The following is a 55,372-nucleotide window of genomic DNA, read 5'->3' as shown; positions in this document are numbered from 1 at the left end:
CTCCGCCCGGCGGATATCGGGGTGCTTAACTACCCGCGGCACCAGGGCGGTCCTGGGTTGTTCCCGGCACAGTCTCAGGCGCGCGGGGTTCCGGTTTCCAGCCCACGTAGGTCAGGTACAGCCCGGCCAAGGCCAGGCCGATGAACAACACCCATATCGCCGCGACAGCGCCCGAGCTGTAGATGACGTCGCCGGCGGCGTCGTAGGCCATGGGAACGGTCAACAGCAACAGCCCGCGAATGAGGAAGAACCAGCCGACGGCGGACACGATGATCGCCGCGAGTCCGCGCCAGTATTGGTGAAAAGCAATGATGAACAGCCCACCCATCAAGAGGATGGCGCCATACAGCCACGGCCACATCGGATTTGCCTTGAACTCGGTGAACAGCGCCTGCATATACGAGCCGCGTATCGCGATTGTCGTGGGCACGATGGTGAGATACGGGCCCATCACGCGGGCGAACATGCGTGTCCGGATCTGCGACTGCTGTGAAGTGCTCATTGCACCACCTCCATCTGCCCGCTCAGCATAACCGACCAGTGGTCGGTATGCCAGACCATTGGTCGGATAGCATTGAGCGCCGCGGGCGGCGGTTTGCTCGCCGCGCTGGCTAGGCTCGCTGGATACCGACAAGGAGGATCTGGTGGGAGCACGCAATCAGGTACTGATCACCGCCAGCGAGCTGGCGGACATCATCTCCGCTGGTGATCCGGTCACCATCCTGGACGTGCGGTGGAGAATCGACGCTCCCGACGGACGGCCCGCCTACCTGGACGGGCACATTCCGGGCGCCGTCTACGTCTCACTCGACGATGACCTCAGCGACCACACGGTCTCCGGCAAGGGACGTCATCCGCTGCCGTCGGGACGCAACCTGGAGACTGCCGCGCGCGGCTGGGGAATCCGCCAGGACGCGTTGGTGGTGGTGTACGACGACTGGAACCGCGCCGGTTCCGCACGCGCGTGGTGGGTGCTGACCGCGGCCGGACTGGACAACGTGCGCATCCTGGACGGCGGCCTGGCCGCGTGGCGCTCGGCGGGGCATGGTCTCGAGACCGGACCGGTGGATCCAATACCCGGGAATGTGACTGTGCCGCAACATAATTTATATGCCGGAAGTCGCCGTACGCTGACGGCCGAGCGCGTCGCCGAAGACACCGTGACGCTGCTCGATGCGCGCGCACCGGAACGCTACCGCGGCGACGTCGAACCTCTCGACCCCGTCGCCGGCCACATTCCCGGTGCGAAGAATCTTCCGAGCACCTCGGTCCTGGCGGCCGACGGCACCTTCCTCGACGACGACTCATTGGCACAACTGTTGTCCGAGCGCGCAATCGAGCGTCACGACGCGGTGGGCTCCTACTGCGGCTCGGGCGTCACCGCCACGGTCACGATCGCCGCGCTCGCCGCGACGGGCCGGGATGCGGCGTTGTATCCCGGGTCGTGGTCGGAGTGGAGCTCGGATCCCGACCATCCGGTGGAACGCGGTGCCGAGTAGCGGTCAACGGCCGGTCCAGCTCTGTAGGAAAGCCGCGGTTACCCGGGCGGCGTTCTCCGCCGCGATCCGTTTGTAGCAGAAGAACTGGAACGGAAAGCCCGGCAAGTGAAGCGGATCGCCGGGCCCGTCCGTGATGCCCCGGATGCCAACGAACGGGACACCGTGCGTGTCGACAACGGCCTGCGCGGCCGCAGTCTCCATATCCGTCGCGTCGTAGGCCGGGTCTGACGTCGATACGATATTCAGGTTGCTGATCAGGGCGCTTCTCAGCCAGGGGCCCGTCGCCCGGAAGAAGTTGCCGGAATACAGAAGTGAACGACTGGGCACGCTGTGGGGCTGGCAACCAAATACGCTGCCGCCGTGCGGGATGCACGGAAATGCCACGCCGTTGTTGTTGTCCCAGCTGCATCCGTCACCGCCGGCGAACACCTGCGGCCGGTGCCGCAGTTTGATATGCCCCGCAACGTTTCCCAATGCGACGGAGAGCTTCTCGGCGGTGGCCAACATCCCCGGATCGACCGAATGAAATCTCGTGCCGCCGTCTAATGTCCACCGCGCCGGTACCGCCACATCCGCGATGCTGGTGCGGCCGCCCCCGCCGGCGACGCCCGAAAAGACCACCGCACCAATCGTAATGGCGGACCCACTAGCGAAGCGGACGAAGGCGGTCTCGGTGGTGTCGGTGGCGTTCGTCAGGCCGATGCCGGTCATCGCCACGATCACCTTCTTGCCACTTATCGCGCCAAGGTAAAAGCGTCGACGGTCAGCGACGACCACCGGATCGGGATCGAGCGTAGTGTGGGACAGCACCGCGTCGGCTTCGACCGGAAAGGCGGACAACACCAGCGTGCGCCGTTCGCCGCGATCCGCACCATCACCCACCGACACAGTAAACGCCACGACGAGGATGACCCGGAAGGGCTCACGCAGCTTTGCTGATTCCGGCCCTCTACGTCTGGCCAGCGGCTAGTCTCAGCGGCGTTGCAGCGAAGCCGGGAACGCGGCGCACACAGGAGTCTGGTCTCGGGAGCCGAAGATGACATTTGTTTCGCGCAACAGGAAGTATGCGGCCTTGGCCGCCTATGAAACGGCAGCAGAGACCTCGATGAGCCATGACATGATGCTCGACCCCGGGCGGCTGGCCGTCGCCGAACGAATCCACGCGCGGCTGGAATCATGCGTGCCCGCAAACACGACTTTATGACCGGCCGGCTCGACGGCAAGGTCGCGATCATCACTGGGGCCAGTACCGGCCTGGGACCGGTACTTGGATCCCTGTTCGTCCGCGAAGGCGCCAAGGTCTTGTTGGCCGCACGACGTGAAGAGCTGGTACACGTGGCCGCCGAGGCGGCCGGTCCCGGCGCCATCGCCATGCGTGCCGACGTGACCGACGAGAACGACGTTGCGGCCATGGTGGCGCGGGCGGTCGACGAGTACGGCCACGTCGACATCCTGTGTAACAACGCCGCCGCACCCGGACAGGACCGCTGGATCTGGGAGCAGACGTTGGACAACTGGAACGCCACCATCGCCATCGACGTCACCGCCGCGATGCTGTGCACCCGCGAAGTGCTCAACCAGTCGATGCTGGGGCGCCGCCGCGGCGTCATCTTGAACTTCTCCTCCACCGTCAGCTACACCGGGATGGTCCGCAAAACCCACTACGTCACCGCGAAGGCATCACTGCGGGCGTTCACCAAGGCCGTCGCGCTCGAGGTCGGCCCGCACGGCATCCGGTGCAATTGCATCGTGCCCGGGGCCATCGACACCGAGCTGTGGCGCAAATGGGTGCAACGCACCGCGGACGAGCAAGGCGTCGACGCCGAAACCGTTCGCAAGAAGCAACTCAAAGGCGTTGCTTTGCAAGATATCTCCTCTGCCGAAGACATTGCCAATCTGGCGCTGTTCCTCGCCAGCGACGAAAGCCGCACCATCACGGGCCAATCGATTCCCGTCGATGCCGGAGGGTACATGCAGGGATGAGCGGACACGCCAAACTTTCGGTGGCCACGCCAGTGGTGACGATGTTCCCCGGAAGCAGCGGTGAGTGGGAGAAGACCGCCACCATCGAGGATCTGGCCCAGATCGCCGAGGCCGCAGACCGGCTCGGCTACCACCACCTGACCTGCAGCGAACACATCGCGCTGCCGGCGGCCGAGCGGGGCCGCCGCGGCACCCGCTATTGGGATCCGCTGGCCACCTTCGGGTACCTGGCGGCCCGCACCCAACGAATTCGATTCGCCACCAACGTGCTGGTGCTCGCCTATCACCATCCCCTCGAAATCGCCAAGCGCTACGGCACCCTGGACCAGATCAGCGGCGGGCGGCTGATTCTGGGGGTCGGCGTCGGCAGCCTCAAGGAAGAATTCGATCTCATCGGCGCACCCTTCGACGACCGCGGCCCGCGCGGGGACGACGCGTTGCGGGCGCTGCGCGCGTCACTGTCCGTCGACGAACCGGCCTACCACGGCGAGTTCTATTCGTACGACGGCCTGGTCGTCGATCCCCGCGCGGTCCAAAAGCACGTGCCCATCTGGATCGGCGGGCGGACGCCGCGATCACTGCGCCGCGCCGCAACCCTGGCCGACGGCTGGGCCCCGTTCAATGTGAGCCTGCAGCAGGCGCGGGATTGGCTGGGCCGCTTCGACCTTCGTCCCGGATTCGACGTCGTCCTGCCCGCTCCGGCATTTTTGGACCCGATCGCCCAGCCGGAGCGAACCCGCGACCTGTTGGGCGAGACGACGGCTCACGGCGCGACCATCGTCAGCGCCGCCTTCCGCCACACCTCGCTGCAGCATTACCTGGAGAATCTGCAGGCGCTGGCCGAGCTCCATCCCCCCGCCGACGGTCCCGCGTGATCCGCGTCAGGGCAGGCATTTTCAGCCTCACCGCCGCGCCGCCCGCTGACGATGACGGTAGTTACCTGCGCTGGCACCTGCTGGATCACATGCCGGAGCAATACCAGCTGCCGGGCATTGTGCACGGGTTGCGCTGGATCGCCGACGGCGATTACCCCGACCACCGCCTGGCCGCCAATGGCCCCCTGGGAGAAATCGGCAACGCGGTGCACTACCTGGTCGGCGACCCCGTCGAGAAGACCTTCGACGACTTCGTGACCCTTGGCCGCGCGTTGCGCGACAACGGTCGCTTCCCGGTCGTGCGGCCGTCGCTGCAAGTGGCCGGCCTGCGCCTCCTGCAGTGGCAATCCTCGCCGCGCGCCCTGGTTTCGCCCGAGGTGGTGCCGTTTCGGCCGCACCGCGGCATCGTGCTGATCGTCGAAGAACCCGCCGACGGCCGGCCGGACGATTGGCTGCGATGGTTGCATGCCGAGCACTACCCGGCCCTGCTCGCAACCCCGGGCACGGCCGGCGCGTGGACGTTCGGCTCCAGCGGCGGTTGGAGCCACCTCCCCCGCAGCTGGCGAACCGATCACCAGTACATCACCGTCGTCTACCTTGATGAGGATCCGCTGACCGTCGTCGGGGCGCTGGCCCCCATCATCGAAGAGCGTTGGCGTTCAAGCGCGGTGCGGCCGGTATTCGCCGGCCCGCTGCGCAGCATGATCAGTTGGGAAGCCTGGCCGTAATTGCGCACGGCCTAGGAAGCGCAGCAGGTCGACTCCGATTGGTCGCCAGCTCCGAACGTCTCGGAATCGGCCTTCACCGTGTAGATCTCCCAACGTTCACCGGCCGGACCGCTCACCCACACTTTGTCCTGGGTGGCGAAGCAACACGTCGTATCGATCTCTTCGTCGGTCAGCAAGCCCACCCCGGCGAGCCGTCGGCTTTCGTTGTGCACGGTGTCGCCGGAGGTGACCTCGACGCCGAGGTGGTTGAGGGTGCCGCCGTGACCGGGGTTCTCCAGCAACACCAATTTCAGTGGCGGCTCGTCGACGGCGAAGTTGGCGTAGCCGGGCTTGACCTTGGCCGGCGCGACATTGAAAAGCTTGGTGTAGAACGCGATTGCCTCGTCGAGGTTGTCGACGTTGAGGGCGAGTTGAACACGCGACATGGTTACCTTCCTTTCGCGGTGGGTATGTCGATCGTCATCGTGGTGCCGAGCAGTTCCTCGATGAGCGCACGGACGTGCTCGGCGATGTCCTCGCGAATGGCCCGCACCGCCTCGACGGGCTGACCGGCGGGGTCGCGGAGGCGCCAGTCTCGGAACGAAACGCCCGGGAAATACGGGCAGGTATCGCCGCAGCCCATCGTGATCACGACGTCACTGCTCTGCACCGCGTCGGCGGTGAGAACTTTCGGGACGTCGGTGATGTCAATCCCCCACTCGGCCATCACCGCCGCCGCGGCCGGATTGATCTGATCGGCGGGCTCCGTTCCGGCGGAGTGGACTTCGATGCGGTCGCCGGCCAAATGACTCAGCAGCGCAGCGGCCATCTGCGAGCGACCGGCGTTGTGCACGCAGACGAAGAGAACACTGGGTCTTTCAGCGCTGGCCGGGCCAGCACCACCAAAGAGCCGCGGTCGCAGGGCCAATGAAACGTAGACCAGCGTGACCAGGATGGGAACTTCGATCAGCGGCCCGACCACACCGGCCAGGGCCTGGCCGGACGCGGCGCCATAGGTGACGATCGCCACCGCGATCGCCAGTTCAAAGTTGTTGCCGGCGGCGGTGAAGGCCAGGGTGGTGGTGCGGGCGTATCCGAGTCGCAGCAGGACTCCCAGCCCGTATCCCCCGGCCCACATGATCGCGAAATACACCAGCAGCGGCAGCGCGATTCGCGCGACGTCCCAAGGCCGCGAGGTGATCTGGTGACCTTGCAGCGCGAAGAGGATGACGATGGTAAACAGCAGACCGTACAGCGCCCACGGCCCGATCCGGGGCAGGAAACGACTCTCGTACCAGCCGCGGCCTCTGGTGCGCTCACCGAGACGCCGCGACAGGTATCCGGCCGCCAGCGGGATACCCAGGAAGATGAGCACGGATTTCGAGATCTGCCAGGCGGATACGTCGATGCCGGTCGTGCTCAACCCCAGCCACCCGGGCAACACCGACAGATAGAACCAGCCCAGGGCGGCGAACATGACAACCTGGAAAATCGAATTCAGCGCGACCAGAACCGCGGCGGCTTCGCGGTCCCCGCACGCGAGGTCGTTCCAGATGATGACCATGGCGATGCAGCGCGCCAAACCCACGATGATCAGCCCGGTGCGGTATTCCGGCAGATCCGGCAGCATCAACCAGGCCAGGGCGAACATCACCGCCGGTCCGATCAGCCAGTTCAACACCACCGACGCCACCATCAGCTTGCGGTCGCCCGTGACGCTGTCGAGCTGGTCGTAGCGCACCTTGGCCAGCACCGGGTACATCATCATTAGCAGGCCGATCGCGATGGGCAACGAGATGCTGTCGACCTCAACAGCGCTGACCGCCCGCCCCAGGCCCGGGGCCAAGCGGCCGAGCAGCAGCCCCGCGACCATGGCGATCGCAATCCATCCCGGCAGGAACCGATCCAACGTCGAAAGCCGGGCGCCCACCGCCGTGTCGATCGAGTTCATGACCCACATTCCGCGGTCACGCGTGCGTCGACGCTTAACACCGACGAAAGTTGTTGCAATGCAGCGGGAACCACCCAGTAGTACACCCACGTGCCGCGCCGTTCGCAGTCCAACAGTCCGGCCGATCGTAACGTTTTCAGGTGGTGGGAGATCGTCGGCTGTGACACGTCGAATGTCTCAGAGATCTCGCAGACACAGGCCTGGCCGCCGGGATGGCTGGCAATCAGACTCAACAGTCGCAGCCGCACCGGATCGCTGAGCGCCTTGAACATCGCGGCCAGCTCAGCGGCTTGCGGCTCGGCCAACGCGGCCGCACCCAGCGCCGGACAACACTCCGTTCCCGACTGCTTCGACATCCATCTATATAAACACATATCGAATCAATGCGCCGGCGGTGGCGTTTTTCCCGCGCTCCGGTTTTAGTCAGGCAGGTGAAACGAACGGGACCTATAGTCTCGTGACGAGCTAGCCCAAGGGGGTGCCATGACCAATCCCGGCAATCGCCGCAACCAGCGGTGGGTCGCTCGCGTGACCGCCGCGCTCGGCCTGGTGGCGTTGGGGGCCGGCCTGCCGGCCTGCTCCAGCAAGGGAGATCACCCCGCCGCGACCCCGAGTTCGGGCCCGCCGTTGGCAAGCACGACCGTCATGATCGATGGGAACAAGCACACGATGATCGCCGCGGTGGACTGCACCCGATCGGCGGCGCAGCCGAGCGCCTCTCCCCCGGAATCGGGTGACCTCACCACCCGGATCAGCGTGCACGACGATTCCGCATCGGTGTCGCTGGCCGTCTCCGATGAGCAGCCGCCCAGCATCGACGGCTTCGCCATTTCGCTCAAGCTGGACAGCGGCCTGTACCAATTGCCTTATCAGGGAACCAGATCACCGAATCAGGTCCAAGCGACCAAGGACGGCAAGAGCTACACGGTCACCGGGACCGGCCAGGCCACCACGCCCGGCCAAAGTGGATTGCGGGATGTGACTTTCGGAATCCACGTGACGTGCCCATAAGCGCGTATTGTCTGCCGCGACCACCTCTGCGATGCTGACAGCTTGGACATCTTTGCGCAGTGGCAAGACGGCGGCACTGAGCTTCGTTGGCGCTCGACGACCGCCGCCAACGACGGCCACGAGGTCTCGGTATTCAGCCGTCGGTGCGGCACTCCCGGTGCGCCCGCATTGGTCTTGGTGCATGGCTTTCCTACCAGCAGCATCGACTATTTCGGCTTGGTGGGTGAACTGAGCGCGGAGTTCGACATTCACCTGCTGGACTTTCCTGGCTACGGACTCTCCGACAAACCACCCGAGCCCTGGGTGTATTCGCTCTATGACGACGCGCGCCTGCTCGTCCACGCGATCACTCAGGTGTGGGGGCTCACCCAATACCGCATGCTCACCCACGACCGTGGCAGCAGCGTCGGCATGATCGCGGTGGGCATGCTCGCCGCGCAAGACCCGCCGGTCGCCCCCGTCGACCTGATTTTGACGAACGCCAACATCTACCTTCCGCTTTCCAACCTGACCGCCTTTCAGACGGCGCTGCTCGCCCCCGCGACCGCGCGGGCCACCGCCGCGGCCACGACTCCGGAGATGCTGGCGGCCGGCATGGGCGCGAGCACGTTCATGCCGCGACGCACGCTGGAGGATCCGGAGATCGCTGCGCTGGCCAAATGCTTCGCCTACAACGACGGTGTGCGCGTGCTGCCCGACACCATCCAATATCTGCACGAGCGGGCGGCCGATGAAACCGGTTGGCTGGAAGCGCTTTCCACGAGCCACGTCAACACGACGTTGGTGTGGGGCGTTCACGACAACGTGGCACCGTTGCGAGTCCCTAATCACGTCTGGCAGACGTATTTGAAGCACAAGCCGGGCCGCAACCGCTACTGGGTGGTGCCCGGCGCCGACCACTATCTGCAGTGCGACGCCCCCGGGCAGCTAGCCCAGATCGTCCGCCTCACTGCCCAGGGCGACGATATTCCGTTGCAGACGTTGGGAAATCAGCCCGACGGCGCGGTCCTGGTGGACCAGAGCGGCACCTAGCCTGCCCCGATCTATCGCGTGACGACGGGCAGGCGCGCCCAGCCACGCACGCTCGCTGTATGCGCCCGCTGGGCGTTCGCATAGTCGACTTCCCAATCGGGCCAACGCTTCAACACTTCTTCGAAGGCCACCCGCGCTTCGAGCCTTGCCAGCGCCGACCCGAGACAGAAGTGCAGGCCCTGCCCGAAGCTGAGATGGCTTCCGCGGCGGTGGATGTCGTAGCGATCCGCATCCGGGAAGTGGCTTTCGTCGCGGTTGGCCGAGGCGTTCAGCAAGAGCATGAACGACCCTTCGGGAACCTTACGGCCGTAATGCTCGGCATCGCGCGCGACGTAGCGGGCCTGCACCGGTGACGGCGGCTCATACCGCAGCGTCTCCTCTATCGCGCCGGAAATCAGCGACGGGTCCTCGACGAGTTCTCGGCGCTGGTCCGGGTGGTCCGACAACAGTTGACCCATGAAACCGATTAAGCGAGCGGTCGTTTCGTTGCCGGCACCGGCGATCATCGCGGTGTAGGCCAGCACCTCGGTCCGCGTCAACGGACGCCGCGTGCCATCCGGCTCATCGATCTCGGCCCGCAACAGCTCGGTCATCAGGTCGTCGGAGGGATGGCTGGCTCGCCATTCGATGTACTCGGCGAACAGGTCGATGGAATTCGCGAAGACATTCGCATCGATCGCGGCCGGGTCGCTGTCCTTGGACAATTCGATGTTGGCGACGCTGCGATCCCGGATCTTTTCTTGATCGGCCTCGGGAATGCCCAACAGGTATCCGATGGTCCGCATCGGCATCATCGCCCCCAGATCCGCGATGAAATCGAAGCCGCTCCCCCCGACCAGCGGTTCAAGCTCGCGGACACAGAACCCGCGCACCAAATCCTCGACCGCCAACATCCGCCGTGGCGTGAAGACGCGGGACAGCAGCTTGCGGTGCAGGTCGTGCAGCGGAGGGTCCTCGAACAGCAGAATGCCGGGTGGCACTTCGATGTTCGCGAACAGGATGTCGGCTGTGGTGCCATTGCCCGAGCGGTAGGTCTCCCAGTTCGGCAGCTCGCGCACCACGTCGTCGTATCGACTCAGCGCGTAGAAGTTGTACTTCTCGTTGTAGTACAGCGGCGCCTCTTCGCGCATCCGCTTCCACACCGGGTATGGATTCGAGTCGATCTCGACATCGAATGGATCGTAATATAACTCGACGGCGCTCGGGCTTGTCATTGTCGGATCCCTATCTCAGTCGTTGCGGTGCAAGAAGCCGTGCAGCAGTGCTTGGACGAGTTCCTCAACGATCACCTCCCGCGGCGGTGGCTCGTCGCCGAAGTAGGTCGACCGCAACGCGGCCATGCCGGCGATCATCGACACGGTCGAGTGGGCCGGCAGGTCAGGGTGATCGGACCGCAACCCGCGCAATTGCATGCCTTCAACGCTGATTTGGCCCAACACCGTGACCGCCCGGCGGATCTCGGCGATGCCGGCGTCGGCCTTCTCCTCGTCGCTGAGACTCTCGGCGGCCATCAGGGTCAGCAGCAGGCCCTGGTGTTCGACGAACACGTCGTAGAGCTTCGAGACGAACAGCCGAGTCAGCTCCTGCTCGTCGGTCTCCTCGGGAACGACCGACTGCCAGGTCTGGCCGAATTCGTCGACGAAGCTCACAAAGGGCACGACGAGCGCCTCGCGGAACAGCGCGGCCTTCGAACCGAAGTTGCGGAACAGCAGATGTTCGGTGACCCCGGCGGCCTGGGCGATTTCACGTGTCGTGGTGCTGCGATAGTCCTGGCCGGCGAAGAGCTCCCGGGCAGCGTCGAGCAGAAGCCGGCGCGGCTCGCCGCGGGGCCGACGCGCCACCGTAGTCGGCGTCGGCTGCTTAATTGCTCGCTGGGGCACCGATGTCCACTCCTCCGAACGGCCTCGGTCGACCGCCTTGGGGATAGTATCCGCTATCTCCATAGGATAGTATCCACTACCTTAAAGGCGAAACCATCGGAAGGGTGACACCAATGGGCGCTGTCATCATGCTCGGCACGCTGTTGGGGCTGATCGTCCTGATATTCGGGCTGGTACTCCGCTTCGATCCCGAGTCTCGGCCGAGCGACGAGGGCCGCCAGTGAACACGCAAATGACCCCGGTGATGGCCGGGGCTCAGTACTTCTCCTACGCCGCGAGCGTCGCCTTCCTGATCGCGGGGATCTATCTGAGCTACCGGCGGCGCCGCATCCATCCGCTGTTGCTTCTCGGCATCTCGGCGATCTCGTTCTCGTGGATCGAGTCACCCTACGACTGGGCGATGTACGCACAGTTTCCGCCCGCGCTGCCACGCATGCCGTCCTGGTGGCCGTTGAACGTGACGTGGGGCGGGTTGCCGTTGGCGGTGCCGATCGGCTACGTCTCCTACTTCATCATTCCTGCCGTAACCGGAGCCGCCCTCGGACGATGGCTGAGCGCAAAGTTTAACTGGCGCAGGCCGATTACCCTGCTCGTGGTCGGCCTCGCCGTCGGTACCTGCTGGGCACTGTTCTTCAACGCCTACACCGGGGCCCAGCTCGGCAACTTCTACTACGGCTACGTGATTCCCGGCCTCGCGATCTTCGAGGGCACCAAGCACCAGTACCCGCTGTACGACTCGCTGGCCATGGGCATCCAGATGATGCTGTTCACGTATCTGCTCGGCCGCACGGATGCCGAAGGGCGAAACGTCATCGACATGTGGGCGGACAAGCGGTCGAAGAGCCGGGGACAGTCCGCGGTGCTCTCCATCGTGGCCGTCATCGTCGTCGGAAACCTGGTGTACGGCGCGGTCTTTGCGCCGCACCTCGTTACGAAGCTGGGCGGCTACGTCACCGCGGGACCGACGGAGCAGCTGTACCCCGGCGTCCCCAACCAACCCAAATAAGGCAGCGATCGCATGGGCTACGAGAGCACCGCCGAGCCGATCAAGATCGGTTACCTGATGGACTTCCTACTGCCCGAGGGCTTTCCGCAAACCTACTTCGAGGACCTGACGCAACCCTTCGAGGGCTGCCTGGCCGGACCAGTACGACGAGGGGCAACACGGTCGGGCAGAAATTCCTCGACAAGTACAACGAGGCCTACGGCCGGCGACCGGAATGGTTTGTGCCGGTAGTGAATAGAGATGATGCACACACGCTGCTGCGCGCTCTCGCCGACGCCCACCCGCTGAGCCCGCGCGGGGTGAAGGAGGCGCTCGAACGCGTCAAGATGATGCCGGCCGCATCCGGCGCCCCGGGAACACGGGTGTCGTTCGGCAACTGGTCTCGTCGGGCCTGGATGGGCACGGGCTATCTGGTGGCGCGGCGGCTCGACGCTGACGGTGTCAACTCGCACCTCGTCGATCGGTTCGGCGAGGAGTAGAACGTCAGCCGAGCGCCTCGGGCAGCACCACTTCGCCCACGCGCCTCAGGTACGGCCACGCGATCTCGGGCGGCAGCCCGCCGCACAGCGGCGACAGGTTGAGCACCTGGCCAGCCTTCACCCGCGAAATCGCTTCCGGCACCGAGATAATCACGTGCGACGTCCCCGCCTCGCGCAGCTCGTCGATGGTGTTGACGTGGCTGAATCCCGCCGTCGTCTCGTCCCCCGGATTCCACGCGGCGTAGGTGCGCACGTCGTGCAGCAGGTGCTCGCCGATCTCTTTCCACGCCTGGTCCACGTCCTCGGCGACGAACACGACCGAGGGCGTGTTGCGGTCGGGAAACATCGTCGGGCCGGGCGTATGCCCGTGCTCGCGGCACGCCTCCTCGTAGGCCTCCTGCATGCCCGGCGCGTTGGCGTTGCCCAGCATGCCCAGGCCGTACCGGCCGGCCCGGCGGGCCGCGGCGACCGTTCCCCCACCCCACATCAGTCCCGGCCCGCCGGGAGTCAGCGGGCGGGGCGTCACACTGATCCGCCGTCCGTCCTCGACGACGGTTTCGCCGGCAAGTAGTCGCCGCAACAGCGCGAGTTTCTCGTCGCAGAGGCGACCGCGCTTCTTGATCGGCAAGCCGAAGTGCTCGAACTCCTCGGGCCGGTAGCCCAGGGCCAGGATGTAGGAGGCCCGCCCATTGCTGATGATGTCGAGCACCGCCATGTCCTCGGCGAGACGCACGGTTTCGTAGAACGGCAGGATCAGGATCAGGCTCAGCGCCAGCCGCTGCGTCCGCGCCGCCACCGCCGAGGCCAGCAAGAACGGCGACGGCAGGTAGCCGTCCTCGGAGCCGTGGTGTTCGCACAGGACGGCGGCCAGACCACCGTGTTCCTCGGCCCACGCGGACATTTCCGGCGCCGCGGCGTACAGATCGGCTGGGGGCGCGGCCCATTCGGGATCGCGCATATCGAAGCGCAGTGTGTACACGGCAAACTCCTAGCTGCCCTAATCTTGCGACGTAGGTTACACGTTCAGTCGAAGGCGTAAAGCGGCAGCGTGGTCGGGAGATCCAGCGAGCTCAGCAGGCCCGGGGGCGCGTCGACGACATACGGGATCGCGTTGACGACGCGCATCGCCGTGGACGCCATCGCGGCTCGCCCCGCCCCATGACCCGCACTCTCGCCCAGCGTCATCTCGCAGTGGATGTCGGGATCTCCTTCGATGTCGACCCGGTACGTGGCGTCGCAGTCCGAGGCGGGCCAATCGGGTGCGACGTCGCGGGCCATCCGGATGACGTGCTCGATCACGATGGCCTCGCGGCCCTTGACCACTCCCGCCGCCCGGGTCCGCACGGCGCCGCAGGTGCCGGCCTTGACGGTGCCGAAGGCCACCTTGATGTCCCGGTCCGTGAGCTCACGGTCGAGCGAACCGCGAATTTCGTCCACCTCGACACCGAGTCCCTCCGCCATGAGATGAATCGGTGCCTTCCAAGCCATTTCGATGAACCCGGGCGTCTTCAGCATCGGCTCGAAGTCCAGCGGCCGGCCAAATCCCATCCCGTCCATCATCACGTCGGCCACCGGGTAGTGATCGTTGAGCGCCGCCTCGCTGGCCGTGATCCGGCGGATGGTCTTGGACTGGGTGGTCATGAGCAGCGCGAGCTGATCGGAAGCGAAGCCGGGGAAGATGCCCGATGCGTAGAACGACACCTGGCCGGCTGTGGTCGCGGCGTCCAGTTCGTCGCGCCAGGTGGGCGCGAAGTAGGACGGCGGGTACACCAGACTCGTCGACGACGTCGACACCACGTTGATGCCCGCCGCCAGCAGACGCACGTAGTCGGGCACGGCCGCGCCATCGCGGTCGGGACCGCTGGCCGCGTAGACCACACAATCGGGCCGCAGCGCGATCAGCGCGTCGGCATCATTGGTGGCAAGCAGCCCCAGCGGCGTACTGCCGGCCAGCTCGCCGACGTCCTTGCCCACCTTGTCGGGCGAATGCACCCACACGCCAACAAGTTCCAGGTCCGGCCGTCGCCGGATGGCATCGATCGCGTTCGAGCCGACTCCCCCGGTCGACCACACGACAACACGCATAGGCACTCTCCTCACCGGCCGTCCGCAAAAGCGGCCGAGGCACGCTCGAGATAGGGCCACGCCACGTCCGGTGCGACACCGCCGCAGAGCGGGTGCAGCGGCAGCAGCTGCCCGCCGCGCACGTAGTCGACCGCCTCCTCGGGCGTGAAGATGCGGTACGGGCCGCCGTCCACTCGAAGCTCAGCGACGCTGTCGGCGCGGGTGATGCTGGCGACCGAGTCGTCGTGCGGCCGGTAGGACGCCGCCGTCTTCGCGTCGTGCAGCAGGTGTGACCCCAGCTCATGCCACGCCCCATCGACGTCGTCGGCAACGAAAACCGTTGTCGGAGCTCCCGGTTGGGGAAACTGGATGATTCCGGGTTCGTGCCCGTGCGCACGGCACTGCTCCTCGTAGCACTCCTTGAGGCCGGGCGACGCGGTCTGCGAGATGAAACCCAGTCCGTAGCGGCCGGCCCGCCGCGCCGCGGCCTTGCTGCCGCCGGCGATCAGCACCATCGGCCCGTTGGGCGAGCCGCACGGTGGGGTGACGCGGACCGTGCGGCCCCGATATTCGACGGACTCACCGCGGACCAGCGGCCCCAGAATGTCCAGCATCTCGTCGGCCGCGCGACCGCGCGTGCTCATGTCGAGACCGAAGTGCTCGTATTCCTCATGCCGGTGTCCCACCCCGAACGCGTAGGACACTCGTCCGCGACTGATCAGGTCCAGCACGCTGATCTCCTCGGCGAGCCGGACGGGATCCCACAACGGAATCGGCACCGCGGCCAGCAGGATCGCCAACGTGCGCGTCCTCGCCGCTATCGCCGACGCCAAAATGAGCGGCACCGGCAGATGACCGTCGTCGGTGCCGTGATGCTCGGAGAGCACCGCCAGCACGGCGCCCCGCGTTTCGGCCCACTCGCACATGTCGATGGCCGCGGCGTGCAGATCGGTGGCCGGTGCACCCCCACGCGGGGCGCGCATGTCGAACCTGAGCGTAAACATCAGCGGCAACCGCCCCGAATTGTCGCTCGGAGGCGCGCAAAACGCCGGTCGGCCATCACAGCTGCACCCTAACCTAAAATTTGTTCGTTAAGATAGTGCCCGCTTTCCTAAATCCTTGACCGGGTGGATTCGCGGCGGTAGTTTCCAAGTCGAACGTCGGGTCACAACGGCCGCCGCCGTCCACGTAAGTGCAACGGCCGCCCCGGCTTTCGTCGTGTTGCGCCACGCGCACGCACCCGAGGAGGAAAACGATGACGGCTCATCGCGTGGCGGTGTGGGCGACGGGTGGCATCGGCTCGATCGCCATCCGCACGATCCAGCGACGCCCCAATCTGGACCTGGTAGGCGTGTGGGTGCACTCGGACGACAAGGTCGGCAAGGACGCGGGCGAGCTGGCCGGCGGTGAGCCGATCGGCCTGAAAGCCACCAACGATGCCGACGCGCTGATCGCGCTCAAGCCCGACTGCGTCATCTATGCGGCCAGCGGTCCGGAGCGGGATGCGCTGGCCATCCCGGATTACGTCAAGCTGCTCGAAGCCGGGATCAACGTCGTGACCACCAGCACCACCCGATTGGTCAACCCGCACGCCTACGAGCCCGCGCAGTGGCGCGACCAGCTGGTCGCCGCGGCCAAGCACGGCCAGGTGTCGCTGTACGCCTCCGGGATCGAGCCGGGCTTCGCCGCCGACTATCTGCCGCTGGTGCTGTCTACCCAGTCGTCGTCGATCGACAAGATCCACTCCTTCGAGATCGGCCTGTACGACGACTATGGGGTTCCCGACATCATGAGCGACGCGCTGGGCTTCGGCCGTCCGCTCGACTACCAGCCCTGGATCAGCTACCCGGGTGCCATCGCCGGCGAATGGCAGGGGCAGATCCGGTTGATCGCCGACGCGTTGGGAATCGAAGTCCAGGAAGTGCGCGAGGGTTTCGACCGCGTCGTCACCAACCGGACGCTGGAGGTTGCGATGGGCACCGTCGAGGCCGGAACCTGCGGCGCGCTGCGGATGCAGGCGATCGGCGTGGTCGACGGCCGGGAGGCGATCGTCATCGAGCACGTCACCCGGCTCGCGCACGACGTCGCCCCCGACTGGCCCACCGGGATCGGCGATCTGTCCTATCGCGTCATGATTTCCGGCGATCCGGACATCGACTGCACGCTGGCCGCGACGCTGAAGGATCCCGCCAAGGCCGGCATCGGCGGGATGACGTCCGGGGCGGGCGCCATGGTCGCCACCGCGATGCGCGTCGTCAACGCCGTGCCGTATGTCGTTGCCGCCCAGCCGGGATTGCTGAGTTCGGTAGATCTTCCGTTGACCATCCCGCAGAAAGCGTTTGTCGGGGGGTAGGTCGCGCCGGTTAGTCTGCGGGCGTGACGGTTAATCCGCTCGAGGAATTGACGCTGCAGCAACTGCGGGTTCGCACCAGCATGAAATGGGGCGCGCACCCCGCCGACGTGCTGCCGCTGTGGGTCGCCGAGATGGACGTCAACCTGGCACCGACGGTGGCCGAAGCACTGCGGACGGCCATCGACAACGGCGACACCGGATATCCCTGCGGAACCGCGCTGGCGGAAGCGGTCAGCCTATTCGCCGCGCGACGCTGGCAGTGGCACGACCTGGAAGTGGGCCGCACGGCGCTGGTTCCCGACGTCATGCTCGGCGTCGTCGAGGTGCTGCGCCTGCTCACCGATCGCGGCGACGCCGTCGTCATCAACCCGCCGGTCTACGCGCCGTTCTACGCATTCGTCGCGCACGACGGACGTCGCGTCATCGAGGCGCCCCTCGCCGATGGGCGAATTGACTTGACCGCCTTGGAGAATGCCTTCGTTCGGGCTCGCGCAGGCGCCGGAAAGGGCGCGAAGGTCGCCTATCTGCTGTGCAATCCGCACAACCCGACCGGATCGGTGCACACCGCCGACGAACTCCGCGCGGTCGCCGAGCTCGCCCGGCAATTCGGCGTGCGGGTGGTGTCCGATGAGATTCACGCCCCCGTCATTCTGCCGGGATCGCGGTTCACTCCCTTCCTCACCGTTGCGGGCGCCGAGAACGCCTTCGCCCTGATCTCCGCGTCGAAGGCCTGGAACCTGTCCGGCCTGAAGGCCGCGCTGGCCATCGCCGGACCCGAGGCCGCCGCCGACCTGAACCGGATGCCGGAGGAGGTCAGTCACGGACCCAGTCACCTCGGTGTCCTCGCCCACGCCGAGGCGTTTCGGAGCGGCAGCGATTGGCTCGACGCGACCCTGCGGGGCCTGGACGAGAACCGGACACTGCTGGGCGAGTTGGTCGCCGAGCACCTTCCCGGCGTGAAATACCAATGGCCGCAAGGCACTTACCTGGCGTGGCTGGATTGCCGGGAGCTCGGCTTCGATGAAGAAGCCGCCGACGGCCTTGCGGTGGTTGCCGATCTGTCCGGGCCGGCCCGCTGGTTCCTCGATCACGCGCGGGTAGCGCTCAGCTCCGGCCACGTGTTCGGCACCGGCGGAGCCGGACACGTGCGCTTGAACTTCGCCACCTCGCGAGCCATTCTCACCGAGGCGGTCTCGCGGATGGGACGGGCCCTGGCCGACGCTTGATCGCGGACCGGCGCGGCGCCGCAGTGGTTTTCGGCTATGCGGTGACTTCCTCGGCACCCCGGCCCAGGTTGCGGAACCCCTGGGCGGGCTCCTTCATGCCGAGCGTGAAGGGCAGGCTGTCGAGTTCGAACCTCGTCGTCGCGCCGAGTCGGCGGAAAAAGCTGCGCCGCGGCACCGCAACGGGAACCTGCACCGCCGCAAGGTCGATGTAATGCGTCGACGTTTCTCCGATGCCATCGAAGACGTGCACCAACGGCATGCAAAGCTCGCGCATCGGCTGGTCGAGGCAGGCCGCGACGGGATCAGTCATCAGCACGTATTCGGCAACCGGCACCATGTTTTTCAGCATTCGGTGCACCAGAATGACATCGAAGCCGGCCAGCTCGACGTGGCGTTTCACCTTCTGATCCGCCACCTCGCCCACGTGCACGACGAACTTGAGCGACAGCTTTTCCAGCTGTTCGCAACTCGCGCACTCGCAGGCGATGTCATTTTTCATCCGCTCGCGCCGCTCCAGGAACGACGTGCGCATCCGTGACAGGCGGTCGCACACCACCTCTTTGGCGTGGCTGTCCGGCGCCCAGAAGAACGCGGCGTCACCCTCGAGTTTGGCCAGCTTCAAACCCTTGCCCGCGTTGATGACCGACTCCAATAGGCCCGCAACCGTCAGCTGGGCATGGGCAAGATGCGTCCGGTTCCACTGCATGTAATGCGTGTACCCGCCGATGTCGGCTATGAGCAGAACCGCGCGCCGAATTGCCATGAGCAAGCCAGTTTAATAGCCCGTGGCGCCCGGCTCAATGAATCTCCTACTAGACGAATTCGCGCCGGCGCGAGAGGCTAAGAGAGGTGCCGGTTCACCGGAGGAGCTGATATGCATGTGCTGCGAACCCCGGACTCCCGATTCGAAAACCTGGAGGACTACCCGTTCGTTGCGCACTACCTTGACGTAACCGCGAGCGACACGCGGCCGCTTCGCATGCACTATCTGGACGAGGGCACGATCGAAGGGCCGCCGATCGTTCTGCTGCACGGCGAGCCGACGTGGAGCTATCTCTACCGCACGATGATCCCGCCCCTGACCGACGCCGGGAACCGCGTGCTCGCCCCCGACCTGATCGGTTTCGGCCGTTCGGACAAGCCCAGCCAGGTCGAGGATTACACCTACCAGCGCCACGTGGAGTGGGTGATCTCGTGGTTCGAGCATCTCAACCTCAGGGACGTCACGCTGTTCGTTCAGGACTGGGGATCGCTGATCGGGCTGCGCATCGCCGCCGAGCAGCCCGACCGCGTCGGGCGGCTGGTGGTGGCCAACGGTTTCCTCCCCACGGCGCACCGGCGGACCCCGCCGGCCTTCTACGCCTGGCGCGCCTTCGCGCACTACTCCCCCGTCCTGCCCGCCGGCCGCATCGTCAGCGCCGGGACGGTTCGCCGGGTGCCGTCGAAAGTCCGGGCCGGCTATGACGCGCCCTTCCCCGACAAGACCTATCAGGCCGGGGCCCGCGCGTTTCCGCAGCTGGTTCCCACCTCACCCACCGATCCGGCGATTCCGGCCAACAGGAAAGCCTGGGATGCCCTCGGCCGCTGGGAAAAGCCCTTCCTCGCCATCTTCGGAGCCCGCGACCCCATCCTCGGGCAGGCGGACAGCGCCCTGATCAAGCACATCCCCGGCGCCGCGGGCCAGCCGCACGCCCGCATCAACGCCAGCCACTTCATTCAAGAGGACCGCGGACCCGAACTGGCCGAACGCATCCACTCGTGGCAGCAGGCCTGGCTCTGAGCGCCCGTCAGCGGGTGTTGACCAGCCGTACGACCCCACGCATGACCGCCCGGCTGGCGCCGCGGCGCAACTTGTCGAGCGCCGCGCCGGGCTTGGGCGGCGCAACCGCGCCGAGCCGCGGAAACAGCGGGAGCGCGTTGTCGCGCTCAATCGCCGCGCGGGCGTCCGGGCGCAGGCCCGGGTAGGTCTCCAGGCCGGCGGCGAAGAGCTTCCCGGCCGCCACCGGCGCGAAGGGCCAGTCCGAGCCGAAGGTCACGTGGCCGGGCTTGGCGAACGCCAGCAGGCTCGGCAGGGCGGCGGCGCTCGAGGACAGCGCGGTGTCGAAGTAGAAGCCGGCGAAGTCATCCAGGCTGTCGCCCGGGCTGCGTCCGGTGTCGCCCATGATGCTGACCGCCATCCGGTGCGAGGCGTAGGGGACGAACCCACCCGCGTGGCTGAGGATGAACTTGATGTTCGGGTATCGACGGCAAATGCCATTGCGCACAAGCAAATACGCGGCGCGGGTGGTGTCGAGCAGGAAGTCGACGGCAAACGGCGCGATCCCGTCGATCACCGGTCCGGGCAACTCGCCGGGATGGATGAACGCCACCGCCGAGCGCGCGTCCAGCGCGGCGAACAGGTCGTCCTGACCGTTTTGCCCGAGGTAGGTCCCGGCGCTGTTGGCGAGCAGCACCACTCCGTCGGCGCGCAATTCGTCGAGCGACCTGGCGGCCTCGTCGACGGACTCGCGCAGGTGCGGCATGGGAAGGGTGGCGAAGAATCCGAACCGGTTGGGTTGGTCGGCGACCAGGCCGGCGAGGTAGTCGTTGAGGTCGCGGGCCAGCGAGGCCGCGTCGGCCGCGCGGGGCAGGAACGCGGTGCCCGGCGTCGACACCGAGAGTATTGCGGTGGCGACGTTCAATTCCGCCATGGTCTGCAGCGATCCGTCTGGGCTCCACTTCGGCAGCGCCCGTCCTCCCGCTTCGTCAATCCTGGCTTTTTGCAGCATGTCTCGATAGAACGACGGGATGGCGTGGTGGTGAGTGTCGATTCGCGACATGTGCGCGTTGCTCCTCTTCACGTGGGTGATCAGCGGTCTGAAATTCCCGCTCCGGCGAGCGCGGGAACGACGTCCTCCTGGTGCACCAGTGACACGGCGCCGATCTTGAATTGGTTGAGTTTGTCGATGATCGTTTGTCCCTCTGGAGTGTGGCCCCAGATGCTGATGCCGCGATAGTTGGTGGGTTGCCAGGTGGCCTCGTCGACCACGATCGGATTCCAGCCGACCTCCCACTCGAATCCGGACGGTGTGACGGCGTAGAAGGACAGTTACCTATCGTTGGTGCAGGCATGGGCGCCGGTGCCGGCAACGCGCCGCTGGAGGTGTTCATCGCCGCGGCCACCCGACTCGGCTGGGATCACGGCTGCGACCCCCATCGACTGCAGGACGCCGCCGACGATCTCGTCCGGCCTCTGCAAGACCGGCCCGTCCGAGTTGACCGTGAAACCCTGACCCTTGGCTATGCAGGCGTCTACTCCAGCTTCCTCCGCCACGCGGAGGCTGCCGGAGCGCGATTCAACATCGATGCCCGAACGCTGCTCGAAGAGGCCGGCCGGCGCGGCATGGTGGGCGGCCAGGAAGACATGCTCGTCGACATCGCACTCGACCTCACTGGGTCGCATAAACTGCTCACCGCCCGACCGGGCGGTGGCGTCAGCGCGTAACCGCGAGTACGGCTTCCGCCAGTTCGGGCCGGCAGACCACGAGATCGGGCAGCTTCGGGTCGGGTTGGTTGTACGCCAGCGCGGACCCGTCAATGCGAGAGGTGTGCAGCCCCGCGGCCCGTGCCACCGCCACCGGCGCGGCGGAGTCCCATTCGTACTGGCCGCCGGCGTGCACGTACACATCGGACAACCCTTGGACGATCGAGGCGACCTTGGCTCCGGCCGAACCCATTTCCACCAGGACTCCGTCCAGCGCGTCCCGCACGTTCAACGCGACGGCCGGTGGACGGGTGCGCGACACCACGATGCGCGGCTTGCCGGGCGCGGCAGGTGGCGACTCCATGCCGGGAGTCGCCAGCGTGATGCCCTGGGCCGGTAGCGCCACGGCGCCGGCAACCAGCTCGCCGGACTCCCAGAGTGCGACGTGCACCGCCCAGTCGTCGCGTCCCAGCTCGGAGAATTCCCGCGTGCCGTCCAGTGGATCGACGATCCAGACGCGGTCCGAGCGCAACCGCCCCGGGTCGTCGGCGCCCTCTTCGGACAGCACCGCGTCTCCGGGCCGCTCGGCGGCAAGCGCTTCCATCAAGAAGTCGTGGGATCGCTTGTCCCCCGCGGCTTTCCGGTCACTCGCTTCCGCGTCGGCGAACTCTTCCCGCACCCCGAGCAATAGCCGACCGGCGTCGGTGGCCAACCGTGCGGCCAGATCATGGTCATTCATCGGCAGCTCCACGGAATCCTCAATATGTTGGTAGTGATGACCAACTTTACCCTGTCACCCCCGTCGGCGGGCACCACCCCGGCGGAAGAGTTTCACCCGTAATCTGGTGATTGTGAGCGGCAACGCCAACGTCCCGTTATTGAGGCGGCTGCGGCACACCTCGCGGGGGCGATTGATCGGGGCCGGCATTGTCGTGGCGGTGGTACTGGTCGGGGTCCTCACCGTGGTGGGCGTGCAGCTGACCCACAGTCAGCAGAGCGCGACGGCACCCAACACCCAGCCGGCGCCGTCAGCGCCGGAGAGCTTCGCCATCCCGGGCTGCTACAACCCGTCCGTCCCGCCCGTCGCGCGGCCGAAGCGGCTCAACGTGTTGGGCTGCGCCAGTGTGGCCGTTGCGTTGCAGGACATGTCGTGGAGTTCCTGGGGACCCCAAGGCGCCGACGGGACCGGCACGGCGGTGTTCAAGCTCTGCGATCCGAATTGTGCGGCGGGATCCCAGCTGACCGAACCGGTGGTCGTGCACGCGTGGAATCCGCAGCAGCCGCGGCGGGAGGCCATCTGCCAGGTCGGCCTGGAAATTTTTGCCGACATGATTCTGGCCTTCCCCAAAGGCACTCCGCCACCGAACGTGCAGAAGATGAACACGCAGTACAACGGAGCGCCGGCCGTGCACTTCGCCAATTACTCGAGCGGCGACACGCGTGGCACGCAATTCATCGGCTACACGTTCTGCAACTAGCCGGCGCGAACTACGTTGCGGTGGCTCACACCTCGATGACGACAGCGCCGCCCTGGCCACCGCCGGCACACATCGCGGCGACGCCGATGCCGCCGCCGCGGCGGGCGAGCTCGTAGACCAACGTAGTCACCATGCGCGCACCCGAGGCCGCGATAGGGTGACCGAGGCTGCAGCCGCTTCCGGAGAAATTCACCTTCTCCTCGTCAATGCCGTATTCGCGGCACGCCGCGATCGGGACGGACGCGAACGCCTCGTTGATCTCCCACAGCGCCACGTCGCCGGGCGACAGACCGGCCCGCTGCAGCACCTTCCCGATGACCTTGACGGCGCCGAGGCCACAATCGCGGGCCGGTACGCCCGCTGCGGCCCAGGCCTTGACGGTGCCCATGACGTTGAGCTTGTTGGCCGCGGCGTAATCGCGATCGACCAGGGCCACGCCTGCGGCGGCGTCGTTGGTGCCACTGCTGTTACCCGCTGTGATCGAGAAGCCCTCGATTTCGGGGTGCAGCACCTTGAGGCCGGCGAGCTTCTCGACGGTGGTGTCGCGACGCGGATGCTCGTCGACGGCGAACTCGGTGACCGAGCCGTCGAACTGGGTGATCTTCAGCGCCAGGATCTCATCGACGAACTTGCCGGCGTCCTGGGCGGCAACGGCGCGCTGATGCGAGCGGGCCGCCCAGGCGTCCATCTCCTCGCGCGTGATGCCGACCGCCTGCGCGGTGTTCCAGCCCACCGTGATGGACATGTCCTTGGCGGGTGCGTCCGGCGTCTCCACGTGCGTCGGCGGCATCCAGCGCTCCTCGAACTTCAGCTCGGGGCCGGGAATCCGCCAGTTGGTCAGTGGTGTCATCGACAGCGACTGCACACCACCGGCGATGAGCACGCGCTCCATGCCGGAGCCGATCTGCGCCGCGGCGTTGCCGATGGCCGTGAGGCTGCCCGCGCAGTGCCGGTTGACCGACTGTCCTGGAACGTGCTCCAGGCCCGTCGCGGTCGCCGCGTAACGCGCGAGATCTCCACCGCCGTAATGGGATTCGGCGAAGATGATGTCATCGATGTCGGCGGGGTCGATGCCCGACCTGCGGACCACCTCCGGCAGCACGGCGGTGATCAGGGTCTCGGGCGGCGTGTTGACCAGCGTGCCCTTGAACGAACGGCCGATCGCGGTCCGGGCGGCTCCGACGATGACGGGTGTTCCCATGTTCTCAACCTCGTTGTTGTGGGCGGTCAGACACCGCGAATCGTATCAAATACTGTATAGGCAATAGTAATGGTCTAAATTCAGAAGGCCGGGCTCGTGTGACGGCGCTAACAATTAAGCGGTTCGGGTAAACACGGAGGCCAAGCCGTTGAAGACCAAAGGTGCGCTGGTCTGGGAACTGAACGAGCCCTGGTCGATCGACGAGATCGACATCGGCGACCCCCGCCGCGGCGAGGTGACCGTGCAACTGGAAACGGCCGGGTTGTGTCACTCCGACCACCATCTGATGACGGGCGACTTCCCCATCCCGAGTTATCCGGTGCTGGGCGGTCACGAGGGCGCCGGCATCATCATCGAGATCGGCGAGGGCGTCGAACACCTGGCCGTCGGCGATCACGTCGTCATGTCCTTCATCCCGTCCTGCGGGAAATGCACACCATGCCAGACGGGACTGCGCAACCTGTGCGACCTCGGTATGGGTCTGCTGTCGGGTCAATCCGTCTCCGACGGATCGTTTCGCGTCACCGCAGGGGGCCGCGACGTCATCCCGATGTCGCTGCTGGGCACCTTCGCGCCGTACGTGGTGGTGCACCACACCTCGGTGGTCAAGATCGACCCGTCGATCCCGTTCGATGTGGCCTGCCTGGTGGGCTGCGGGGTGACCACGGGCTACGGCTCGGCGGTGCGCAGCGCGGCGGTCTCGCCGGGTGAAGACGTCGCGGTCATCGGCATCGGCGGCGTCGGCGTCGCCGCCCTGCAGGGTGCCCGCATCGCCGGGGCCCGGCGCATATTCGCCGTCGATCCCTACGAATGGAAGCGCGAGCAGGCGCTCAAGTTCGGCGCCACAGCGGCTTTCGCGGACGTGGGCAGCGCCGCGGCCAGCATCGCCGAGACGACGCGAGGGTTCATGTGCCACAAGGTGATCGTCACCGTGGGCCACGTGGAGGGCAACGACGTCGAGTCGTGGATGGGGCTGACGGCCAAGGGCGGGGTGTGCTGCCTCACCGGCATGGCCAGCGTGTTGGCCAACGAGGTCACCCTCAACCTCGCCGGACTTTCGCTGTTGCAGAAGAGCTTGCAGGGCAGCATCTTTGGTGGTGGAAACCCCCAGTACGACATCCCGGCGATTCTCGAGCTGTACAAGCTGGAGCAGCTCAACCTCGACGATATGGTCACGCGCGAATACACCCTCGAGCAGATCAACGACGGCTATCGCGACATGCTCGAGGGCCGCAACGTTCGCGGCATCATCCGCTATACCGATGCCGACCGCGCGTAAGCAGTCGCCGCAATGGGCACAATGACTTCATGACCATCAGACCCGTCCCTGGCCGTGACACCACCCAGCAACTCGCCTACCGTGTCGCGGCGATGCTGCTCGGCATCGGCACCCTGCACTTCGTTGCGCCCAAACCGTTCGACTCCATCATCCCGGTCGAGCTGCCGGGAAGCCCGCGGCTCTACACCTACGGGTCGGGCGTCGCCGAGCTGGCGATCGGGGCACTGCTGGTGCCGCTGCGCACCCGGCGGGCCGCCGCGCTGGCCGCCGTCGCGTTGTTCGTCGGCGTCTTCCCCGGCAACGTCAACATGTGCCGGTTGTGGTGGGACAAGCCGTGGCCGATGCGGATCGTCGCCCTGGCCCGGCTGCCGCTGCAGATTCCCCTGATTACCACCGCACTCAAGATCCGGCGCAACAGCTGACGTCGGCCCGCCGCCGGCGGAGACGTCCGGCGCGCGCGACCATGATGCAAACCGGTTGCGCCACAAGCGGAATTCCCCACCAAGCGCATGGGAGGTCCTCGTGAGCAGCACAGCCATCGCCGCAGTGCTCGCGCTGGCGGCCGCGCTGATGGTCGGCGCCGGCGACGTCGTCCAGCAGCGATCCGCTCAACAGGTCACGGATAAGCCCGTCGGTACCTTCGCCCTGTTCCGCCGGCTGCTGCGCGACCGGCAATGGTGGACTGGCAGCCTGGTGGCCGGCGCCGGGTTCGGGTTCCAGGCCGCGGCCCTGGGCCTGGGCTCGGTGGTGCTGGTGCAGGCGCTGCTGGTCACGTCGTTGCTGTTCGCATTACTTATCAACGCGAGGGTGAACCACCGCAGAATCACACGCCAGCAAGGCATTTGGGCCGTCTTGCTTGCCGTCGCGGTCGCGGTGGTGGTGACGGTCGGCAATCCCCAGCAAGGGACGCCGCGCGGGTCGGTGCAGACATGGACCATCGTGGCGCTGGTCATGGGGCCCGCGCTGATCCTGTGCGTGATCGGCGCGCGGATGTTCCCCGGTTCGGTCGGCGCGCTGCTGCTGGGCCTGATGTCCGGCTCGCTGTGGGGACTGTTTTCGGTGTTGACCAAGGGCGTGGTGGACCAACTCGACCGCGGCATCCCGGCCGTGTTGCGCGCGCCCGAGTTATACGTGTGGGTGGTGCTCGCGATCGCGGCCACCGCCTGGGAGCAGTCGGCGTTTCGGGCCGGCCCGCTCACCGCGTCACTGCCGGCCGTCACCGTCGCCGAGCCCATCGTCGGCTCGGTGCTCGGCGTCACCGTGTTGGGTGAGACGCTGCGGACCAACGACCGCGGCTGGGTGGCCTTGGGCTTGTCGGTGGGCCTGATGGCGACGGCGACGGTGGCGCTGGCCCACAGCCAGGCCAGCTATGCCCCCTCCTCTGACGAAAAGCGTTCTCCCGCAACGGAGAAGGCCTGACGTGAACTCCGCCGCCAACCGACGCGGTGCGTGGTGCCGTCGGGATCGACGTAGGCGAATTCGCGCAAAGCGTAGGGGGTGTCGTGCGGGGCGACGAGGCGGCCATCGAGGTCTTTCACGCCGCCCACTCCGCGTAGAGTGCATCGGCATCACTGACGTAGAAGTACACGCAGGCGGCCGCGCGCAGCGAGTCGTGCTCGGCCCATTCGGTGAGGTGGATCGACACGGGCCCGCGATCGACGAATCCGTACCGGTCCGGGCCTTCGTATCCGCGGGCGTCGAAGCCGGGCCGGCGATACCGGCCGAGCGCAACGTCCAAATCCCGAACCGGGACGATCGGAGAGACCCAGGTGAAGTCGACTGCGGACACTCAGCGTACGTAACCTTTAACGCCGATCTCGCTCGCGAACGTCGGGTGCCGTCGTATGCTCCATGCGCATGAGGAGCCGGCTGATCGCGGAAGTTGTCATTGCTACCGCCGCAATACTGGTCGCCGGGTGCGGCGGTGCCAAAGGCGGCAGCGCTTCACCGTCTGCCACCACCACGACGGCTTCGTCGAAGACCCCCTTGGCGCAGGGCGCGCTGCCCGACCTCATGCTCTCGCCGAACGACATCGACACCGCGCTCGGTGCCACGGGAACGTCGAGCGATCCACCGATCACCAAGCTGTTGGAAGACCCGTTCAAGCGCGAGGACTACACATTCCCTGCCGAATGTCGGTACACCGTGCACGCGGCGTTGGCGTCCGTGTACGCCGACAGCGGCAGCACCGCGGTCTACGGCTATCACGACGAGGCGCCGGCGCCCCCGGGAGCGGATCAACTGGAAAGCCCTGAGGTATACCAGGTTGCGGTGCTGTTCCCATCCCCCGAGCAGGCGAGCGCGTTCTTCACAACGTCGGCCCAGCGCTGGCCCGCCTGCGCCAACCGTCAGGACACCGTGCCCGCCGCCGATGGCAAACCGGAACTTCAGTGGAAGGTGGGCCAGGTTTCCAACGCCAACGGAGTTTTGAGCGTTCCGGTGACCCTGACCATTGTCGGAAACGGCGCGAGCGTGACCGTACCCTGTCAGCGGGCGCTGACCGTCCGCGACAATGTCGTGATCGATATCGACGCGTGCCGCAAGGACGTCGGGGACCTCGGCGTCACGATCGCCAACCAGATCGCCGGAAAAGTGGACAAGCAATAGGTCGCCACGGCGCGACGAACCCAATAGCCTTCTGCCGTTTACCTATTGGCTGTAGTAATCCGCGTTGGCAGAAGCGTATGCTCTGGGCGCCCGAGACGGTCCAACGATCGACTTCATGCCGTACATGGCGCCGCGACGCTTAATTCGGGTACTTTGGCCGCGGGTTCGGTCGTACCGCCTTGAGGAGGGAAAATGGCCTTATCGGAGAAGGCGTCCAAGCCGCGCGCCGGACAGCAGGTCATCCATCTCTCGCAGTTGTTGCGCGCCCCGGTGTTGGCCCGCGCGGGAGAAACCGTGGGGCGCGTCGAGGACGTGATCGTGCGGCTGCGCGGCGCCGAGGAGTATCCGCTGGTGGCCGGGATCGTGGCCGGGGTCGGCGGACGCCGGGTTTTCATCGGCGACAAATCCATCGACGAATACTCCGCGGACCGAGTTCTGTTGACCAAGAACAAGGTTGACCTTCGTGGGTTCGAACGCCGCGAGGGTGAGGTGTTGTTGCGCACCGATGTGCTGGGCCACCGATTGATTGACGTGGCGACCGTCGAGCTGGTGCGGGCCTACGATGTCGAGCTGGAACAGACCGTCGAGGGCTGGACGGTCACCCGCCTGGATACCCGCCGCCCCCCACGATTGTTCGGGCTGATCAAGCATTCGGGCGGGCACGCGTCCCGCGATTGGAAGGCGTTCGAGCCGCTGATCGGCCACGCGCGCTCCGATGCCGTCCGGCGTCTGTCGGATCGGTTCGGTGACCTCAAGGCCGCCGAGATCGCCGACCTTCTCGAGGAAGCGGACAAGGCCGAGGGCGGCGAGATCCTCGATCGGGTGCACAGCGACCCGGAGTTGGAAGCCGACGTCTTCGAAGAGCTGGATCCGGAAAAAGCCAGCCGGCTGCTCGACGACATGCCGGACAGCGAGGTCGCCGCGCTGCTGGGCCGGATGCGCGCCGACGATGCCGCCGACGCGATCGCCGACCTGCGCCAGTCACGGCGCCGCCGTGTGCTCGAGCTGATGCCCGCCCCGCAACGCACCAAGGTCATAACCTTGATGGGGTTCAACCCCGAAAGTGCCGGCGGGCTGATGAATGTCGACTCCGTGACGTGTTCGGCGACCGCCACCGCGGGCGAGGCGTTGGCGCTCATTGCCGCCTCGCGCAGCATCCAGCCGGAAGCGCTGATCAAGGTGCACGTGCTCGATGAGGACGAGCGTCTTGACGGCGTCGTTTCAGTGATCACCCTGTTGCAGGTCGATCCGGCTGAAAAGCTTGAAGCCCTAATGGATTCCGACCCGGTGCGGGTGAACGCCGTCGCGGACCTGACCGATATCGCGCTGCTGATGGCCGATTTCAATCTCTACTCCATCCCTGTCGTGGACGAGCAGGACCGCCTACTCGGGGTGGTGACCGTCGACGACGTGCTGGAGGCGACCATTCCGGAAGACTGGCGCCGCCGCGAGCCCGCGCCACGCCCCATCCGTGAAATCGCCGCCGACGACCGTGAGACACCGCCAACGGGAGGTTCCCCGCAGTGAGTTCCGGCGGCGAGAACACCACCCAGGCCGACGCGCGGGGCGTCGACGTGCCACGCTCGGAGCCGGCACCAACGCGGCGCGCCGCGGTGCTGGACAGCGCCCATCTGGGTGATATCGAGGGCGCGTTCGGACGCATCAGCGTCGGGGAAACCGAGCATGCCCGGACCTGGCGGACGCGGCTGCTGACCCTGCTCGCCATCGTCGGACCCGGCATCATCGTGATGGTCGGCGACAACGACGCGGGCGGGGTGGCCACCTACGCCCAGGCCGGCCAGAATTACGGCTACTCGCTGCTGTGGGTGTTGCTGCTGCTGATCCCGGTGCTCATCGTCAACCAGGAAATGGTGGTACGGCTCGGCGCGGTCACGGGGGTCGGGCACGCTCGGCTGATCAACGAACGCTTCGGCCGCGGCTGGGGCTGGTTTTCGGTCGGCGATCTGTTCCTGCTCAATTTCTTGACCATCGTCACCGAGTTCATCGGCATCAGCCTCGCCGCCGAATACATCGGCGTCTCCAAATACGTCGTGGTACCGGTCTCGGCGGTGGCGTTGGTGGCGATCATGGCCAGCGGCAGCTTCCGTCGATGGGAGCGGGCCATGTTCATTTTCATCGCGGTCACTCTGCTGCAGATCCCGATGCTGCTGATGTCGCAGCCGCAGTGGGGTCACGCAGCGAAGTCGTTTGTGGTGCCGAGCATTTCGGGCGGCATCAGCTCGGACGCGGTGCTGCTGATCATCGCCATCGTCGGCACCACCGTGGCGCCGTGGCAGCTGTTTTTCCAGCAGTCCAACGTCGTCGACAAGCGCATCACCCCCCGGTTCATGGGGTATGAACGCGCGGACACCGTGCTGGGCGCCTTCGTGGTGGTGGTCGGTGCCGCCGCGCTGGTGATGACCGGTGAGTGGGCGGCGCGCTCCACCAACACCATTGGCGGCTTCACCGACGCCGGCGCCACGGCGCATCTACTCGGCGCGCACCGTCCGATACTCGGCTCGATCTTTGCCATCGTGCTGATGGACGCCTCGATCATCGGGGCGGCCGCGGTGACCCTGGCCACCAGTTACGCCTTCGGAGACGTGTTCGGCCTCAAGCATTCGCTGCACCGTGGCTTCTCCGACGCAAAGCAGTTCTACCTGTCCTACACCGCGATGGTGGCGCTGGCCGCGGTCATCGTGCTGATTCCGGGCGCCCCCCTGGGGTTGATCACCACCGCGGTGCAGGCCCTCGCCGGCCTCTTGCTGCCCAGCGCCAGCGTGTTTCTGCTGCTGCTCTGCAACGACCGAGAGGTGTTGGGGCCGTGGGTGAATCGGTCCTGGCTGAACTGGGTCGCCGGGCTGATCGTCGGCACGCTGCTGCTGCTCTCGGGGATCTTGATGGCCACCACGTTGTTCCCCAAGATCGATGTCGTGGCCGTCGCCGGCTACCTGACCTTTGCGATGGTCATACTCGTCATCGCGGCCGCACCTGCGCTGCGCTGGATGGCCCGCCGTCAACCCCCGCGACCGGCCCCAGCACTGCCGGCCCGCGGCGTCGACCGCAGCACCTGGCGCATGCCCCCGCTGACGTTGCTCGAGCCCGTGGTGTGGTCGCCTGGCACCCGCCTGGGCATGATCGCACTGCGCACCTATTTGGTGGCCGGGGCGTTGCTGTTGGTGGTCAAGGCCATTCAGCTCAGCCGCTGACCGCTTGTATACGGCGGGCCACCTCGCCGTACCGCTCGAAGCGGTCCTGATCGGCGACGGAGTTGTACATCACCAACCGCGTCGCCGTTCCGGCGTATTTCGCGGTCAGCGCGTCGGCCAGCCCGTCCCAGGTCGACTCGGTGGCGAAGACCGCGATGTGATCGTCGCTGACCTGTGCCGCCATCCCGGCGTAGTCTCCGGCCTTCTGCTTCTCGCGGATCCGAGCGGTCGTGCCCTCGAAACCCGCCTCGTCCCAGATGAACGCGTAGTTGGGTGTGCTGCCGTAGAAGGCCATGCTGGCGCGCACGATCTCGCGCTGCTGGTCGCGCTCTTCGTCGGTATCGCCGGCGATCGTCATGACGGGCACAATGATCGCGATGTCCGACGGTGAACGGCCCGCTTTGGCCGCGCCTTCGGCGACCGTCGGCACCACGTGCCGGGCCAGGTAGCCCGGTTCGCCGATCGGGTGGACGTGAACACCGTCGGCCACTTCGCCCGCCATCCGCAGCATCCACGGATTGACCGCTGCGATATCGACTTTGGGGTCCGGAGCGTCGATGGGTCCCGGACTCCACTGCGGGGTGATGAAGTCGAGATCGTAGAAGTCGCCGTGGTGGTCGAGCGTCCCGGAGCGAAACGCCGCGAAGCACGCCTTCACGGCGAGCAAGTAGTCGCGCAGCCTGGGCCCGGGCCGCTCGAAAGCCGTGCCGTAGCGCCGCACCACGTGGGTGCGCACCTGGGTGCCCAGGCCCAGCCGGAACTTTCCCTTGGTGGCCTCCTGCAGTTCCCACGCCGCGGCGGCGGTCACGAACGGACTGCGCGGAAACGCGACCGCGACGCCCGTCGACAATTCCAGATCCGGCGCGGCCTGCGACGCCACGGCGGCATTCAGGTATGCGGTGCGGCCCGTCTCGGTGAACAACAGACCGGAGAACCCAGCGGATTGGGTCCGCCGCGCAAGATCACCGATTTGGCCGAGCGGCTGGGGAATCGTCATCGCGTCGACATGCATGGTGGGAGCGTACGTCGAACGTCAGAACGCTCTGCGGGCCGCGTGAGCCTCTTGCCCAATGGCCGCCTCAGGGTGTTAGCTCTGTAGTCGTCAGCAACCATCGCTATTTCGCTAACAGGAGGCCTCCGAACGTGCTTCGTGGATTGTTCATCGTTGGAGCAATCGCTGTGGGAATTGCGGGGATGCCCGTGGCGCAGGCCGCTCCCCCGACGACCACAACCTCGCCGTCGCCGACGAGCGGTGGCAGCGCCTACTACCCCAACTGCAGGGCGGCGTGCGCCGCGGGTGTCGCGCCGATTTATCGGGGGCAGCCGGGCTATCGGTCCGCACTTGACCGTGACAACGACGGCATTGCTTGCGAGGTGTGTCACTGAAGTGGGTTGGCGCGTAAGGCGATTCGGTGACAGTCCGTGGCTATGCGCCGTCGCCGGGATCGAGGTGTGTATTTCCAGGATCCGAAGAGTCCGTCCCAACCGGGCGCGGTGACGGCGTTGGTCCGCAAGAAGGACGGCACCGGCGACTCGCTAGACGCCAAGCTCGAGGCCGGCCAACAGGTGCACCGGTTCGAATTTCCGGCCGTCGCTCGCTCCGCGGTGGAAGAAGTCCTGTTCGTCACCGGCACCGGCCGTTGCTTTGTGATCGGGCCGCAGGCCTGAAACCCGGCGAATCAGCGCCGTTTCGGCCGGCGGCTCACCGGCGCGGTGAAGCCTTCGGTGTCATCGAAGAATGCCCATTGCCCGTCGTCGTTGACCTCCATGCGCCAACCCAGCTCGGTGTTGCCGCCAACGGAGTTGACGAACCAGGCGTACGCGGCCTCTGCGTTGGCAAAATTCTTCGTCGCGACGACCCGGCCACGTGGGTCGATAACGCGAAACTCAGGCATGGGATGTAAGTATCCCTGCCAGCGGGTTTTCAATCCCGAAAATCGCCCATTTGCCTGCAATCGCCGGCTACACCGTGCGAGCCAACCGGCCGGCGAGTATCTCGGCAAACCTGGCCGGGTCGTCGAGCGCGCCGCCTTCGGCAAGAAGAGCTGTGCCGTAGAGCAATTCCGCGGTCTCCGCGACCGAGGGATCGTCGCTGCGCTCCTGGTGGGCTTTGCGCAGGCCGGTGACGAGCGGGTGGTTCGGGTTGAGTTCGAGGATCCGCTTGCCCACCGGAATATCCTGCCCGGAAGCGCGGTACATGCGCGCGAGCGCCGGTGTGATCCCGAAGGCGTCGGTGATCAGGCAGGCGGGCGAGTCCGTCAGGCGGGTGGACAGCCGGACCTCCTTGACGTGGTCGGTCAAGGTCTCCTTCAGCCAGGTGAGCAGGTCGGCGAATTCCTTCTGCTGCTCCTCGCGCTCGGCTTCGCTCTCGTCGCCGTCGGCGCTGAGGTCCACCTCGCCCTTGGCGATGGACTGCAGCGGCTTGCCGTCGAATTCCGTCACGGTCCCCACCCAGACCTCGTCGACAGGGTCGGTGAGCAGCAGCACCTCGTAGCCCTTCGCCTTGAACGCCTCGAGGTGCGGCGACTTCAGGATCTGCTGACGCGACTCCCCCGTGGCGTAGAAGATCTGCGTCTGGCCCTCTTTCATGCGCTCGACGTATTGGGCGAGGGTGGTGGCCTCCTCCTCGCTGTGCGTCGAGGCGAATGAGGAGATCTGCAGCAGCGTCTCCTGGTTGTCGAAGTCCGACAGCAGGCCCTCCTTGACGACGCGGCCGAATTGGGTCCAGAAGGTGCGGTAGTCCTCCGGGCGCTCGGATTGCAAATCCTTGATCGTGGAGAGCACCTTCTTGGTCAACCGGCGCCGGATGGCCTTGATCTGCCGATCCTGTTGCAGGATCTCGCGCGACACGTTGAGCGACATGTCCTGCGCGTCGACGACGCCCTTGACGAAGCGCAGGTATTCCGGCATGAGCTCGTCGCAGTCGCCCATGATGAACACGCGCTTGACGTACAGCTGGATCCCGGTCTGGCCGTCCCGGTTGAACAGGTCGAACGGGGCGTGCGACGGGATGAACAACAGCGCCTGGTACTCGAAGGTGCCCTCGGCCCGCATCGCGATGACCTCGAGCGGGTCGTCCCAGGCGTGCCCGATGTGCTTGTAGAACTCCTTGTACTCCTCCTCGGAGACCTCTTCTTTGGGCCTGGCCCACAGGGCCTGCATCGAGTTGAGCGTCTCGGTCTCGATGGTGACGGTCTCCTCGCCGTCCGCTCCTTCTTCGCCGGAGGCGGGCGGTTCACGTCGCTCGACCTCCATCCGGATAGGCCAGGCGATGAAGTCGGAGTACTTCTTGACCAGGCTCCTGATCTTGAACTCCGCGGTGTAGTCGTGCAGCTCGTCCTCGGCGTCCTCGGGCTTGAGGTGCAGGATGACCGACGTTCCCTGCGGGGCGTCGTCGACCGATTCGATGGTGTACGTGCCCTCGCCGCTCGACTCCCATCTGGTGGCGTCGCTCTCGCCCGCCTTGCGGGTGAGCAGTTCGACTTTGTCGGCGACCATGAAGCTGGAGTAGAAACCGATACCGAACTGACCGATGAGTTCCTCGGAGGCCGCGGCGTTCTTCGCTTCGCGCAGTTGCTTGCGCAGCTCGGCGGTGCCGGACTTGGCCAGCGTGCCGATCAGATCCACCACTTCGGCCCGGGTCATCCCGATGCCGTTGTCCCGGACGGTCAGGATGCGCGCATCCTTGTCCACGTCGATCTCGATGTGCAGATCGGAGGTGTCGACGTCGAGATCCTTGTTCCGGAACGCCTCCAGCCGCAGCTTGTCCAAGGCGTCGGAAGCATTGGAGATCAGCTCCCGCAGGAACGAGTCCTTGTTGGAGTAGACGGAGTGGACCATCAGATCCAGCAGTTGCCGAGCCTCTGCCTGAAACTCCAACTGCTCGACGTGCGCGCTCATGAGATTCCCTTCGACAGCATGACGTTTCAAATTTACCGAGCCCGCCGACCACTTGTCCGGTGGACCCGTACTCTTCGGGGGCGACCGGCTCTAGGCTGAACGCATGTCTGCTGCTCAGCGCGAACGTACCGCCCTTGTGGAAACCATGCGCGGTGTCGGGCCGGACGCGCCCACCCTGTGCGAGGGATGGAAGACGCGGGACCTGGCCGCCCACCTGGTGATCCGCGAGTACCGCCCCGACGCGGCGCCCGGCATCCTGATCCCTTTCCTCGCGTCCCATACGGAGAAGGTGCAGAACCAGGTGGCCGAGCAGAACGACTGGGACGAGCTGGTCGGCAAGCTCGCCGCCGGCCCGCCGGTCTACTCGCCGCTCAAATTGCTCGACCCGGTGGCCAATGTTGCCGAGATGTTCATCCACCACGAGGACGTGCGCCGCGCGCAGCCGGGCTGGCAGCCGCGTTCCTTAGAGCCCACCCTGGGCAACATGCTGCGGCGCACCCTGCCGTTGATGGCCCGGTTCACCCTCGCGAAGGTGCCCGGTCGGGTGGCGTTGCGTACCTCAGAGGGCAAGACGGTGCTCACCGCCGGTCGGGGCCCGGCGGTGACGGTGACCGGGGCGCCCGAGGAGCTACTGCTGTTCGCCGTGGGGCGACAGGCGCAGGTCGAATTCGACGGCGATGCCGCGGCGGTGCAGGCCGTCCGCGATGCCCCCAAGGGGCTGTAGGCGTCCGGGCCGCTGACACCATGCTGGCCTCGTGAAACGAGCGAGCGGATGCGCTATCGAGTTCGTGAACCGCTCACCCGAAGGCCTGGCGCAGGTCCTTTTTGATCACCTTGCCGAATTGATTGCGCGGCAAGGTATCGACGACCACCAGGTGCTCGGGGCGCTTGTATCGGCTCAGGCCCCGTGATTGGCAATGTCGCACAAGGGATTCCAACGACACACCGTCGGTCGTCGCGGGTACCACGACGGCGCAGACGCGTTCCCCGGTGCGCGGATCGGGAATCCCGATGACGGCGACATCGGCCACGGCGGGATGGGTGGCGAGCGCGTTCTCGATTTCGAGGGCCGAGATGTTTTCGGCATTGCGGATGATCGCGTCCTTGGTGCGGCCGGTGACGCGGACGTTGCCGTCGGCATCGATCAGGCCGAGATCGCCTGTGCGCAACCAGCCGTCGCTGTCGAACGCGTCGGCGTCAAGTGTCGGGTCGGCGTAGCCGAGGAAGCACTGGGGTCCCTTGAGCCGCAGCTCGCCTTCTTGTCCGGCGCCCAGCTCGACGCCGTGGCTATCGACCGCGCGGACCTGGACCCCGGGTACCGGCGGTCCGACGGTATGGTCGAGCACCTCGGGCGCGGCGGTCAGCGGGGGCGAAGTCGCGCAGGGAAACTCGGTCAACCCCCAGGCGTTGGCGATTCCGGCCAGGCCGAAGGTTTCGCGGACCTGGCGCCCCAGTTCGGCGGTGACGGGTGCGCCTCCGGCCAGGCAGCCCCGGACCGAGGGGAACAGCGGCCGATCACCCTGGGCGCGTTGGGCTTCGAGGAAGGCGACAAAGAATGGCGTCGCGGTGCCCAGGAACGTCGGACTGTGCGCGGCGATGGCCCACGGTGTGGTGGCCGGATCGAACGCCTCGAACAGGGCCAACCGCATGCCGGTCAGCAACGCGGTGGCCAGCATCGCGGCCCCGCCGATATGCGCGATCGGGAAGGCGATCGGATCCACGTCGCTGCTGTTGGCCCCCACCATGCCCACCACCCCCGCCGAGCCGGCAATGATCGACGTGTCGGTGTGACGGATCCCCTTGGGGGCCGCAGTGGTTCCCGAGGAGTAGTAGATCCAGAGAGCGTCGTCGGCGGATGTCGGTGGCGTCGGGAGGGTCTCGGCGCCGGCGCCGGGCAGCCGCAGCTCGCCGGCTGTCGGGGGTGTTGTCAGGTCGAGGGTGATGACCTCGAAGCCGCTGTCCGCCGATAAACCCCGAGCCAGCCCACCGTGATCGAACCCGCGCCAAAACTCGGGCACCACAAAGAATTCCGTGTCCAGCTGGCTGGTGATGAAGCCGACCTCGCGCTCCCGCAGTATTGGGATGATCGGGTTCTGCACCGCACCGAGTCGCGCGAGTGCGGCCATCAGCACCATGGTTTCCAGCGCGGTGGGGAGCTGCCAGGACACGACGGTGCCCGGACGAACGCCTCGTTCGGCCAGCGCGGCGGCGGTCACGCACGCAGCATCGTGCAACTGACGCGCGGTCAGGCTGCGTCCGTACTCATCGGCGAGAAGTGGCCGGCTCGATCCCCGCTGCGCCGCACCGGCAATCAATGCCCAGAACGTCACGCGCCTACCCTTCCGACCTCACCGGGCTGACGGATCGGTGGAGGGCGGACGAAATCCCGAGTGCGCGATCGCGACGGACACGCCGGTGCCGATCGGCCCCTTCGCGTCCACAAGGACCGCCGAGCCGCTGGCCACCCCGTCGTGGCTGTGATGCGTCAGCGAGGCGAGCCCGATGTGGTCGCCGTCGGGCAGTCTGCTGAGCGTGAGCGTGTAGTCGACATTGATGAACTGCAGGGAGTTGGTGCCCCAGTTGGCAATCGAGGCCGTGATGTCACCGGCCATCGCCACGCGGGTGAAGGCGGTGAGCGGTTCGTCGTCGATCAACGGGCGCGTCTCGTGTATCCACGTGTATTTCGGGCCGTCGCTCTGGGGCCAGTCCGGATCGGGGTTCTGCACATCGGCGCCCCAGCCGTAGGTTCGCATGAACAGCGTCGAGTAGGCCTTGTCCAGCGGGATCGGTGGCATCTGCACCGGTGGTGACCAGACGTGCCCCTCGGGCTGCGCGCCGCGCCGCAGAAACAGTGCGCTGGCCTGTGCCACCGGGGCGCCGTCCTGGATGATCACGGTCTCGACCAGCCGCAACCGACGGCGGTCCTGTCGCACCTGCGTGTGCACCTCGAGCGGCGCCAACGCCGTCGGCCGGGGCAGATCGACGGTCAACCGCGCCGGTTGCAGTTGCGGATCCCGAGCCGCATCCTCGACCGCCCACGCCAAGAGTCCGCCGACGACATGGCCGCTGAGCGATGGGCCCCATCCGCCGCGCGCGATTTTGGTTGGCACGAAGTATTTTTCGTCGCGCTCAAAGTACGGCACCGATTCTGCCCATTGGGCTTCGTCCGGCACTATATTGGGCTCGGCCACTGCATGACCCTCCGCGTGATGGGATTCGCGGGCTCTGCTGAGGACCGCAACTGTCGATGTTACAGTTGCACTTCCAGTCACTCGACGCGCACCGCACCGCGATGTTCCGAAGCTCCGAAGCTCCGAAGCTCCGGCGGTCAGCCTAGTGCGGCGCCCACCAGATGACCGATCACGTACGTGACCGCCAACGCAAGACTGCCGCCAATGGCGTTGCGCAGCATCGCGCGGCCCTTCGGCGCCCCGCCCAAACCGGCCGAGACCGCACCGGTGATCACCAACGCGATCAGCACCGCGGCGACGGTAACCGGGACCCGCCACGTGGTGGGCGGAACCAGAATCGCGACCAGCGGCAACAGGGCACCAATCGCAAACGAGAGCGCCGACGAGGATGCCGCCTGCCAGGGGTTCGTCAGCTCCTCGGGGTTGATTCCCAATTCGACCTCGGCGTGTGCGAGCAGCGGATTGTGGTCGGTGAGTTCCTCGGCCACGGTGCGTGCGGTCGCCGGCGTCAGACCCTTCGCCTCGTACAACGCGGCGAGCTCATCCAATTCGGCGACGGGATCTTCGCGCAATTCGCGGCGCTCCTGCCTCAACAGAGCCTTCTCGGTGTCGCGCTGGGTGCTCACCGAGACGTATTCGCCCAGCGCCATCGACACCGCTCCCGCGACAAGTCCGGCGCTGCCGGCGGTCAAGATGGGCGCGCGTTCGGCAGTGGCCGCGGCGACCCCCACGACGATGCCCGCGGTGGAGACGATTCCGTCATTGGCGCCCAGGACGCCTGCGCGCAGCCAATTCAGCTTCGACGACACCGAACCGACGTGGGGTTCGTGGGGATGATGTGACGCCCTCGACACGGGCGCAACCATATAGAGGAAAACCTTGGCCGACTAGCCAACATAGCCTTCCCAAACCGGCCCGCGCGCCGGCTGGAAAACGCCTCGATCCGCGGCAAAAACGCCTGGTGCCCGGGGCGCGGTAGCCGCTGCGCCCCGGCGCAGATGTGTGGCAGACCACCGTTGGGCGCGGCGCCAGCCAAAAGTTCTGCATGGGCGAGTCACAGCTAGTCCATAGGAAGGCTATTTAGCGTCAGGGGTGTAACGGGGGGTGTTCCAAGGAACTTCCTTGCAAAATCCCTAGTGGATAGGTGAAGCATCATGAAGTTGAAGCAACTTGTCGGAGGGGTGACCATCGCCGGAGCGCTCAGCGCTGCGGCCTTGGGAATGGGCGCCGGGTTTGCCAACGCTGCTCCGGGAGCGCCACAGCCTCCGGGTAATCATGGCGGGCCGGCGGCGCCTGGCGGTGGCCACGCGCCCACCGGTCCCAATGATCCGGGCGGTCCCGGCGGTCCCGGCGGTCCGGGCGGCCCCGGCGGACCCGGTGATCACCCCGGTGGCCCCGGTGGTCCTGGTGGCCCCGGCGGTCCCGGTGGCCCTGGTGGCCCCGGTGGACCCGGCGATCACCCCGGTGGCCCCGGCGGACCCGGCGATCACCCCGGTGGCCCCGGCGGACCCGGTGACCACCCCGGTGGCCCGGGCGGACCCGGCGACCACCCCGGTGGCCCCGGCAATCACCCCGGTGCTCCCGGCGGATTCGGTGGACCGGATCCTCACCCCGGTGGCCCGTGGCATGGAGACGCCCAGCGCGGCTACTTCCATGGCGCTCCGTGGGGTGACGGACCCGGACCTTGGGGCGCGGGCGAGCCGCCGCGGCCGGCATGGGATCGACCGCTTCCCCCGCCCGGTGGGCGCTGGGACTACGGCCCGATCAACTACTGGGGCTACCAGGAAACCCCAATCTGGGATCCCGGTTTCAACCAGTGGGGCTTCTGGCTCTTCGGAGTGTGGATCCCGCTGTGATCGATAGCTGACAAGACGCCCGCTTCGCCGATTGGCGAAGCGGGCGTTGTCGGTTGTATGCATTTGGCGCCGAGCGGTATTCGCCCCCGACGCTGCACTCAGCTTTTCGTGCCGACTGTCAACAGGTCGGGCACGAGCGCCGTCCACACCGGTCGCGGGATCCGGTGCTGATCGGTGATCACGAACCCGGCGTTTTCGAACAACGTCCGCATCTCGGGCGCGGACGCGTTGTGTTGCGGCTTCCACCGGGAGTCCGCGGAGGACTGCAGCCGCGGTTGGCGCGTACTGAGCGCGGAGACGGCCACCAGGCCGCCGGGCGCCAGCACCCGATGGAATTCACGCAATGCCGCCGGCTGGTCGAAGAAGTGGAAGGCCGAGGTCGTCACGACGGCATCGAGGGCGCCGTCGTCAAACGGAAGCTGCTCGGCCGGGCCGCGCATCCACTGCACCCGATCCGACCTGGCACGAGCCTGACCGAGCATGCCGTCGGACATGTCGACCCCATAGATCTCGTCAGGCTGCAGTTCACGCTGAATGCGATCACTCAAGATGCCGGTGCCGCAGGCGACATCAGCGATCTTGCGCGCGCCGTGGTTGCGCAGCTGGGCTATCACCTCGTTGTGCGGAGGCCGGTACACCCACTGTTGTAGGAAGGGCAGATCGTATACCGGCGCGAGGAAGCTCCACATTCGCGTGACAGCTTCGTTGAGCCCTCGCCGCTGCGGTGCCGTCATTTGCTCAGCACCGAGCTGTAGTAGATGGTGTCGGCCATCGACACCGAGTCGTTGGTCTGCGGGATCGCACCGAGACCGGACTCGGCCAACAGCTCGGTCATCCGGATGCCGTCCGACTGCCACCCCAGGTTGTCCAGATAGGCGGCGACGTCATTGCGCTCGCCCTGGTAGCCGAGCTCGCCGAACTCCAGGTCGAAGCCATGCTCACGCCATTTCGCGGTGGCCCGTTGTATCATCTCCTGGGCTTTCTCGGTGTCTACCTCCGACATGTCCGGAATAGCTTCGCACGCCAGCCGGCTGCCGTCAGCGCTGAGTGCGGTGATGTTGTCCAGCAGGCGATCTTGCGCCTCCGGCGGCAGGTACCCGAAGAGTCCCTCCGCGATCCATGCGGTCGGCTGGCTCTTGTCAAAGCCAGCTTGTACCAATGCCTTTGGCCAGTCATTGCGCAGGTCGACCGCGACCGTGCGCAGCTCGGCCTGCGGGGCGGCGTCCAGCTGGGCCAGCGTGGCGGCCTTGAATTCGATCACCTGCGGCTGGTCGATCTCGAACACAGTCATGTCGGCCGGCCACGCCAACCGGTAGGCGCGCGCGTCCAGGCCCGACGCCAAAATCACGGCCTGCCGGATGCCGGCCTGCGTCGCGGCTTGGAAAAATGAGTCAAAGAATCGGGTCCGGGCGGCCATCGCGGCGGGCATGTGTTCGAGCTTCCAGCCCGATTCGTGGTCGTCGACGTCGGCGGTCACCAGGTCGCCGGAGACCCAGCGAGTGAAGAAGTCGACCCCGACGGCACGAACCAGCGGCTCGGCGAAGCGGTCGTCGATCAGCGGGTTGTCGGCGTTGGTCGCGATGGCTCGCGCGGCTGCGACCATCGTCGCGGTCGCGCCCACACTGGTGGCCAAATCCCAGGTGTCGTTGTCTGTGCGTGGCATGCGGCTGTTGTCCCCCTCGGAATCACAGGTTACTTAGCCGGTATAACGATTGGCGGGCGGGTGAAGTTCCTACGCCCCGCCTGCCAGCCAGTTCGCCAGCCCGAGCGTCGCCGGTGCCGCAGCTAGACGAGAATTCTTCAGCGTGGTCCTGGACGCCCGGGTCCACCAGGCCCGCCCGGCCCCCCAGGTCCACCGGGTCCACCGGGTCCCCCGGGCCCACCCGGTCCCCCAGGGCCGCCGGGTCCATTGGCGGCCGGGAGCAAGAACACGCATTGATTCAGGTCGACGCTCCAGCCCCAACCGGGAGCGCATTCACCGTCGGCGCGGCCGATCGCCGGCGTGGCGGTCACCGTCACCGGCAACCCGGCCAACACGAAAGCGACCGCGCCGAGCACGCAGCGCCGCACGCAATGTCTCATAGCCGACCTCACTTTGTCGTTCGGGCAAGGCGGGTGATAATGACCGGTCGCGTCCAACCAGACCCGCGCCCATCATTGTGCGGCAATCGACCCGCTAACGCGCTGAAATTCGCGAGCTTGAATGACGTTGGCAGGCCGTGTCTTCAGTCGGTCACCAATTCGAAGACCGGGATGAGCCGATCGGTGCGCTGCTGGTATTCGCCGAACCCGGGGGCACGCTCGACCACCACCGGATAGATCAAATCCCTTTCATCGCGCGGTAATTCGCGCGCGGTCGCGGGCTTGGCAGGCTCCGAGCCGATCTCGATCGACACGCGGGGGTTGGCGCGAATGTTGTGCACCCATGCGGGATTGTTCTCCCGGCCCGCCGCGGAGCCGACGACATAAAGTTTGTCGTCGATGTCGAAGTACGCGACCGGGTTGACCCGCTGGGCGCCGCTTCGCGCACCGGTCGACGTCAAAAGCAGCAGTGGGAAACCCTCGAATTGCCCGCCCACCTTGCCGCCATTGCTGCGAAACTCTTCGATGTTCTGCTCGTTGAATTCCCGCTCCGAGCTCAGCGCGTCGTCAGCCATAACGCCATCGTGGCATGCGGCGCGGACCCCGGCCAAGGCCCGCCGAAATTATGCTGTGCCGCAGAAGCATTCGTTCATTGTCAACTTCTAGCGGACGGCGCCTGTATGCCGGCGGGCCCGACGATGCTGTTGCTGCCACCCGGGTTACTGATTTGAGGCCGGCCGCCGTCCGGCCCCTGCTGCCAGGTGATGTGGTTGCCTGAGCCGGTGGCCTTGATGATCGCGACCGTCTGCAGGTTCACCGTATTGGCCGAACCGCTGACGTCGACCTCACCACACGAGCCGTTCAACGTGACGATGGAGTCGATGCTCACGACATTGATGGGAGATTGATTTCCGCAGTCATAGGTGACCGTCGAGACGCTCTTGTCGATTTTTGCAGGCGCGATGTCGAGGGGCACGGGCCAACGTCCCGTCGGCGAGCCGGCCGCTCCCGGCGGCGAGGTCGCGGCACCACCCATCAGCACGATGGCCGTTGCACTCGCCCCTGTGGTCGGATGGTCGCCTAGCGCCGCGCCGGACGCCACGACGAGGATCGCGGTCGTCATGGTAGCGAGGACCCGGAAGACGATCCCGGACATACAAATTCAGCCCTTCGACGCGACACATTCAGGGCCTTCACGCTAACCCGCCCGCGCCGATCCGACGGCAGACCGCAACGGCCCCAGCGCGGGCCTTAAGCGCGGCATCCTGACAAGACGGTCAACGGGCGAGCAAGAATCACTTCGATGCGAACTTGACGTTTGTGGTGGGTCACTGCCCCGCCGTCGGCGGTGCCGCTTCGACGGTGGTCAGTTCGGTGAGGCCGCTGACCCTGAGGACGGGCATCAAGATCGGGTGCGCGACGAGCTCGATCCGATCGGCGTGGGCGGCCAGGGAGTTGATGGCGGCGCTGTCCAGGTACTCCACCGCGCTGAGGTCGACGAGCAACGCCCCGTCGCCGCCGCTGGCCTCGGTCGCGGCGCTGGCCAACGCCAGATTGAACGCATCGATATTGCTCAGGTCGATTTCCCCCTCTGCGACCAACACGAACTTCCCGTCGCTGCCGCGCGCGGTGTCGAGCGTGAGCGGGGTGGTCATCAGGTGATCCTCGTGGATAGGTAAACGGTCGTCCCGTTGGTGTCGGGCCGGATGTCGACATCCTGCATCAGGCTCCGCATGAGCGGAATACCGCGGCCCCGATGCGGGCGGGAAGCCGGTTGCGGGGCCTTCCACGAGCCCGTGTCGGTGATGGTCAACTGGACCTCGTCGCCGACCGCGACCGCTCCCAGGCGAATCGTGCCCTCCGGTCTCTGACGGTGACCGTGCTCGATGGCGTTGGAGACGGCTTCCCCGGCAGCAACGAGGACGTTCAGGGTTTGGTCGGGGTCCAACCGGGCCCGGGTCAGCCAGTTACGCAGCGCAGTACGGGTGGGCGCGAGTTGGCTGACTTCGGCGGGAAAATTCAGCTCCAACGGGGCGGGGTGGCGGTAGAGCAACAGCACGACGTCGTCTTGGTACCCGCCGTCCGGCGCGACGCGGGACATGACCTGGTTCGCCAGATCCTCCAACTTCAACGCGCGCGAATCCTGGGCGACACCGGCGACGCGGGAAATGCCGTGGTCCAGCGGAACCCGGCGGCGTTCGACCAGACCGTCGGTGTAAAGCAGCAGCGTCGAACGCGCCGGGATGGTCACGCGGGCCTCCGGTCGAATCCAGTTGCCCCGTATCCCCAACGCGATGGTGTGACCGTCGTCGAGTATCTGGGTGCTGCCGTCACCGTGCACCAGGATGGGCGGCGGATGACCGGCGCTGGAGTAAACCAGTTCACCGGTCTCCGGGGTGAGCACCGCGCAGACCGCGGTGGTGCACTGCGCACCGGGCAGCCGCGCGGCGAAGCGGTCCATCCCGGCGAGAGCCGCACCAGGGCTTGGGTTTTCGAACAGGAGCGCGCGACAGGCGCTGCGCACCTGGCCCATCACGGTGGCGGCGGCGAGGCCATGGCCGACGCAGTCGCCGACGATCAACGCGATGCGCCCGTCGTCGAGGTCGACGATGTCGTACCAGTCACCGCCGACCTGGAGGGGCCGTGTCGCAGCCTGATAGCGCACCGCGAACCCGCTGGGCAGATCCGCGGGCCCCAAGATCGCGTGCTGTAGGGCCAGCGCGGTCTCGCGCTGTTGATCGACCTGGTGCACCCGCTGCAAACCCTGGCCGAGGCGGCCGGCCAGCACGGTGAGCAAGGTCTGATCCTCGAGGGTGAACGGGCGCTGCGCGGTCAGGTCCATCCAGACCACGAGCACGCCATCGGGGTGCTGCAGCGCAATGCCCGCGGTCCCGGGTTGCGTCCCATTGGGGGCCAGCAGGTCGCCGTCGCGCAATGAGCGGAGCGCCTGCTGGGTGGCCGACGGCAGGTCGGCCCACTGCGCGGGTTCGCCGACGGACACCACCCGTGGTGCACCGAAGGTGGTTTCCAGGGTGGACGACGTCTGTGTCGGGAAGGTGACGGCCAGGACGCGGCGCGCTCGCCAGAGCCGGCGCAATTCCTCCGCGGCGGCATTCACCGCCTCATCGACGGTGTCGGCTTGGGCGAGTTCCTGGTTGAGCGCGTGTTCGCGGCCGGCCGCCAATGCCAGGGCGATCGCCGCGTGCCGGGCGAAGTCGCTGACCAGGTCGAGGTAGTCGTTGCCGAACGCGGGCTGGTGCGGGTCGCGCGCGACGGCGATGACCCCGAGCACCGCGTCGTCCGCGATCAGCGGCATGACGATCGCCGACCGTTCACCGACATCGGTGAAGCCCTCAATCGGATATTGGAAGGAATCGGTGATCAGCGGCAGGCCGCGACGGGCTACGCCGCCGGTGGTCGAGCCGTCCATCGGGACCTGTCGGCCGATCACCTCCGAGGCGTACCGGCCCGCGGTCGCGGCCACGACCAGGGTGTCAACCTGGTCGACCGGCAGTTCGGCCTCCTTGGGAACCAGCAGGATGGCCTGCTCGGCGCCTGCCAGCTCCAGCGCCCGGTTCACGATCAGCTGCAACGGCCCCGTCTGCGGGTCACCGGAGAGCAGCGCGGTGGTGATCTCGCGGCTGGCCTTGGTCCATTTCGCCGATTCACGCTCGCGCTCGAAGAGTCGTGCGTTGTCGATGGCGGCGGCCGCGGCCGTGGCCATGGCGCGCACGGCGCCTTCCTGCGTGTCGGAGAAGGCCCTGCCGGGCCGGTCGTCGGCCAGGTACAGGCTGCCGAAGTTGGCCGCCCGCACGGTGATCGGGATGCCGAGGAGCGCATGCATGGGCGGCTCTTGTCCGCTCAGCCCGCGGGTTGCGGGATGGGAATTCAGATCGTCGACACGCAGGCCGTCGCCGACCGGAAGGTCGCCGAGCCGCCGCGCGATGTCGGCGTCGATCCCGGCGTACACGAAAGAAACGAGGGTGCCGTCGGCCGCGCGGATGCCGAGGGCGGCGTAGCGGGCGCCGGTCAGCTCCATCGCGGCTTTAAGGACGCGATGCAGCGTGACGTCCAGATCCAGATCGGAGCCGATCTCGACGATGACCCGCACCAGTTGTTCCATCTGGTCGCGCGCCGCGACCAGCTCGTCGAGCTGGTCATGCATCCGGCTCACCAAGTCGCGCCGGCCCTGCCAGGTGAAGGCGGAGTCACTCCGGTCGCTGTCCATAGGTACCTACGGTAAACGGTCGGGTGAACACCGATGTTCGGCATCTGGATGAGCACAGCACGACCCCGGCCCTTTCAGCGCACCGATCGGTGAGGGGCCGCGGAGTAGCTGGTAGGCATCCATCGAGGTCACGCATCGTTGCTGGCGGTCAACGAACTGCAGGCAGCGCGGGCTTTACTCGATCTTGACCGAGTATTGAATTGTCCCGCCCAAGATTGCTGACATGGGTACGCTTTCATCGGTGGAACTGGGGGTTTTGGGTCCTCTCCAGGTCCGGCGAGGCGGAGCGTCCGTCGTCATACCGGGCGCGAAACCGCGCGCCATCCTCACGATGCTCGGGCTGCACTGCGGGTCCGTCGTGCCGGCCGACGCCCTCGTCGAGCTGCTCTGGGGCCTGAACCCGCCGCGCACCGCCGCTAAAGCCCTGCAGACCCACATCTCTTCGCTGCGTCGCTCCGTCGGCGACGGCTTTGTCTTGACCCAGGGGGCGGGTTGGGTCCTCGCCGAGAGCGAGGTTGACGCGTCGCGCTACAAGGCGGCGGCTCGACTCGGACGCGATGCCGCCGCCGCGGGCGACACCAGCCAAGCGCTGGCCCGCTTCGAGGAGGCCCTTGCCCTGTGGCGCGGGATCCCCGAACTGCCCGATGGCCGGCGCGGAACGTCCGAGAAGACGCGCTGGATCGAGGGCCACGCCGCCCTCATCGAGGACCGGGCGGATGCCCTGCTGGCTACGGGTCGCGCCGCGGAGGTCATCGGTGACCTCGAAGCGGCGGTGGCCGAGATTCTGGCCGATGGCAGTTTTGTCGACGACCGCCGTCGCGTGGTGAATATCGGAGTGTGGCACGGCCGCGATGTCGTGATCTCAAACATACGAGCTCTCGCGGAAGTGGCGCCGACCATAACGTCCGCCGTCTTGGCGACCCGCGGGGATCGCCTTGCCCTGCTTCATATCTGCGCCCCAAACCGTGCCCTGCGACATGGAGAGTTCGGCGTCGAGATGCTCGGCGTCGCCGAGATCGACACCGACGGCCGGATGACGGCTCATGTCCTTTTCGACCCCGATGACGTGGCCGCCGCCATCGAGGAACTCGACGCGCGCTACCTCGCCGGCGAGGCGGCCGCCCACGCAGACGCGTGGTCGGTGGTTTCAGATGTGGCCGCCCGATTCAATCGTCACAAACTTCCCGCGACGACGCCGGACCCGGTTTACATCGATCGTCGGCCGCTGGTATCGATCGAGGGTGCTGATCTGGCCGCATCTATTCGTGCCGTTTGGGACATCACTTCGGATTCCAGCGTCTACATCGAGGCCGTGCATCAACTGAGCGAACGCGGAGCCGTCTTCACCGAGGTGCTGAAAATGACCTCGCAAGAAGGCTTCGACGCGGAAGTGCGGATGATCATGCTGTTCGCCGTCGAAGGCGACCTAATCAACCGCGTCGAAATCTTCGACGAGGCGGACCTCGACCTCGCCCTGGCCCGGTTCGACAATCTCACCGGCAAGGATCAGCCAAAGTGACCGCGCCACAACCGAAACCGCTCTATCTGCTGGCGGACAGCCAGCTGCTGTTCTGGAAACGCGACGGCACATTGCTTCTCGAAACAGCCTTCGATAAATCGCCTCGGTACGCATCAATGAGCGCGGCGTACGTCGGGGCCTCCAACGGCGATCGTCCGGAGTTCTACGAAATCTTCGAAGCGGCAATGGATGCTGTGGGAATCACCGATCGCCGGATGATCGGTTCGTCGTTCGGACCGGACGACCGCGCATTCCTGGAGCGTGCTGGGTTGATCCTCCTCGCGGGCGGCGATGTGCGCCTCGGCTGGAACACGTTCGAGAAAACCGGCATGAAGGACCTGATCCTGGACCGATACGCTAAAGGGGCTGTTCTCGTGGGCATTTCGGCCGGTGCGGTCCAGCTCGGACGCTATGGCATCGTCGAGACATCGGATACCGAGGCGACGGAAATACTCGGCATGTTCGATCTGATCCCCCTGGTTATCGACGCGCACGATGAGCGAGCCGAATGGGCCCGGCTGTCGCGGACAATTCAGACGCTCAAGGGAACGACCACCGGGTTAGGCATTCCGTCTGGCGGAGGCGTCATCGCCCACCCGGACGGCACCGTTGAGCCCCTGCGTTATCCCGCGCATGCGCTCACCTTCGAGGGCACCGGCGTCACGCGCACAATGTTGCCCGCCGACGTTCGGCCGGGATACGAAAGCCTTGACGGCTAGCCGAACCGCCTGCAATCGTTCGGCGAGACCATGACGCATGCCTTCGACCCAGCCGGACCCGACGGCCACCCGCGGATCGTCGCCGATTTGCTGCGATCCGATGCCTACGACCCGCCGGCCGACGACGTATGTCTCCACGAGACGCACAGCTCGTGGGTCTTTCTCGCCGGCGCCTATGCCTACAAGCTCAAGAAGCCGGTAAACCTGGGTTTCCTCGACTTCACCAGCATCGAGCGGCGTCGCGCCGACTGCGAAGAGGAGCTGCGACTCAATCGGCGGTTCAGTCCACATATGTATTTGGGAATCGTCGAAGTCACCGAGCGGGATGGCCGTTACCGGATAGGCGGCGAACCCGGGTCGGGAGAGCCGGCTGTGTGGATGCGGCGTCTGCCTGAAGAGGGCATGCTGCCGGCCAAGCTCGCGCGCGGCGACGTCGACATGCATCTCGCGCGACGAATCGGCCGCACGCTGGCCAAGCTGCACAGCCGGGCCCAAACCGGTCCCGACATCGATGCGTACGGGCGACCTTCCAGTGTGATCGCGAACTGGCGGGAGAACTTCGACCAGATACGCCCTTTCGTCGGTCGAACCATTTCGAGCGACGTCAACGAGGACATCCGAACCTACGTCGACCAGTTCGTGCAGCAACAAGCGTCGTTGCTCGAGCGGCGCGTGGCCGACGGGCACGTGCGGGACGGCCACGGCGACCTGCACGCCGCCAGCATCTGCATCGACGACGGCCAGATCCTGCTGTTCGACAGCTTGCAGTTCGCCCCGCGCTATCGGTGCGCCGACCTGGCCTCGGAAGTGGCTTTTCTGGCAATGGATTTCGAGTACCACGGCCGGGCGGACCTGGCATGGGGGTTCGTCGATTCCTACGTGCGCGCCAGCGGCGACGACGGACTGGTCAGCCTGCTCGACTTCTATACCTGCTACCGGGCCTACGTGCGCGGCAAGGTCCGCAGCCTGCGTCTAGCACAGACCGAACGGGCATCCGGTGGCGACGCGCGTCAGCTCATCGACGAATCCCGGGCGTATTTCGATTTGGCGTGGGCGCACGCGGGTGGCCTACCCCACCGACCGGTGGTGGTCACCATGGGTCTGCCGGCAAGCGGCAAGACCACCCTCGCGCGCGCGCTTGCCGGCCGATTGGGGCTGGTGCACCTCTCGTCAGACGTGGCGCGCAAGAGAATGGCGGGCATTGAGCCCACTCGGCGCGGTAACGATGAATTTGGCTCGGGGCTCTACGATCCCGCCATGACGCGGAGCACGTATGCCGCGCTGCGTCGCGACGCGGCGCGCTGGTTACGCCGCGGCCGCGGCGTGGTCGTCGATGCGACATTCGGCAATCCGCGCGAGCGGTCCCAGATGCAGCAACTGGCGCACCGGCTCGGGGCCGACCTGCGCGTCGTGCTGTGCGAGGCGGACGACGCCACCCTGATCGCACGACTTGAGCGGCGTGCCACCGAGCAAGGTGTTGTCTCGGATGCGCGGATCGAGCTGTGGCCCGAGCTGCGGGCCGCGTTCACGCCTCCCGATGAGCAGCCGTCCCCGCTGCGGGTCGACGCGACGCGGGATAGGGAGGAGACCGTCGAGCAGACGCTGATGCTGCTGCGTGCCGTCTACCGCTGACGCTGGTGATCCGCCACCAAATGACCTGCGCGGCTTTTGGTTTGGTCGATTTGGCCGATCACCGGGTAGACGTGCTGCCTCGTCGCCGCGGTGTGCGGTGGGCTTCCAGAACGTCGCCGTTGGCCAGGCTTTGCGCCTGAGCGGCCAGCGTCGATGCTCTGTTGGCGTAGGCAATGGTGTCGCTGTCGTTGCTCGTTTCCACGCCGTGCGCGGCTGCCAAGTGCCGTTTCGCCTCGTCGAGCCGCGCTTGGGCCTCGGAGCCGATGTTGGACCGATACCGGGCGACATAGTCGGAGATTTGACGCACTCTGGCATCCGCGACGGACAACGCCTGCTGCACCGCATGATCGCCCCCGCCGATGTCCAGCTGTCCACCGCTGCGGACGGCGCGCCGGCGCCGGCGCGCACGCAACAGCACCAGCACCAGAAGCAGAAGCAATGCGATCAAAAGCACGACCACAACGACGGCGGTAGCGATCAACGGCCAGATCGGCTTCGACGAGCTCGCCGGCTTTGCCGAGCTTGTCGATTTGTCCAACCCGTCGGCCGCGGCGACCGCGGCACCGCCCCAATTCCTCGCGCCCAGTACCGGTTCAATTTGGTTGGTTTGCAAGCTGTTCAGCTCGGCCGGCGTCAGGCCCTGCACCTGTGGCGGCACGCTGAACGCGTACAGCTTGGTGTTCGTGGCCACGGCCAGCAGCGCGTCGTGGTCGCCCAACCCGCTGGCACTGCGGGTTCGCTCGGCCCAGTTGTCGGGTTTGAACCTGTTGAAGTTGTCGACGTAGACCACCCACAGTTGGATGTGGCGATCGCGGTTGAGCCGGTCGATGGCAGCGCTGACCGCTGCGCGGTCGGAAGCACTCAACACCCCGGTGCTGTCCGTGATGTGATCGGTGAGCTTGGGCGGCGGCTGCGCCCCGGCGGGAGATGCCCACAGCAGACCCGCCGTGAGCATTGCCAGGACTACGCCAAACAGGCGACAAACCCGCATATGGGTAATCTAGCCGCCAATTCATGCGCGGGCCGGCTTCAAACCCGCAGCCAACGAATCGTCGGTCCGGTGTCGGCAGCCCGGTGACCAGCGCAATCCGCCCGTGTCTGACGTCCCGCGTGACGCCGGGGCGTGCTGGACACCCTGTGGTTAAGCGCGTAACCTCTGTCGCGCGACGACAGCATTTACCGCAAGTGAAGGGCCATGAGGAACATTGAGTAACACCATTGCGGTCTTCAACCCGTCCAACGAGGAGCAGATCGCGGAGGTCCCCGATTCGGACCAGGCGGCCGTCGACGCGGCGGTGGCCCGGGCGCGCGAGACCTTCGAGTCGGGTGTCTGGCGCAAGGCGCCCGCGTCGCACCGCGCCAACGTTCTCTTCCGCGCCGCGCGCATCATCGAGGAACGCAAAGACGAGTTGGCCGCGCTCGAGGCCCAAGACAACGGCATGAACCTGACGGCCGCCGGCCACATCATCCCGGTATCGGTGGACATGCTGAAGTACTACGCCGGTTGGGTCGGCAAGATCCACGGCGAGTCGGCCAATCTCGTCTCCGACGGTCTGCTCGGCACCTGGGAGACCTACCACACCTTCACCCAGCTCGAGCCGGTCGGCGTCGTCGGGCTCATCATTCCTTGGAACGGGCCGTTTTTCGTCGCGATGCTCAAGGTCGCGCCCGCACTCGCGGCGGGGTGCAGCGCCGTCCTCAAGCCCGCCGAAGAGACGCCGCTCACCGCGCTGAAATTGGAAGAGATCTTCCGCGAGGCGGGTCTGCCCGACGGCGTCCTGAACGTGATCACCGGCTACGGCGAGACGACGGGTGCCGCACTCACTGCGCATCCGGACGTCGACAAGATCTCGTTCACCGGGTCGACGGAGGTCGGGCGGCTGATCGTGAAGGCGGCCGCGGGCAACCTCAAGCGGCTGACGCTCGAGCTCGGCGGTAAGTCGCCGCTGATCATGTTCGACGATGCCAACCTGGACAAGGCCATCATGGGGGCCGGCATGGGCCTGCTCGCCGGCTCGGGGCAGAACTGCTCGTGTACCTCGCGCATGTACGTGCAGCGCGGCATCTACGACCAGGTGGTCGAGGGCCTCGCGGGGTTCGCGCAGATGTTGCCGATGGGCGGCAGCGATGATCCCGATTCGGTGCTGGGGCCGCTGATCAGCGAGAAGCAGCGCACGCGCGTGGAAGGCATCGTGAACGACGGCGTGGCCGGCGGCGCGCAGGTGATCACCGGCGGCAAGCCGATGGACCGCAAGGGCTACTTCTACGAGGCGACGATCGTCACCAACACCACGCCGGACATGCGGCTCATCAAAGAGGAGATCTTCGGCCCGGTCGGCTGTGTGATCCCGTTCGACGACGAGGACGAGGTGATCGCCGCGGCGAACGACACACACTACGGGCTGGCGGGCTCGATTTGGACCGAGAACCTCAGCCGCGCCCATCGCGTGGTGAATGAGCTTCGCGCGGGCCAGATTTGGGTGAACTCCTCGCTCGCGGCCGACCCGTCGATGCCGATCAGCGGCCACAAGCAGTCGGGCTGGGGCGGCGAGCGCGGCCGCAAGGGCATCGAGGCCTACTTCAACACCAAGGCCGTCTACATCGGACTCTGATTCGTTCGCGAGCGGCGGCGGGATCCGCGAGCACCAATTCGCTTGTCTGCCAAGCTGACTCCCCGGTCCCGGACAGCCTTTCCCGACGACGACGGGAGGCGGCATCCGTAGTCACCGCCGACACGCGGCCATCGCCTCGACCGCCGACGACGGCGCCTCGGCTTCGACTGCGTTACAAGGGATAGGCTGGACGTCGGGTTGGGTCCGCATCAAGCCATGTGGGAGGGGCGGTGGAAACCGTACTCGGTGTGTCCATGACACCCACGGCGGTCCATATGGTCGTGGTCGAAGGGGAACACGCCGACGGTGCCACGGTCGACACGGACGAGTTCGAAGTGTCCCCTACTCAAAATCGAGCAGATCAGGCGGCGCCCCATCAGGTTGTCTCGGCAATCCTGGGAACGCGGGAGGCAGCGGCCGAAACCGGTTGCCGGCTGGCTTCGATCGGCGTGACGTGGACCGATGCCACCGAGGCCGCCGCCCTGGAAGAGTTGCTGTCCGGGCAGAGGCTCGAGAAAGTCATGCTGGTCTCGGCATTTCTGGCGGCGGCCGCGTTGACCCAGACGGTGGGCAATACGACCCGGTACGCGCAGACCGCGTTGCTGTTTGTTGAGCCAACCACCGCGACGATGGCCGTGGTGGACACTGCCGACGGTTCGATCGCCGATATGCGCCGCCAGGAACTCCCCGATGACGAATACGAGGCGTTGGCCACGTTGATCGCGATGGCCGCTGATGCCGAGGCGATGGAACACCGGCCAGACGGTTTGTTCGTAGTCGGCAGCGACGGCGTCGACATCGCCGCGATCCGAGAGGAGCTGCAGGCGGCCAGTTCCCTTGTATTGAGCACACCGGAGGAGCCGGAGCTGGCGCTGGCCCGGGGCGCGGCGCTGGCATCGGCACATCCGCCGTTGTTCTCGTCCTCGACCGCAGCGATCGCTTACGCGCAAGATCCTGCGAGCGGTGCGGTGGTTCCCCATGCGTTGGCTGTCGGCGGCGCGGACGGTGCCGCCACCGTGGAACGTGGTGCTGAGGCGTTGGCCTATAGCGCCGACCCCGCAGAGGCCGTCGCGTTCGGCACCGGCGTCTATCCCGCGTTTGTCGACGACTCGCCAGCCGGCCCGTGGACCGGCTCCGGTGCTCCGCCGTTCGAGCAGCGGGCCACTCGGCCGTTCTTGGTGGCGTTGAGCGTACTGGCGTTGTTTGTCGGCGGCGTGCTGGCCCTCGTCATCGCGTTGGCGATCGCGATTCGACCGCATGCCGACACCAGGCCACAAATCGGCGCACGCGTCGTCGCGCCGTCAGCGCCCGCACCTGCCAACGCCCCGACACCGGCCCCGGCACCGGCACGTGTTCCACCGGCGCCCGCGGCGCCGGCGCCCGCGGCACCAGCGCCTGCTGCCCCGCCTGCGCTTCCGGCGCCCCCTCCCGGATTGCCCTTGCCTCCGCCCCGGATTCCGGGGCCGGCCGCACCTCCGCCCGGCGCATCCGCTCCTCCGATCCCCGCCCTGCGTCCCCCAATCCCCGCCGGGCCGCCGGCCCTGCCCATGCCGCACATCCCGGTGCCCGGCCTTCCTCATTTGTAGGACGCCGTCAACGGCCTCACGCCTATCCGAAATGATCGGGCCGAGTAAAAGACTGGGCTATGCCCGCGTTCGCTGGCATGGTTGCGAATTGTGCGGGTGTGGCTGAGTGGTTAGGCAGCGGCCTGCAAAGCCGTACACACGGGTTCAAATCCCGTCACTCGCTCCAAGGCAGATCGACGTGGAGCGCCGCTACGAATCGTCTACGGCGTCGAGGTACAACCATCGGCCGGCGCGGCGTTCGAAGCGGCTGCGCTCATGCAGGCTGCCGGCGCGGCCCGCGGACTCGTAGCGGGCGGTGAATTCCACTTCCCCGGCATCATCGCCCGGCCCCCCCGCCAGGGTGTCGACCACGTGTAAGCCGGTCCAGGTGATGCCCGGGTCGACGGTCACGTCGGCCGGGCGGGTGCGCGGGTGCCACGTGCGGAACAGGTAATCGGCGTCACCGTAGGCGAATGCCGAATACCGAGACCGCATCAATTCCTCGGCCGTCCGGGCTTGCGACCCACCCTCGTGAAGCGGCCCGCAACAGGCGCTATAGCTGTTGTCGCTGCCGCACGGGCACCGTTCGTTCATACCAAGAGCCTGACAGAACGTTACGGGGACGCGGCGTCCTGCAGCACCTGCTGCAACTTGTCGAGCGGATCGCCTCCCGCGGGATCAAGCCGGCGTGGCGGGACCTCCCGGCCGTCGGGCGCGACGGTGGCGACCGGCAGCGGTGGTGGGGGCGCCGCCGGTGGCGGTGGC

At 66.5% G+C, this 55,372-nt stretch carries 54 protein-coding genes, 1 tRNA gene and 6 pseudogenes (1 of these 61 cut by a window edge); 30 read left to right on the top strand and 31 right to left on the bottom strand.

Annotated elements, in window-relative coordinates:
* Positions 1–42 carry the beginning of a TetR/AcrR family transcriptional regulator gene (locus B8W69_RS24670; RefSeq protein ID WP_085292338.1) on the bottom strand. It extends 657 nt beyond the left edge of the window, so only the first 42 of its 699 coding nucleotides appear in the window; its start codon is at positions 40–42; the stop codon falls past the left edge of the window.
* Positions 26–502 (bottom strand): hypothetical protein, encoded by a 477-nt coding sequence (locus B8W69_RS24665; protein WP_085292337.1) that lies wholly within the window; start codon positions 500–502, stop codon positions 26–28. The genes B8W69_RS24670 and B8W69_RS24665 overlap by 17 nt, the downstream gene beginning before the upstream one ends.
* A gap of 142 nt (positions 503–644) precedes the next feature.
* On the opposite strand from B8W69_RS24665, the gene B8W69_RS24660 reads away from it, so the two are divergent.
* Positions 645–1,499 carry a sulfurtransferase gene (locus B8W69_RS24660; RefSeq protein WP_085292336.1) on the top strand — a complete coding sequence of 285 codons (855 nt, stop codon included), beginning with the start codon at positions 645–647 and terminating at the stop codon, positions 1,497–1,499.
* A 3-nt stretch (positions 1,500–1,502) separates the two neighbouring features.
* On the opposite strand, the gene B8W69_RS24655 is transcribed toward B8W69_RS24660, so the two are convergent.
* A complete protein-coding gene (locus B8W69_RS24655; protein ID WP_245843357.1) occupies positions 1,503–2,381 on the bottom strand; it encodes a 5'-methylthioadenosine/S-adenosylhomocysteine nucleosidase family protein in 879 nt (292 codons plus the stop codon).
* Between the two features lie 154 nt (positions 2,382–2,535).
* Here B8W69_RS24655 and B8W69_RS30755 point away from each other — a divergent pair, with 154 nt between their 5' ends.
* Genes B8W69_RS30755 through B8W69_RS24640 form a run of 4 tightly spaced genes read left to right on the top strand, consistent with a single transcriptional unit; the run spans position 2,536 to position 5,085 of the window.
* On the top strand, positions 2,536–2,703 hold the full coding sequence (locus tag B8W69_RS30755) for a hypothetical protein (protein ID WP_165762684.1): 168 nt from the start codon (positions 2,536–2,538) through the stop codon (positions 2,701–2,703).
* Positions 2,700–3,482, top strand: coding sequence for an SDR family NAD(P)-dependent oxidoreductase (locus tag B8W69_RS24650; protein ID WP_085292353.1), 783 nt, complete (start codon positions 2,700–2,702; stop codon positions 3,480–3,482). The genes B8W69_RS30755 and B8W69_RS24650 overlap by 4 nt, the downstream gene beginning before the upstream one ends.
* Entirely contained in the window at positions 3,479–4,357 is an 879-nt protein-coding gene (locus B8W69_RS24645; RefSeq protein ID WP_085292334.1) for an LLM class F420-dependent oxidoreductase, read from the top strand. Before B8W69_RS24650 ends, B8W69_RS24645 begins: the two co-directional genes overlap by 4 nt.
* Positions 4,357–5,085 carry a hypothetical protein gene (locus B8W69_RS24640; RefSeq protein ID WP_085292352.1) on the top strand — a complete coding sequence of 243 codons (729 nt, stop codon included), beginning with the start codon at positions 4,357–4,359 and terminating at the stop codon, positions 5,083–5,085. Before B8W69_RS24645 ends, B8W69_RS24640 begins: the two co-directional genes overlap by 1 nt.
* Positions 5,086–5,096: 11 nt before the next feature.
* Here B8W69_RS24640 and B8W69_RS24635 read toward each other — a convergent pair whose 3' ends face one another.
* Genes B8W69_RS24635 through B8W69_RS24625 form a run of 3 tightly spaced genes read right to left on the bottom strand, consistent with a single transcriptional unit; the run spans position 5,097 to position 7,371 of the window.
* Positions 5,097–5,510, bottom strand: a complete 414-nt coding sequence (locus tag B8W69_RS24635) for an ArsI/CadI family heavy metal resistance metalloenzyme (protein ID WP_085292333.1) — start codon at positions 5,508–5,510, stop codon at positions 5,097–5,099.
* A 2-nt stretch (positions 5,511–5,512) separates the two neighbouring features.
* Positions 5,513–7,024 (bottom strand): ACR3 family arsenite efflux transporter, encoded by a 1,512-nt coding sequence (gene arsB / locus B8W69_RS24630; protein WP_245843355.1) that lies wholly within the window; start codon positions 7,022–7,024, stop codon positions 5,513–5,515.
* Positions 7,012–7,371, bottom strand: a complete 360-nt coding sequence (locus B8W69_RS24625) for an ArsR/SmtB family transcription factor (RefSeq protein WP_085292332.1) — start codon at positions 7,369–7,371, stop codon at positions 7,012–7,014. The genes arsB and B8W69_RS24625 overlap by 13 nt, the downstream gene beginning before the upstream one ends.
* Positions 7,372–7,498: 127 nt before the next feature.
* On the opposite strand from B8W69_RS24625, the gene B8W69_RS24620 reads away from it, so the two are divergent.
* Together B8W69_RS24620 and B8W69_RS24615 are read left to right on the top strand one after the other, a co-directional pair.
* Positions 7,499–8,026 carry a lipoprotein LpqH gene (locus B8W69_RS24620; RefSeq protein ID WP_085292331.1) on the top strand — a complete coding sequence of 176 codons (528 nt, stop codon included), beginning with the start codon at positions 7,499–7,501 and terminating at the stop codon, positions 8,024–8,026.
* A 42-nt stretch (positions 8,027–8,068) separates the two neighbouring features.
* The gene (locus B8W69_RS24615) at positions 8,069–9,058 is read left to right on the top strand and encodes an alpha/beta fold hydrolase (protein WP_085292330.1); all 990 of its coding nucleotides are present in this window, start codon (positions 8,069–8,071) and stop codon (positions 9,056–9,058) included.
* Between the two features lie 11 nt (positions 9,059–9,069).
* Here the strand turns inward: B8W69_RS24615 and B8W69_RS24610 are convergent, their stop codons facing one another.
* Positions 9,070–10,272 (bottom strand): cytochrome P450, encoded by a 1,203-nt coding sequence (locus B8W69_RS24610; protein WP_085292329.1) that lies wholly within the window; start codon positions 10,270–10,272, stop codon positions 9,070–9,072.
* 15 nt (positions 10,273–10,287) lie between these two features.
* The gene (locus B8W69_RS24605) at positions 10,288–10,938 is read right to left on the bottom strand and encodes a TetR/AcrR family transcriptional regulator (RefSeq protein ID WP_110882047.1); all 651 of its coding nucleotides are present in this window, start codon (positions 10,936–10,938) and stop codon (positions 10,288–10,290) included.
* 220 nt (positions 10,939–11,158) lie between these two features.
* Between B8W69_RS24605 and B8W69_RS24600 the strand changes: the two genes are divergently transcribed.
* Together B8W69_RS24600 and B8W69_RS24595 are read left to right on the top strand one after the other, a co-directional pair.
* Complete coding sequence (locus B8W69_RS24600; protein WP_085292327.1) at positions 11,159–11,944, top strand: spirocyclase AveC family protein; 786 nt, start codon at positions 11,159–11,161, stop codon at positions 11,942–11,944.
* Between the two features lie 136 nt (positions 11,945–12,080).
* A pseudogene (locus B8W69_RS24595) lies at positions 12,081–12,423 on the top strand (ABC transporter substrate-binding protein); the annotation flags it as partial.
* A 4-nt stretch (positions 12,424–12,427) separates the two neighbouring features.
* Here the strand turns inward: B8W69_RS24595 and B8W69_RS24590 are convergent.
* The 3 genes from B8W69_RS24590 to B8W69_RS24580 are packed head-to-tail and all read right to left on the bottom strand — an operon-like array spanning position 12,428 to position 15,491.
* On the bottom strand, positions 12,428–13,402 hold the full coding sequence (locus tag B8W69_RS24590; protein ID WP_085292326.1) for an LLM class flavin-dependent oxidoreductase: 975 nt from the start codon (positions 13,400–13,402) through the stop codon (positions 12,428–12,430).
* A 44-nt stretch (positions 13,403–13,446) separates the two neighbouring features.
* Positions 13,447–14,508 (bottom strand): NAD(P)H-dependent amine dehydrogenase family protein, encoded by a 1,062-nt coding sequence (locus tag B8W69_RS24585; RefSeq protein ID WP_085292325.1) that lies wholly within the window; start codon positions 14,506–14,508, stop codon positions 13,447–13,449.
* A gap of 11 nt (positions 14,509–14,519) precedes the next feature.
* Positions 14,520–15,491, bottom strand: coding sequence for an LLM class flavin-dependent oxidoreductase (locus tag B8W69_RS24580; protein ID WP_085292324.1), 972 nt, complete (start codon positions 15,489–15,491; stop codon positions 14,520–14,522).
* A 251-nt stretch (positions 15,492–15,742) separates the two neighbouring features.
* On the opposite strand from B8W69_RS24580, the gene B8W69_RS24575 reads away from it, so the two are divergent.
* Both B8W69_RS24575 and B8W69_RS24570 read left to right on the top strand, forming a co-directional pair.
* Entirely contained in the window at positions 15,743–16,840 is a 1,098-nt protein-coding gene (locus B8W69_RS24575; protein ID WP_085292323.1) for an NAD(P)H-dependent amine dehydrogenase family protein, read from the top strand.
* 23 nt (positions 16,841–16,863) lie between these two features.
* Positions 16,864–18,066: a MalY/PatB family protein gene (locus B8W69_RS24570; protein WP_085292322.1), complete on the top strand. Its 1,203-nt coding sequence runs from the start codon at positions 16,864–16,866 to the stop codon at positions 18,064–18,066.
* A 34-nt stretch (positions 18,067–18,100) separates the two neighbouring features.
* On the opposite strand, the gene B8W69_RS24565 is transcribed toward B8W69_RS24570, so the two are convergent.
* The gene (locus tag B8W69_RS24565) at positions 18,101–18,829 is read right to left on the bottom strand and encodes a DUF2652 domain-containing protein (protein WP_085292321.1); all 729 of its coding nucleotides are present in this window, start codon (positions 18,827–18,829) and stop codon (positions 18,101–18,103) included.
* Positions 18,830–18,940: 111 nt separating this feature from the next.
* Between B8W69_RS24565 and B8W69_RS24560 the strand changes: the two genes are divergently transcribed.
* Positions 18,941–19,846, top strand: a complete 906-nt coding sequence (locus B8W69_RS24560) for a haloalkane dehalogenase (RefSeq protein WP_085292320.1) — start codon at positions 18,941–18,943, stop codon at positions 19,844–19,846.
* 7 nt (positions 19,847–19,853) lie between these two features.
* On the opposite strand, the gene B8W69_RS24555 is transcribed toward B8W69_RS24560, so the two are convergent.
* On the bottom strand, positions 19,854–20,885 hold the full coding sequence (locus tag B8W69_RS24555) for an amidohydrolase family protein (protein ID WP_085292319.1): 1,032 nt from the start codon (positions 20,883–20,885) through the stop codon (positions 19,854–19,856).
* A 29-nt stretch (positions 20,886–20,914) separates the two neighbouring features.
* Positions 20,915–21,154 (bottom strand): annotated as a pseudogene (locus tag B8W69_RS24550) (VOC family protein); the annotation flags it as partial.
* 18 nt (positions 21,155–21,172) lie between these two features.
* On the opposite strand from B8W69_RS24550, the pseudogene B8W69_RS24545 reads away from it, so the two are divergent.
* A pseudogene (locus tag B8W69_RS24545) lies at positions 21,173–21,550 on the top strand (4-hydroxy-2-oxovalerate aldolase family protein); the annotation flags it as partial.
* Here the strand turns inward: B8W69_RS24545 and B8W69_RS24540 are convergent.
* Positions 21,540–22,268 carry a 3'(2'),5'-bisphosphate nucleotidase CysQ gene (locus tag B8W69_RS24540; RefSeq protein ID WP_085292350.1) on the bottom strand — a complete coding sequence of 243 codons (729 nt, stop codon included), beginning with the start codon at positions 22,266–22,268 and terminating at the stop codon, positions 21,540–21,542. The pseudogene B8W69_RS24545 and the gene B8W69_RS24540 overlap by 11 nt on opposite strands.
* Positions 22,269–22,440: 172 nt before the next feature.
* Here B8W69_RS24540 and B8W69_RS24535 point away from each other — a divergent pair, with 172 nt between their 5' ends.
* The gene (locus B8W69_RS24535) at positions 22,441–23,007 is read left to right on the top strand and encodes a hypothetical protein (RefSeq protein ID WP_085292318.1); all 567 of its coding nucleotides are present in this window, start codon (positions 22,441–22,443) and stop codon (positions 23,005–23,007) included.
* A gap of 25 nt (positions 23,008–23,032) precedes the next feature.
* Here the strand turns inward: B8W69_RS24535 and B8W69_RS24530 are convergent, their stop codons facing one another.
* A complete protein-coding gene (locus B8W69_RS24530) occupies positions 23,033–24,208 on the bottom strand; it encodes a thiolase family protein (protein WP_085292317.1) in 1,176 nt (391 codons plus the stop codon).
* A gap of 148 nt (positions 24,209–24,356) precedes the next feature.
* Between B8W69_RS24530 and B8W69_RS24525 the strand changes: the two genes are divergently transcribed.
* The 3 genes from B8W69_RS24525 to B8W69_RS24515 all read left to right on the top strand — a co-directional run bounded on the left by B8W69_RS24525 (position 24,357) and on the right by B8W69_RS24515 (position 26,906).
* The gene (locus B8W69_RS24525; RefSeq protein WP_085292316.1) at positions 24,357–25,487 is read left to right on the top strand and encodes an NDMA-dependent alcohol dehydrogenase; all 1,131 of its coding nucleotides are present in this window, start codon (positions 24,357–24,359) and stop codon (positions 25,485–25,487) included.
* A 29-nt stretch (positions 25,488–25,516) separates the two neighbouring features.
* Positions 25,517–25,909 (top strand): DoxX family protein, encoded by a 393-nt coding sequence (locus B8W69_RS24520; RefSeq protein WP_085292315.1) that lies wholly within the window; start codon positions 25,517–25,519, stop codon positions 25,907–25,909.
* A gap of 100 nt (positions 25,910–26,009) precedes the next feature.
* The gene (locus B8W69_RS24515; protein ID WP_110882045.1) at positions 26,010–26,906 is read left to right on the top strand and encodes a DMT family transporter; all 897 of its coding nucleotides are present in this window, start codon (positions 26,010–26,012) and stop codon (positions 26,904–26,906) included.
* Here B8W69_RS24515 and B8W69_RS24510 read toward each other — a convergent pair.
* A pseudogene (locus B8W69_RS24510) lies at positions 26,855–27,276 on the bottom strand (bleomycin resistance protein). The gene B8W69_RS24515 and the pseudogene B8W69_RS24510 overlap by 52 nt on opposite strands.
* Before the next feature lie 68 nt (positions 27,277–27,344).
* On the opposite strand from B8W69_RS24510, the gene B8W69_RS24505 reads away from it, so the two are divergent.
* From B8W69_RS24505 to B8W69_RS24495, 3 genes are all read left to right on the top strand, one after another.
* Positions 27,345–28,094: a sensor domain-containing protein gene (locus B8W69_RS24505; protein WP_085292314.1), complete on the top strand. Its 750-nt coding sequence runs from the start codon at positions 27,345–27,347 to the stop codon at positions 28,092–28,094.
* A gap of 192 nt (positions 28,095–28,286) precedes the next feature.
* Positions 28,287–29,621, top strand: coding sequence for a magnesium transporter MgtE N-terminal domain-containing protein (locus tag B8W69_RS24500; protein ID WP_085292313.1), 1,335 nt, complete (start codon positions 28,287–28,289; stop codon positions 29,619–29,621).
* The gene (locus B8W69_RS24495) at positions 29,618–31,303 is read left to right on the top strand and encodes an NRAMP family divalent metal transporter (protein ID WP_085292312.1); all 1,686 of its coding nucleotides are present in this window, start codon (positions 29,618–29,620) and stop codon (positions 31,301–31,303) included. Before B8W69_RS24500 ends, B8W69_RS24495 begins: the two co-directional genes overlap by 4 nt.
* On the opposite strand, the gene B8W69_RS24490 is transcribed toward B8W69_RS24495, so the two are convergent.
* Positions 31,293–32,315, bottom strand: coding sequence for a TIGR03617 family F420-dependent LLM class oxidoreductase (locus B8W69_RS24490; protein ID WP_085292311.1), 1,023 nt, complete (start codon positions 32,313–32,315; stop codon positions 31,293–31,295). The two genes, B8W69_RS24495 and B8W69_RS24490, sit on opposite strands and share 11 nt — an antisense overlap.
* 200 nt (positions 32,316–32,515) lie before the next feature.
* On the opposite strand from B8W69_RS24490, the pseudogene B8W69_RS24485 reads away from it, so the two are divergent.
* Positions 32,516–32,689 (top strand): annotated as a pseudogene (locus B8W69_RS24485) (excalibur calcium-binding domain-containing protein); the annotation flags it as partial.
* A 66-nt stretch (positions 32,690–32,755) separates the two neighbouring features.
* Positions 32,756–32,971: a hypothetical protein gene (locus B8W69_RS24480; protein ID WP_085292309.1), complete on the top strand. Its 216-nt coding sequence runs from the start codon at positions 32,756–32,758 to the stop codon at positions 32,969–32,971.
* Between the two features lie 11 nt (positions 32,972–32,982).
* Here B8W69_RS24480 and B8W69_RS24475 read toward each other — a convergent pair whose 3' ends face one another.
* Together B8W69_RS24475 and htpG are read right to left on the bottom strand one after the other, a co-directional pair.
* Positions 32,983–33,198, bottom strand: coding sequence for a hypothetical protein (locus B8W69_RS24475; protein WP_085292308.1), 216 nt, complete (start codon positions 33,196–33,198; stop codon positions 32,983–32,985).
* 67 nt (positions 33,199–33,265) lie between these two features.
* Complete coding sequence (gene htpG / locus B8W69_RS24470; RefSeq protein ID WP_085292307.1) at positions 33,266–35,203, bottom strand: molecular chaperone HtpG; 1,938 nt, start codon at positions 35,201–35,203, stop codon at positions 33,266–33,268.
* Positions 35,204–35,306: 103 nt separating this feature from the next.
* Here htpG and B8W69_RS24465 point away from each other — a divergent pair, with 103 nt between their 5' ends.
* Positions 35,307–35,927, top strand: coding sequence for a TIGR03085 family metal-binding protein (locus tag B8W69_RS24465; RefSeq protein ID WP_085292306.1), 621 nt, complete (start codon positions 35,307–35,309; stop codon positions 35,925–35,927).
* A 73-nt stretch (positions 35,928–36,000) separates the two neighbouring features.
* Here B8W69_RS24465 and B8W69_RS24460 read toward each other — a convergent pair whose 3' ends face one another.
* The 3 genes from B8W69_RS24460 to B8W69_RS24450 form a co-directional block, all read right to left on the bottom strand.
* A complete protein-coding gene (locus B8W69_RS24460; protein ID WP_085292305.1) occupies positions 36,001–37,533 on the bottom strand; it encodes a class I adenylate-forming enzyme family protein in 1,533 nt (510 codons plus the stop codon).
* 18 nt (positions 37,534–37,551) lie between these two features.
* Complete coding sequence (locus B8W69_RS24455; protein ID WP_085292304.1) at positions 37,552–38,394, bottom strand: thioesterase family protein; 843 nt, start codon at positions 38,392–38,394, stop codon at positions 37,552–37,554.
* Positions 38,395–38,531: 137 nt separating this feature from the next.
* Positions 38,532–39,260, bottom strand: a complete 729-nt coding sequence (locus B8W69_RS24450) for a VIT1/CCC1 transporter family protein (protein WP_085292303.1) — start codon at positions 39,258–39,260, stop codon at positions 38,532–38,534.
* 288 nt (positions 39,261–39,548) lie between these two features.
* Between B8W69_RS24450 and B8W69_RS24445 the strand changes: the two genes are divergently transcribed.
* Positions 39,549–40,250, top strand: coding sequence for a chitin-binding protein (locus tag B8W69_RS24445; protein WP_085292302.1), 702 nt, complete (start codon positions 39,549–39,551; stop codon positions 40,248–40,250).
* A gap of 98 nt (positions 40,251–40,348) precedes the next feature.
* On the opposite strand, the gene B8W69_RS24440 is transcribed toward B8W69_RS24445, so the two are convergent.
* From B8W69_RS24440 to B8W69_RS24410, 6 genes are all read right to left on the bottom strand, one after another.
* Positions 40,349–40,984: a class I SAM-dependent methyltransferase gene (locus B8W69_RS24440; protein WP_085292301.1), complete on the bottom strand. Its 636-nt coding sequence runs from the start codon at positions 40,982–40,984 to the stop codon at positions 40,349–40,351.
* Positions 40,981–41,913, bottom strand: coding sequence for a class I SAM-dependent methyltransferase (locus tag B8W69_RS24435; RefSeq protein ID WP_085292300.1), 933 nt, complete (start codon positions 41,911–41,913; stop codon positions 40,981–40,983). The genes B8W69_RS24440 and B8W69_RS24435 overlap by 4 nt, the downstream gene beginning before the upstream one ends.
* A gap of 562 nt (positions 41,914–42,475) precedes the next feature.
* Positions 42,476–42,907, bottom strand: a complete 432-nt coding sequence (locus B8W69_RS24425) for a nitroreductase family deazaflavin-dependent oxidoreductase (protein ID WP_085292299.1) — start codon at positions 42,905–42,907, stop codon at positions 42,476–42,478.
* 80 nt (positions 42,908–42,987) lie between these two features.
* Positions 42,988–43,455 (bottom strand): DUF3060 domain-containing protein, encoded by a 468-nt coding sequence (locus B8W69_RS24420; protein ID WP_165762683.1) that lies wholly within the window; start codon positions 43,453–43,455, stop codon positions 42,988–42,990.
* 205 nt (positions 43,456–43,660) lie between these two features.
* On the bottom strand, positions 43,661–43,987 hold the full coding sequence (locus B8W69_RS24415) for an STAS domain-containing protein (protein ID WP_085292297.1): 327 nt from the start codon (positions 43,985–43,987) through the stop codon (positions 43,661–43,663).
* Positions 43,987–46,560, bottom strand: a complete 2,574-nt coding sequence (locus B8W69_RS24410; protein ID WP_085292296.1) for a SpoIIE family protein phosphatase — start codon at positions 46,558–46,560, stop codon at positions 43,987–43,989. Before B8W69_RS24410 ends, B8W69_RS24415 begins: the two co-directional genes overlap by 1 nt.
* Before the next feature lie 241 nt (positions 46,561–46,801).
* Here B8W69_RS24410 and B8W69_RS32330 point away from each other — a divergent pair.
* The 3 genes and pseudogenes from B8W69_RS32330 to B8W69_RS24395 all read left to right on the top strand — a co-directional run.
* A pseudogene (locus B8W69_RS32330) lies at positions 46,802–47,341 on the top strand (AfsR/SARP family transcriptional regulator); the annotation flags it as partial.
* Positions 47,342–48,075: 734 nt separating this feature from the next.
* The gene (locus tag B8W69_RS24400) at positions 48,076–48,798 is read left to right on the top strand and encodes a Type 1 glutamine amidotransferase-like domain-containing protein (protein ID WP_085292295.1); all 723 of its coding nucleotides are present in this window, start codon (positions 48,076–48,078) and stop codon (positions 48,796–48,798) included.
* A gap of 30 nt (positions 48,799–48,828) precedes the next feature.
* Positions 48,829–50,430, top strand: coding sequence for a bifunctional aminoglycoside phosphotransferase/ATP-binding protein (locus B8W69_RS24395; protein ID WP_085292294.1), 1,602 nt, complete (start codon positions 48,829–48,831; stop codon positions 50,428–50,430).
* Positions 50,431–50,488: 58 nt separating this feature from the next.
* Here B8W69_RS24395 and B8W69_RS24390 read toward each other — a convergent pair whose 3' ends face one another.
* Positions 50,489–51,421 carry a TPM domain-containing protein gene (locus B8W69_RS24390; protein ID WP_085292293.1) on the bottom strand — a complete coding sequence of 311 codons (933 nt, stop codon included), beginning with the start codon at positions 51,419–51,421 and terminating at the stop codon, positions 50,489–50,491.
* Between the two features lie 214 nt (positions 51,422–51,635).
* Here B8W69_RS24390 and B8W69_RS24385 point away from each other — a divergent pair, with 214 nt between their 5' ends.
* From B8W69_RS24385 to B8W69_RS24375, 3 genes are all read left to right on the top strand, one after another.
* The gene (locus B8W69_RS24385) at positions 51,636–53,042 is read left to right on the top strand and encodes an aldehyde dehydrogenase family protein (RefSeq protein ID WP_065031121.1); all 1,407 of its coding nucleotides are present in this window, start codon (positions 51,636–51,638) and stop codon (positions 53,040–53,042) included.
* A 218-nt stretch (positions 53,043–53,260) separates the two neighbouring features.
* Positions 53,261–54,628: a DUF7159 family protein gene (locus B8W69_RS24380; protein ID WP_439330640.1), complete on the top strand. Its 1,368-nt coding sequence runs from the start codon at positions 53,261–53,263 to the stop codon at positions 54,626–54,628.
* A 92-nt stretch (positions 54,629–54,720) separates the two neighbouring features.
* A tRNA-Cys gene (locus tag B8W69_RS24375) sits at positions 54,721–54,794 on the top strand.
* Between the two features lie 23 nt (positions 54,795–54,817).
* Here B8W69_RS24375 and B8W69_RS24370 read toward each other — a convergent pair.
* Positions 54,818–55,201, bottom strand: a complete 384-nt coding sequence (locus B8W69_RS24370; protein WP_085292291.1) for a YchJ family protein — start codon at positions 55,199–55,201, stop codon at positions 54,818–54,820.
* Between the last annotated feature and the right edge of the window lie 171 nt (positions 55,202–55,372).

The sequence above is a fragment of the Mycolicibacterium vulneris genome (genome assembly GCF_002104765.1).
Lineage (GTDB): Bacteria > Actinomycetota > Actinomycetes > Mycobacteriales > Mycobacteriaceae > Mycobacterium > Mycobacterium vulneris.
The sequence above is the reverse complement of the archived record's forward strand: the minus strand, read 5'-3'. Positions and strand labels throughout refer to the sequence as shown.

What these genes read in the sequence shown, in the direction of transcription:
- arsB (WP_245843355.1), bottom strand. Translation starts at nt 7,024, where the DNA reads ATGTGGGTCATGAACTCGATCGACACGGCGGTGGGCGCCCGGCTTTCG.
- B8W69_RS24645 (WP_085292334.1), top strand. Translation starts at nt 3,479, where the DNA reads ATGAGCGGACACGCCAAACTTTCGGTGGCCACGCCAGTGGTGACGATG.
- B8W69_RS24505 (WP_085292314.1), top strand. Translation starts at nt 27,345, where the DNA reads ATGAGGAGCCGGCTGATCGCGGAAGTTGTCATTGCTACCGCCGCAATA.
- B8W69_RS24395 (WP_085292294.1), top strand. Translation starts at nt 48,829, where the DNA reads ATGACGCATGCCTTCGACCCAGCCGGACCCGACGGCCACCCGCGGATC.
- B8W69_RS24440 (WP_085292301.1), bottom strand. Translation starts at nt 40,984, where the DNA reads ATGACGGCACCGCAGCGGCGAGGGCTCAACGAAGCTGTCACGCGAATG.
- B8W69_RS24435 (WP_085292300.1), bottom strand. Translation starts at nt 41,913, where the DNA reads ATGCCACGCACAGACAACGACACCTGGGATTTGGCCACCAGTGTGGGC.
- B8W69_RS24465 (WP_085292306.1), top strand. Translation starts at nt 35,307, where the DNA reads ATGTCTGCTGCTCAGCGCGAACGTACCGCCCTTGTGGAAACCATGCGC.
- B8W69_RS24625 (WP_085292332.1), bottom strand. Translation starts at nt 7,371, where the DNA reads ATGTCGAAGCAGTCGGGAACGGAGTGTTGTCCGGCGCTGGGTGCGGCC.
- B8W69_RS24420 (WP_165762683.1), bottom strand. Translation starts at nt 43,455, where the DNA reads ATGACGACCGCGATCCTCGTCGTGGCGTCCGGCGCGGCGCTAGGCGAC.
- B8W69_RS24650 (WP_085292353.1), top strand. Translation starts at nt 2,700, where the DNA reads ATGACCGGCCGGCTCGACGGCAAGGTCGCGATCATCACTGGGGCCAGT.
- B8W69_RS24410 (WP_085292296.1), bottom strand. Translation starts at nt 46,560, where the DNA reads ATGGACAGCGACCGGAGTGACTCCGCCTTCACCTGGCAGGGCCGGCGC.
- B8W69_RS24555 (WP_085292319.1), bottom strand. Translation starts at nt 20,885, where the DNA reads ATGTCGCGAATCGACACTCACCACCACGCCATCCCGTCGTTCTATCGA.
- B8W69_RS24490 (WP_085292311.1), bottom strand. Translation starts at nt 32,315, where the DNA reads ATGCATGTCGACGCGATGACGATTCCCCAGCCGCTCGGCCAAATCGGT.
- B8W69_RS24530 (WP_085292317.1), bottom strand. Translation starts at nt 24,208, where the DNA reads ATGGGAACACCCGTCATCGTCGGAGCCGCCCGGACCGCGATCGGCCGT.
- B8W69_RS30755 (WP_165762684.1), top strand. Translation starts at nt 2,536, where the DNA reads ATGACATTTGTTTCGCGCAACAGGAAGTATGCGGCCTTGGCCGCCTAT.
- B8W69_RS24425 (WP_085292299.1), bottom strand. Translation starts at nt 42,907, where the DNA reads ATGGCTGACGACGCGCTGAGCTCGGAGCGGGAATTCAACGAGCAGAAC.
- B8W69_RS24575 (WP_085292323.1), top strand. Translation starts at nt 15,743, where the DNA reads ATGACGGCTCATCGCGTGGCGGTGTGGGCGACGGGTGGCATCGGCTCG.
- B8W69_RS24475 (WP_085292308.1), bottom strand. Translation starts at nt 33,198, where the DNA reads ATGCCTGAGTTTCGCGTTATCGACCCACGTGGCCGGGTCGTCGCGACG.
- B8W69_RS24635 (WP_085292333.1), bottom strand. Translation starts at nt 5,510, where the DNA reads ATGTCGCGTGTTCAACTCGCCCTCAACGTCGACAACCTCGACGAGGCA.
- B8W69_RS24450 (WP_085292303.1), bottom strand. Translation starts at nt 39,260, where the DNA reads ATGGTTGCGCCCGTGTCGAGGGCGTCACATCATCCCCACGAACCCCAC.
- htpG (WP_085292307.1), bottom strand. Translation starts at nt 35,203, where the DNA reads ATGAGCGCGCACGTCGAGCAGTTGGAGTTTCAGGCAGAGGCTCGGCAA.
- B8W69_RS24560 (WP_085292320.1), top strand. Translation starts at nt 18,941, where the DNA reads ATGCATGTGCTGCGAACCCCGGACTCCCGATTCGAAAACCTGGAGGAC.
- B8W69_RS24390 (WP_085292293.1), bottom strand. Translation starts at nt 51,421, where the DNA reads ATGCGGGTTTGTCGCCTGTTTGGCGTAGTCCTGGCAATGCTCACGGCG.
- B8W69_RS24520 (WP_085292315.1), top strand. Translation starts at nt 25,517, where the DNA reads ATGACCATCAGACCCGTCCCTGGCCGTGACACCACCCAGCAACTCGCC.
- B8W69_RS24445 (WP_085292302.1), top strand. Translation starts at nt 39,549, where the DNA reads ATGAAGTTGAAGCAACTTGTCGGAGGGGTGACCATCGCCGGAGCGCTC.
- B8W69_RS24565 (WP_085292321.1), bottom strand. Translation starts at nt 18,829, where the DNA reads ATGGCAATTCGGCGCGCGGTTCTGCTCATAGCCGACATCGGCGGGTAC.
- B8W69_RS24415 (WP_085292297.1), bottom strand. Translation starts at nt 43,987, where the DNA reads ATGACCACCCCGCTCACGCTCGACACCGCGCGCGGCAGCGACGGGAAG.
- B8W69_RS24540 (WP_085292350.1), bottom strand. Translation starts at nt 22,268, where the DNA reads ATGAATGACCATGATCTGGCCGCACGGTTGGCCACCGACGCCGGTCGG.
- B8W69_RS24585 (WP_085292325.1), bottom strand. Translation starts at nt 14,508, where the DNA reads ATGCGTGTTGTCGTGTGGTCGACCGGGGGAGTCGGCTCGAACGCGATC.
- B8W69_RS24500 (WP_085292313.1), top strand. Translation starts at nt 28,287, where the DNA reads ATGGCCTTATCGGAGAAGGCGTCCAAGCCGCGCGCCGGACAGCAGGTC.
- B8W69_RS24620 (WP_085292331.1), top strand. Translation starts at nt 7,499, where the DNA reads ATGACCAATCCCGGCAATCGCCGCAACCAGCGGTGGGTCGCTCGCGTG.
- B8W69_RS24580 (WP_085292324.1), bottom strand. Translation starts at nt 15,491, where the DNA reads ATGTTTACGCTCAGGTTCGACATGCGCGCCCCGCGTGGGGGTGCACCG.
- B8W69_RS24370 (WP_085292291.1), bottom strand. Translation starts at nt 55,201, where the DNA reads ATGAACGAACGGTGCCCGTGCGGCAGCGACAACAGCTATAGCGCCTGT.
- B8W69_RS24665 (WP_085292337.1), bottom strand. Translation starts at nt 502, where the DNA reads ATGAGCACTTCACAGCAGTCGCAGATCCGGACACGCATGTTCGCCCGC.
- B8W69_RS24610 (WP_085292329.1), bottom strand. Translation starts at nt 10,272, where the DNA reads ATGACAAGCCCGAGCGCCGTCGAGTTATATTACGATCCATTCGATGTC.